Here is a 55,290-nt window from a genome sequence, read left to right on the forward strand (position 1 = left end):
ACACCGGGCGCTACCAGTCCCGGCCATCGAAAAAAGCAAGCAGGGGGGGGGTAAAATTTAAAAGTATTTTTTTGCTCCACATGCTCCACAACTCCACAAAAACGACTAAATTCCGCGCCGTTACTGGGATTGCGAGCTGTGGAGTATTCCAAAGTCATTCCACATTTTCGCCTTTTCTGGGCAAATCTCCACAAAAACGGGGTGTTTTTGTGGGGTGCTACATGAAAAACCCGCTTTTTCAGCGGGTTCGTGGTGGCTGTCAGAGTGGTTCGTCAAACGGGTTTGGTGGTATCTCCAGCTCGTCATCTGTAACACTGTCGTTCCATCGGTATCGAAGTTCGCGTTCCTCGCGCAGACGGATCCCGCGCAGTGAATCGACGTTCTCGCCTGGCTTACGCTTTTGTTCGACCGGATGGCCTAGCGTCCGTGTCATGTCCTTGACCGTTTCGATGAACCTGGGCCGCGGTAAATGCTGAGTACCCTCCGCGTCGCAGAACGCCAGGAAGCTCGGGTACAACTTCGATAACGCGTCCTCGTAGAAGGTCAAACCACCCTCTCGACGCACCTTCTGCTGTCCGATCACGGCGTGATGTGTCTCATCCGGAACACAACACTCGACCAGCCACCGCACGACCCGGTTGCTCGCCTTCAGCGCCTCGAAGTTACCCCGCACCATCGCCCGCGGCCCACTGTTGATTCGACGGGTGATCTCGTCCTGTGAGAGGCCCAGCAACCAACTCACGAGCCCGGGCGCCTCGGTGTGCAACACCACCTCATCGCCACCCACCGAACGCCATCGAGCCACGTCGGCTGGCTTTGGTTGGTGCACGAACGGAATGTTCCGCTGGCGGCGGACAACACCACTCGTCAGATCCGTCGATACGAGCGGCTCGTTCGACGCGATCAACACGATGCCCTCGAATACGAACGACGAGCCGCTGCTCTGCTGCTCGTGTTTCCGCTCGCTGCGGAGCTTGTCACCACCCGTCATCGCCTTCAGGGTGCTCACGTCACCGCCCCACTTACCAGCATCGGTGATGACCGCCAGGCGCTTCCCATACAGGGCCGACGTCTCGTACTGGTTGCCTTCGAGCGCCTTGAGGGTGGTCGCGTAGCAGTTCAGGTCACCAACCAGCACCTCCGCCAACCGCAGGAACGTCGATTTGCCAGACCCACCCGGGCCTTGCAGGTAGAAGAACACCTGCAGGTCGAACCGGCCGTGCAGGATGGCTGCGAGTACCGCGCGCAAGTACTCGACCATCTCCAGATCCCCGCCCATCGCGCTGGTCAGATACCTCTTGATCTCCGGGCAGGTGGCGTCTGGCGAATAGTCGTAGGGCAAACACCAGATGTTCCCGTTGGCTGGATCCGCCGGCCGGAGCTCGCCGGTCTTGGGCAGGAGCACGCCATTGCGGAACGGGATCGCGTTCCGATCCAGCGGTTTAGGCAGCGGGAGGTTCCCGGCCATCTCCATCAGGTCGCGCACGCCCTTGACATAGGGCTTGCCAAAACCAAGGGTGCCGCAGCCGATATTGATGATGTCGTGCAGCACCTGGTTCAGCGCCATGCCGTTCTTGTCGAAACCCCAGTGGCTGCCGTCCCAAGCGTGCCACGCCATCGCCTCGCGCGACTGTGCAAACCGGTTGCGTAGTGCGGGCAGAATGCGGTCGCGTGCCTGGCTGGGCACGAGCCGCACCCAACCGTTGTCGGTTGTCATGCGGAGCAGCGCACCCGACGGGATCTCGCGCCTGACCCAGGACGCGGGTTCATCTGGCTCAGATGACCCAACAGGCACGTCGGCACCACCAGACTCACTCGGCCCGTCGTCAGACCCGTCGGCACCTTCAACAGACCCAACAGGCGCGTCGTCATCCTCGGTCCAGATGGCCGGATCGACCGGCGCGTCGTTCTGCTTCTGGTCGAGGAAATAGACGACGTCAAGCCCGTGTGCCCGGGACAGGATCTTCGGCCGATTGTCCATCTGTCCTGACAGGGCGATGGTCGCTTTGCTCGTGCCGTAGTCCGGTTCGAATGGATCACGGATCGCCATCCTGTCGAACCGGGGCCGGTCCGCCTTGATCTCGGCGACCGTGACCGTCGTTCCGTCGTTCAGTGTCACCTCGAAACCGTCGTGCAGATCACGATATTTCTTGTCGCGGGCGGCGAGCAGCGTCTTCCTGACCGCAGCACGCTCGGCCTTCGGCACCTTCTTCAGCTGCTCCTTGATCCAGACCTTGGTGTTCCGCGCGATCTCCTCCTGGACCTCCTCGTCGGCCTTGGCTGCTTCGACGAGCTCATCGAACCGCGCCTCCTCGTCGTCGGTGAGCGGCGGGATGCTCGCGGCCTTGAGCATGCGGCACTCACCCAGGTGCCACTCGACATCGCGACGCTGTGTGATCCGCTTATCGAGGATGACGGCGCCGTACTCGAAAATCGGCTGGTTCGAGCTTTTGAGGGCGGTGTCGATGATGCTCCTGTCGAGTGGAACGCCGCTGCTTGATACCTGGATCCGACCATAACCTGCGAGCCAGGCCCGCACGTGCAGTCGCTTGAGCACCTCGGGAATCATGGTCCCGTGATCGATGACCGCGTAGCAGTGCAGGCCCTTCATCCCACTCGAACCCGTCGGCCACCGCAGGTTTGCGCTCGCGCTGCTGCTGCTCACGATGTCCGAGCTGACGCCGACGGACCGGTAGGCCGCGACCACATCGACAGCCCGGGGGAGATCCCAACAGTTCAACTGATCACCGTCGAGTGGCAGCAGCGCCGGACCCGCTGGGTGCGGGAATTTCTCCGGCGACCGGACACCTTGAGCGACGACCACAAGTGCCTTGTCCGCAACACCGGCGGTGATGAACGCGAAGCCATCGGGCGGATCCGCGCGCAGTGCGTTGAAGAGCCGGCCGAGCGTCGTCGCAGTCCGTTCAGCGGTGCCCTCACACAGATTGACCCGCGGCACATCGATCTTGCTGCCGTCCTCGTCAAGGCTGATGGTCTTGCGGACGTGGTAAGACACACCATTCGGCTTCCACCAACGCGTCATTGTGAATGCCGCGGTGTCGGCAGGCGGCAGGATGACCGGTGCCGGGTTGGGCGCCGGTGTCGATGGTGTGGTCACTTTCGCGCGGGCGATCGCCTCCTTGGCGGCTTCTTCAACCAACGTCGAGCAGATGCACGGCGCCGCTTCGCAGATCATGCAGTCCTCGACGGACTGTTGGTTCGGTTCTCGACGGTTCATCGCACACCTCCGATCGACCGAACCGGTCGCAAGAAAACATACCCATCACTGGAACGTTGGGGCATAATCGACCGCGCTGGGTTGAGCTCCAGCGATGTCGTGTTCCCTTGTGTGTCCGTACCGCCCGCGCCCGCCTGCGTGTCCCCGCCGGTGGGCGCTTTCACGTCCAGGCGTGGGAATCGACTCCGGTCCGGTGTTGTCTCGTAGCCGCAGTAGTTGCCGGCCTGGTCTGGGTAGCGGTGGATATTCACCTCCAGGCCCGCCAGGCGCGACGTGTCCGGTTTTATTTGACGCTTGCGGATGTTGTAGTACGGGTACGTGCCTTCGATCCTCGGGTGCAGGAACGCGGCCACAACCACATCGGTGCGGGACACATACCGATTCATCCACTGCTCGATGACCCCTTTTGCGGCCATCCCGGGGCCGGGACGCTTCGTGTTCTGCTGTGCGTCCAGCCAGGCGAAGGCTGCGCGGATGCAGTCCGGATGCTCGTGACACGCCTGAACCGGGCCATATAGGCCCAGCCGCTCGCACTCCTGTTTCGCGATCTCGATCTCGGCGTCGGTCGGCAGCGGCAGCGGGGCAAACCCGTTGCTGTAGAAAGTTTTCAGTCTCATGGCTGCGCCCTCCGATCGCGGGGCGGTGGCGCGGACGGCGGCGGTCCATTCAGAAACAACCAGCCCAGAGCCAGGCGGTATTCGCGCAGTTCGAGCCGGACGGCGGCGAGCCATCGGCGGATGGTTGATGTTTTCATCGCGCCACCTCGCTGCGGTCAGATTTGCGGCCGTCGTTCGGGTCGGTGCGCTCGGTGATGTGCTCGGTGGTCTGCGCCGTCAGTTCGCTGCGGCCAGCTTTGCGGCCTGCGTTCGGATCGGTGCGCTCGGCGATGCGCTCGGCGATCCAGGCCTTCACCTCGGACTCGATCCAGCCGACATTGAACGTGCCAATCTTGATCGGCTTGGGGAAGGTGCCGTCCTTGGCTCGATGGTAAATCGTGGCTCTGGCCAGTCCGGTGAGGTGCTCGACCTCGCGGCGGCGGATGATGCGTTCTGTTTCCATGACACTGCTCCTGAAGATCACATGACCGGTTTGGTCATGCTCTGGAATGCAGTGTCACGTCATGGCTTGTGCATAAACAAATGGACTAAATGCACACCCACTCAGGTGGATTCCAGTGGTTCAGAGTGGGTCATCTGGGTCTTTCAGGAAGGCCTCGAGCTCGGACGGTGTCAGCGACTCCACGTAATCCGTCATTTCGCGAGCGTGCGCCTCGTCGGCTCTCTGGGCGGCTCGCACCCTATTCCAGACCGTGCTTTCCGCCACCCGGTGCCGCGCGGCATAGGCCTTCACCCACTTGGTCAGCGAGGGGTGGTCCTCGTCGCCGAACCCGTAATCGAGAAACACGACATCGGCGTCCGGTAGCGCTCGCGGGCGACCAATAGCCGCGTCCCGTGCCAGGTAGAGGTTATAGACGAGGGTGTCGGCGACTTCCTTGTTCGTGGCCTGGCGTGCGGCAACAGCCAGAGCGCGCCCCAGGTATTCGGCCAGCTCCTCCGGGAGCGCCTCGCCGCGCAGCATGAACCCGCTCGCGTGCCCCAGCACCCGCGCAGCTGCGTCCGGGTCGCTTGGCGCGGCCTTGAGATCCGTTTTCCAGTTCATGCTGCACCTCGATTGATCGGAATGACGTCGGCGCCTTTGCACAGCTGATCGATGTAGTCAGCCCATGCCTCCATCATTTGCCTTCGCTCGGCCAGGTACTGGGCATGGTGCGAGTAGGCGGCGAATACCTGCTTGCGCTCGCGGTGGGCGAGCTGCCGGTCGATGACCTCGGGCCGGAACCCCAGCTCGAGCAGTGCCCCTGTCGCGGTGGCCCGGAACCCGGCGCCGCTGACCTCGGCCGACGAGTAGCCCATCGCACGCAGGGCCTTGTTGATCGTGCCGTCGCTGATCGGCCGACCCTGCCCGTTTCGGTTCGGGAACAGCAGGTCACTCCGACCGGCGGCGGCCTTCATCTCGGTGAGGATCTCGACGGCCTGTCTGGAGAGCGGAACGACGTGCTCCTCGGCCATCTTCATACCGGTCAGCCCTCGGGTGCGGTCGCGCTCGGCCGGGACGACCCAGGTGGCGCCGTCGAGGTCAAACTCGCCCCACTGAGCGCATCGCAGCTCACCTGGTCGAACGAAGGTCAGCACCAGCAGGCGGACGGCCTGCTTGACCGGCTGGGAGATCCGCACGACATCGAGCTTGATGAAGAAGTCGCGCAGCTCGCTGGTGCGCAGGGCAGGGCGGCGCTTCTCCGTGTGAGTCTGCAGCGCCTTGTGTAGCCCTTGTGCCGGGTTGTGTGTTGCCAGTCCGGACGCGATCGCATGGATGAAGATCTCGCTGATCCTCGCCCGGGTGCGCTTGAGCATGTCCGTGGCTCCACGCGCTTCGATCTTCCGGAGCAGGTCCAGGATCTCGGGTGCCTGGATGCTCGCGACCGGACGCTTGCCAATGAATGGGAACACGTTGGCCTCGAGCGCGCGGATGGCGGCATCAGCGGTCCCCTCGGTGCGATCCTTGCGCCACTTCTCCCACCAGCCCCGGGCGACGGACTCGAACGAGTTGGCGGCAGCGACATCGGCCATGCGCTTCGCCTCCTTGCGCGCCGCAGCAGGATCGATCCCGTCGGCCAGCAGCTTGCGCGCCTCGTCGCGTCTGTCGCGCGCCTGCTTGAGCCCGACATCGGGATAGACGCCCAGGCTGAGCCGGTGCTCCTTGCCCCCGTGGCGATACTTCAGCCGCCACCACTTTCCGCCGGTCGGGGCGATCTCCAGGTAGAGGCCGCGTTCGTCATAAATCTTGCGGGTCTTGTCGCCGGGCTTTGCGGCGCGAATTGCGGTGTCGGTAAGCGGCATTTGGGGGCAACTCCTTTGGGGTGTTTCTGCTGTTGCCCCCAATCTTGCCCCCAGTTGCCCCCAGAACGCAATAGACGAGTTGGACTATCTCGGACAATAAAAAAAACCCGCAAAGCCTGTAGCAGTGCGGGTTTCTGGTCCTTCGAGCGTTGAATTTACTGGGCTTTTTGGGGGCTTGTGGTCCCCCCGGCAGGAATCGAACCTGCATCTGCCGCTTAGGAGGCGGCCGTTCTATCCATTGAACTACGGAGAGAGGGCGCAATTCTAGCCGGTTCGGCCCTGGCTTACCAAGCTCGACCACATGATTCCGTGCGCAAAACCGATGCGCATCACCCCCGCGTGGGAGCGGCGTAAGCCGCGAATGGGCGTCGGGAAATTGGACACGCTGCTTTCGCGGTTTGCACCGCCCCGATCCGGGGGACGTGTCGTGTCCGGAGCAGGGTTCAGCGCTGCCGTCGCGCCTGAGGCGCGCCGTTGGCGGGTTCGGGCGCGGCCTCTTCGGGGCGGGGGTCGCGTTTCGGGGGCAGGAAGAAGTCGCGCGGGGCGCGCAGCAGGCGCTGGAAGATCAGGCCGATCAGCTCCTGGCCCTGCGCGAAGGTGATGCGCCGTGCCCGCATCGCGACCGACAGCGTCAGCGCGAAGCTCACGGTCAGGTTGGTGATGCCGATCAGCAGCACGCCCAGCAGCGACAGCGCCGCGAGTTGCAAGGGCAGGCCGAACTCCAGGCCGATCAGCGCGTGGCCGACATAGGCCGACGAGAACGCGATGTGGCGGATGTCCAGCGGCAGGCCGAACAATACCCCGAGCGCGGTCACGCCGCCGAGCAGGAAGCCGAAGAAGAAATTGCCCGCCAGCGCACCGAGGTTGCTTTCCACGTAGGCGGACACCCGCTGCATGCGCGCCTCGCCGAACACCCGGCGTGGCCAGCGCAGTTGCAGCAGGCGCTGCGGGATGCGTCCATAGGCCGACAGATTGTCGTAATAGCCCGCGATCAGGCCGGACAGGAACAGGCACACCCCCGCGATCGCGGCGAACACAATCGCGCCGCTCAACGGATGGACATCGTCGAGCATCTTGTAGGCCTCGTCCGGTGCGACGAAGGCGCTGCCGGTCACGGCATGGATCACCAGGCCGATCAGCACCGCCATCGGGATCGCGATGCCGACGTTGCCGAGGATCGCGCCGAGCTGGCTGCGCACGGTGCGCGCGATCAGTTCGACCAGATTGTGCAGGTCGTGATGCTTGCCGCGCGCCTCGCCGATCGAGGCCGCGATCGCGTTCGCGGTCATGGCCGGCTGCTTGGTCGCGACCGTCCCGCCCAGGATGTGGATCAGCACGAAGCCGAGGCCGTAGTTCAGGCAGAACGCCAGCCCGGCGTTCATCGGCGCGAACCCCTGTCGTTCCAGCACCACCTTCAAGGTCGCCATGAACGCGATGATCGCGCCGCCGAGTGCAGCCGAGCGGAGGATGCCGAAATACTCGCGCCGATTCGACGTGATGTAGCGCTCGCCGGTCTTGCTCGCGCTCTCGGTCATGCGCAGCGACAGCAGTTCGACGTTCTTGCCCCAGTAGTCGGACAACTTGTTCTTGCGGCACTCCGCCCTGATCAGCTCCTTCAGCAGGCGCGTGACATGGCTGGCGATCGAGTTGATGTTGCGCTCGCTGCGCAATTGCAGCAGCAGCGCCAGCAGCGCCGAGATCCGCTCCAGGTGCTGGTGCAGGCGCTCCAGCTTGAAGGTCAGCGACAGGCTGGTGCCGATCTTCGCGGCGCGCCGCCGGATGCGCAGCACCACGTCCTCGCATTGGTCGAGCATCACCGCTAGGTGCTTCTCGTCCTCGGTCTCGGCGCTCTCATCGGCCCACCATGCCTTGTAGTTCGCCAGATATGCGACCAGCTCGGCGTTCTGGGCCAGGAACGGCGATTCGTGCTCCTCCAGCGTCGGATCGATGCGCACCAGCTCCGGGTCGAGGCCGATCGACGAGACATGGTAGGACAGCATGCGCAGCGCCTCGATGATCTCCTCGACCGGATCGGGCACTTCGTTGCGGTTGCGCAAGTCGAGTTCGGCTTCGGTCGGGTCGAACAGCGTGTTGATGAAATCGATCCAGACCTCGTCCGGAATCGCATTCACCCAGACCTCGTCGCTGACCTTGTGAAACACCGTCGCGATTACGCCGTTCATGTAGTGCGTGTCGACCACGTCGGGCAGCAGTCGGCCAGAGATGCGCCGCGACGTCTCGGAAAAGAAGCCGGACGACGGCAGCAGGCCGGACGACACGTACAGCGACACCACCTTGCGCTGCATGAACAGGCGGATCACCGCATCGCGGAGCTGTTCCTTGAGATCCTCGCGCCGGCGCAGCAGGCGCTTGAGCACGCGCAGGTGCTCGGTCGCCAGTTCGACGTCGTTCGCGCGCACCGGTCGCAGGCGATCCACCAGGGCGACCCAGGTCTGCACCTCGTCCTCGCCCGGCTGGCCGAATTTTCTCAGGACTGCTTCCATTTGACTCCCGCGGATGCATCGATTCCGGGTCGATGGTGCACCGCATTAACATTGAAACGACCCGCTATGTTAGCAGGCCGGTACAATCATGAGCTTGGTTCATTGCCGGAGTACGAAACGCCATGCCTCTTCTGTCGGTGGACAACGCCTGCCTCGCCTTCGGGCACGTGGCCCTGCTGGATCATGCGTCGTTCCAGCTGGATGCGGGCGAACGCGTCGCGCTGATCGGGCGTAACGGTTCCGGAAAATCCAGTCTGATCAAGGCTTTGGTCGGTCAGGCGGTGCTCGACGACGGCAGCATCTGGCGCCAGGACGGCCTGAAGATCGCCTATGTGCCGCAGGAGCCGGACTTTCCGCTGGAGCGGGACGTGTTCGCCACGGTCGCCGACGGTCTCGGCGACGCGGCCCGGCTGCTGGTCGATTATCATGCCGCGATGCATGCGGTGGCCGACGGCCATGACGATACCGCGATGGCGCGGCTGGAGGCGCTGCAACATGAAGTCGAGCAGGCCGACGCCTGGCGGCTCGATCAGCGCGTGGACGAGGTGCTGCTGAAGTTGGGGCTCGCCGGAGACGTGCCGGTCGGCAGCCTGTCCGGCGGCGGCATGAAGCGCGTCGCGCTGGCCCGTGCGCTGGTGTGCGAGCCCGATCTGCTGCTGCTCGACGAGCCGACCAATCACCTGGACATCGACGGCATCCTGTGGCTCGAGGGTCTGATCCGCGACTTTCGCGGCGCCGTGGTGGTGATCACGCACGACCGGGTGTTTCTGGACCATGTCGCGACCCGCATCATCGAGCTCGATCGCGGCCGCCTCGGCAGCTACCCGGGGCGCTTCAGCGACTATCAGCGGCGCAAGGCCGAGGAACTCGAGTCCGAGGAGAAGGCCGCCGCGCGCTTCGACAAGGTGCTCGCGCAGGAGGAGGTCTGGATACGCAAGGGCGTCGAAGCCCGCCGCACCCGCAACGAGGGCCGCGTGCGGCGTCTGGAGGCCTTGCGGCGTGAGCGCGCGGCCCGTCGCGACCGGCTCGGCAACGTGAAGCTCGCTGTGGACAAGGGCGAGAAGAGCGGCCAGATGGTGGCAGAGCTCACCGACGTGACCAAGCGCTATGACGATCGCGTCATCGTGCGCGACTTTTCGACCCGGATCATGCGCGGCGACCGGGTCGGCCTGATCGGCCCGAACGGATCGGGCAAGACGACGCTGCTGAAGCTGATCCTGGGCGAGATCGAACCGGACAGCGGCACGGTGCGTCGCGGCACGCGCCAGAGCGTGGCCTATTTCGACCAGATGCGCGCGCAGCTCGACCCGGAGCTGCCGCTGACCGAGGTCATCAGCCCGGGCTCGGATTTCGTCGAGATCGGTGGCGAGAAGAAGCATGTGATCGGTTACCTGGGTGACTTCCTGTTCGCGCCGCAGCGCGCTCGCTCGCCGGTCAAGTCGCTGTCGGGAGGCGAGCGCAACCGCCTGCTGCTTGCGCGCCTGTTCGCGCGGCCGGCCAACGTGATGGTGCTGGACGAACCGACCAACGACCTGGATATCGAGACGCTGGACCTGCTCGAGGACCTGCTCGCCGGATACGACGGCACGCTGTTCCTGGTCAGCCACGATCGCGCGTTCCTGGACAACGTCGTCACACAGGTGATCGCGTCCGAGGGCGACGGACGCTGGGGCGAATATGCGGGCGGCTACGAGGACTGGCTGCGGGTGCAGAACGCGCGCGCCACCGAGGCGCGGGAGCAGGCCAGGGCGGAACGCACGCGTGCGCCGGCCCGCGACGCACCGGTCGCCCGCAGCGTCGCGCCAAGGACGGTGAAACTGTCGTTCAAGGAGCAGCGCGAACTCGACGCGTTGCCGGAGCGCATCGCCGCGCTCGAGGCCGAGCAGGCCGGCCTGCATCGCCGAATGGCCGATCCCGCGCTGTATCAGCAGGATCCGGGCGAAGTCGTGCGGGTGAAGGCTCGGCTGGACGCGCTGGAGCAGGAAATAGACGCTGCGATGCAGCGCTGGGAAGCCCTCGAAACCAAGGCCGGCGGGGAGGGTTAAACGCGCCCGCCCCTTGAGGGGAAGGGGCAAACAGGGCGAGCCGTGCCTTGCTTTTGGGTTGATGGAGTCGAATAGCAGGTTCCTTCCCCTTCAAGGGGAAGGAATAGCACGTCGTGCTCACGTGCCAATCGACGTCAGCGCGGGTTCTATAACGTCCCGATCTGGTTGAACCATGCGGCCGCGGCGCCCGAGGCGAGGAATACGCAGGCGTGGAACACACCCCACGCGCGGTAACGGCGCGCGATGACCGCGGGGTCGAGGTCGGAGATCAGGAACAACCGGCGCACCACCGGCTTGCGGATCACATGGGCCTCGGCGATGGAGAGCACCTCGGCGCGCTGCTTCAGCACCTCGCGCCGGGCCTGCGCGCGAGCGAGTTCCCACTCGTCGAGGTCGATCGCGCCGTCGCCGTTCAGGTCGAAGCGTTCCAGCAGCGTCCTTTGATCGGCCTTCCACTCCGCCAGCAGGTCGCGGATCTGGCCGCGCGTGTCGAACACCAGCGAGATGCTGCCCAGCGTCGCGAAGTCGCCGATCACGTAGAGCGGATCGTTCGCGATCAGCGACCACTGGGTGTGGCGCATGTCGCCTCGGTCGAACACGTCGCGACGCCTGACCAGCATGTCGGCGCCCTCCGGGTCCACCGCGACCACGCCGGTGCCGTCGTCGAGCAGAAAGGACGCGTCGCTCTGCTGCGTGCCGACATGGCGCCATTTTCCGTCGCGCTGCTTGCGCTGGGTCACGACCCGGTACCAAAGCAGCGGCAAAGCATTGACCGGCGACAGCAGCGGCGTGCCGTCCAGCGGCCGTCCGTGGCCGCGCAATTCGGTGTAGCCCTGCGCGGCGGATGCGATGCGCGAGGTCGGCGTGTCCGCGATCAGGCGCGCATGGCGGATCGCGCGCAGCCACCCGAACAGTCCGGTGGCCATCAACAGCGTCAACCCGGCGATCGAACCCCAGGCCTCGTCGATCGCCAGCGCGCCCGCGACGATACCGATCTGCAGCGCCGGCAACGTGAGATTCGCGACATCCCGTTTGAGCCTGACCAGCATGCTGCGATGGTATTGTCCGCAGCGCTCACGCGCTGAACAGCGCCTTCAGATCCACATCCGCCTTTTCCGCCTTCGAGAATCGCAACAGCGGCTCCTTCACGAAGTTGAACAGGCGCGCGACGATCAGGTCGGGCACCTCGTCGACCCGCACGTTGAGCAGGTTCACCGCCTCGTTGTACCACTCGCGCCGGTCGGCGATGCCGTTCTCGAGCGCGGTGATGCGCGACTGCAACTGCATGAAGTGTTCGTTGGCCTTCAGCTCCGGATAGGCCTCGGCGACCGCGTAGATCTGCCCCAGACCGATGCGCAGCAGCCCTTCGGCTTCGCCCAGCGCCGGCACGTCGTGCTTCTCGCGCGCGTTGGCGACCTGCGCCCGTGCTTCGGTCACGCGCTGCAGCGTGCTCTGCTCGAACTGCTTGTACTGGCGGCACACCTCGACCAGCTTGGGCAACTCGTCATGGCGCTGCTTCAGCAGCACGTCGATGTTGGCCCAGGCCTTGGCGACGTTGTGGCGCAGATTGACCAGGCCGTTGTAGATGATCACGCCGTACAGCGCGACGATGACGACCAGCCCGAGTAAGATTGCAGTCGAAATGCTCATGGTGCCCCCGCGGTTTTCGCGCATCATAAACGCATTCGAATATCGACGATGTGGCTTTTTCCGCCTCGCCCGGCAGATCCAAATCTTGAAGACCGAACCGACTCCCTTCCTCTTCCGTCCGGGCGTGGTGATCTGCTGCGGCGCGCTGATCCTGACTCTCGCGATGGGGGTGCGCCACACCGGCGGTCTGTTCCTGCAGCCGATGACGCTGGACCAGGGCTGGTCGCGCGAGATGTTCGCGTTCTCGATCGCGATCCAGAACCTGATGTGGGGCGTTTTCCAGCCCTTCGCCGGCGCCTTCGCCGACCGCCATGGCGCCGGCCGCACATTGGTCGGTGGCGCGCTGCTCTACGTGCTCGGCCTGGTCATCATGGCCAACGCGCAGACCGAGCTCGGACTCAACGTCGGCGCCGGGCTGCTGATCGGCATGGGGCTGGCGGGCACCACCTTCAGCGTCGTGCTCGGTGTGGTCGGGCGCATGGTATCTCCCGAGAAGCGCAGCCTCGCGCTCGGCATCGTCAGCGCCGGCGGCAGCTTCGGCCAGTTCGCGGTGCTGCCGGTCGGGCAGGGGCTGATCTCCAGCGTCGGCTGGCATGACGCGCTGCTGTGGCTCGCGGTCGGCATCCTGTTCATCGTGCCGCTGGCGCTGGCGGTGCGCGGCACCAATGGCGCGCCGGCGGGCGGCCAGTCGGTCGGCGAGTCGCTGCGCGAGGCCAACCGTACCGCGAGCTTTCATTTCCTGTTCTGGAGCTTCTTCGTGTGCGGCTTCCAGACCGCCTTCGTGATGCTGCACCTGCCGGCCTTCGTCGTCGATTCGGGCCTGAGCGCGAACGTCGGCATGACCGCGGTCGCGCTGATCGGCCTGTTCAACATCGCCGGCTCCTTTCTCGCCGGCTGGCTGGGCGGACTTTACAGCAAGAAGTGGCTGCTCGCCGGTATCTACGCGCTGCGCGTGGTGGCGATCCTCGCGATCCTGATGTTCCCGCTGAGCGTGACCACGCTGTACGTGTTCTCGGCCGCGATGGGCCTGCTGTGGCTGGGCACGGTGCCGCTGACCAACGGCCTGGTCGGTCACATCTTCGGCATGAAGTTCGTCGGCATGCTGTACGGCCTGGTCTTTCTCGGGCATCAGATCGGTGGCTTTCTCGGCGCGTGGCTGGGCGGCCTGATCTTCGACCTGTCCGGCTCCTACGACATCGCGTGGTGGATCGCGATCGGCCTGTCGGTGGCCGCCGCGCTGCTGTGCATCCCGGTGCGCGAGCGCCCGCTGGCACGTCCGGCGGAGGCGACATGAGGCTGCTGAAGCCGGTGCTGATCGTGCTGGCGGTGCTCGCCGCGGCAGCCCTGCTCGCCGCGCTGTTCGCCGGCTACCGCGATCCGGCCATGCTGATCGACTTCGTTAACATCCTGTACTGCGGTTGAAGAAGGCTTCTGGCTTCGTTCAGGGTACTGCTACACGCAGCGTGGCATTTGCGGCTGATAGCCTGCATGGCGCGAATCAGCAGGTTCCTTCCCCTTCAAGGGGAAGGACAGGATGGGGATGGGTTGGACGGTCGTTGTTGTGGACCCCATCCCCCACCCAACCTCCCCCTTGAAGGGGGAGGAGCAGAGATGTCGTGCCTTTCTTGAAGTGGGAGGGGCAGAGATGTCGTGCCTTTCTTGAAGTGGGAGGGGCAGAGGTGTTGTGCCTTTCTTGAAGTGGGAGGAGCAGAGATGTCGTGCCTTTCTTGAAGTGGGCGGAGCAGGACCGTTGTGTCATTCCCGTCGAGGGGGAGGGGAGTTGTGCCTTCCCTGCAAGCGGGTGGAGTCGATCGGCAGGGATTGGCGTGCCCGCGGTGAAAGGCTGGCAGCGTGAATCAGCAGGTTCCTTCCCCTTCAAGGGGAAGGACAGGATGGGGATGGGTTCAACTCCCGGGCGATGCACGCCAGCACGGCATCCGTCTGCGTTAGCACCTCGTCGTTCCAAAAGCGCATCACGCGAAATCCCGCACGCTCCAGCACCTCAGTGCGCACCGCATCATGAGTGGTGGCATCCAAATGCTGGGAGCCGTCCACTTCGATGACGAGTTGATGCTCCAGACATACGAAATCAAGGATGTACCCGTGGAACGGATGCTGTCGCCGGAATTTGACGCCGAGTTGGCGGGCACGCAAGCACTGCCAGAGCTTGCGTTCGGCGTCGGTCAAGTTTTTGCGCAGCCTTTTTGCGAAGGTTCGGTTCTGCGAGCTGCTTTGTCCGTGCATTCGAATCGAACTCCTTGGTGACCCATCCCCATCCTGTCCTTCCCCTTGAAGGGGAAGGGACCTGCTGATTGCGGTTCCGCGAACTTCTGAGGCGCCCGGCCATTTCTTCCTGCCCCAGGCATTCCGTCCTGCTCCAGGCATTGCTTCCTGCCCCAGGCAATGCTTCCTGCCCCAGGCAATGCTTCCTGCCCCAGGCATTGCTTCCCGCTTCATGGATTTCGTCCTGCCCCAGGCATTGCTTCCCGCTTCATGGATTCCGTCCTGCCCCGGGGATTGCTTCCTGCTTCACAGATTCCGTCTTGCCGTAGCCATTCCCTTCAGCCCCGACCATTTTTTCGTCGATAAAGGCCGAACGACCTTGCCTCGAGTCCTTGATTCGGGGGCGTTGGTCGGTCGCCGCAGGATCATGGAAGCGCCTCGTCCTCGGGCAGGAAGCGTGCGCGCTGGTCCTGCGGTACGCCGAGGCGCTGCAGCAGCGGCTCGCGGGCGATGCGGAGCAGTTTCTCGAGTTCGACGATGTCGTCGGGCAGCGCGGGGTCGTCCCAGCCGCGTGCGACGTGGCGGGTGAAGCGGTTCGCGAGCAGCACATTGCGCACGCGCGGATTGTCCCGGTCGGCCTCGTCGAGCAGGCGCAGCAGCAGCTCGGGGAGCTTCCAGGCGCGCGCGAGGCCGAGCTGGATCCCGTTGAAGGTTGCGCCGAGGATGGTGCGCTGCGCGATGTCGCTGCGCAGGCGCGGGTCGCGCTGCTGCATGCGCTGGATGCGCAGGCACGGTTCCGGCGCGAAGGTCCAGCACAGGATCTCGGCGGTCTCGTGCAGCAGCGCCGCCACCGTGATCTCGTTCGCATCCATGTCGTGGCGCAGGATCGCCCAGTCGCGTGCGTACTGCGCCGCGCGCCGCGCCCGGGTGATCACCTGAAGCGCGCCCAGCAGCGCCTTCGGGTGCGAGGCCAGGCGGTCCTCCAGCGTCTCCATGCCCGAGAAGGCATTCAGAAACGGCGCGATGCCCATCATCATGATCGCGCGGTCCATCGTCGTGATGTCGTGGTTCTGCGCATCGCGCCGGTTGGCCTGCAGGTGCGCGAGCACCTTGACCGTCATCAGCGGGTCGGCGAGCACCGCAGCGGCGATGCGGCGCGCGTTGACCGAGTCCTGCTCGTCACGCAGCGCGTCGAGCGCGCGCACGGTGCGCCGCAGCACCGGAATGTGCTGCGCGGACAGGAACGCGACATGGTCGTCTGCCGAGGCCAGCGGTGAATCGAGCATCGTCATGCGGGGCAGTCTCGTCATCGGATGCCGGGATTATCGGCGGCCCGCCGCCGAAACTGAAGTGCCGCACCCTGAGCATACGATTGCCGGCATGCGGCTCACCCGGTACGAGCGGCGCCAGCCCCGAATCGGCGCATCCACACTCCACGGCCGATTCGCGGCTGGCACCGCTTATACGTGTTCATGCACGGCCGTGCCCATACCGGGCAGGTGCGTCGGGAGCCGCAAAAAAAAGCGTTCACACGATTGCCTGGCCGCGCGGGCCAAGAATGTTGCGTGGATTTGGCTATAATCGTGCAGACGTCGCGCGCGAGCCGTGCCTGCGCCCGTCGGCCAACGAGCGGAGGAGACCCGACATGAACGATGCGCCTTTCAAGGCCTTTCTGATCAACCAGGACGACAACCGCAAGGTCGTCAGCGGCCTCGGGACGATGACGCCGGACCAGCTCGACAAGGGCGAGGTCACGATCCGGGTCCATTACTCGAGCATCAATTACAAGGACGCATTGGCCGCGACCGGCGCCGGCAAGATCATCCGGCGTTTTCCGTGCGTGGGTGGCATCGACATGTCGGGCGAGGTCGTCGACAGCGCCGATGCGCGCTTCAAGCCCGGCGACAAGGTCATCGCGACCAGCTTCGACATCGGCGTCGCGCATCATGGCGGCTATGCCGAATACGCGCGCGTGCCGGCCGACTGGGTGGTGCCGCTGCCGGCCGGGCTGGACCTGTTCGAGGCGATGGCGCTGGGCACTGCCGGCTTCACCGCGGCCCTGGGCGTGGTGCGCATGGAAGACAACGGCCTCGCGCCGGCCAACGGCCCGGTCGTCGTGACTGGTGCGACCGGCGGGGTCGGCGGGCTCGCGATCGACATGATGTCACGGCTCGGCTATCACGTGGTGGCGTTGACCGGCAAGGCGGCCGAAACCGCTTACCTGAAGGGACTGGGCGCGGCCGAGATCAAACTGCGCTCGGACATCGACTTCGACAAGGTGCGTCCCCTCGAGGCGGCGCAATGGGCCGGGGCGGTAGACAACGTCGGCGGCCAGATCCTGCACTGGGTGCTCGCGACGATGAAGCAGGCCGGTACGGTTGCGAGCATCGGCAATGCGGCGAGCTTCAAAATCAGCACCACGGTGTTCCCGTTCATCCTGCGCGGCGTAAGCCTGCTCGGCATCGACTCGGGCTACATGGGCTTTCCGACCCGCCAGCGCGTGTGGGACCGCCTCGCCACCGACCTGAAACCCGCGCATCTGGCCGAGGTCACGCGCACACTGGATTTCGACAGTCTCCCGGGGGCCTTCGACGCCTATATCAGGGGCGAGGTCAAGGGGCGCACCGTCGTGCGCATCGGCGGCCAGGGCTGACCGGTCATGAGCTTCGGCGGCGATCAGGACAGTGGAGCCATTGCCAAGCTGCTGATCGTCGACGACTCGCGCATGGTCCGCGCGACCATCATCAAGCACATCCGCGGACGCTTCGAGTTCCGTGAGGAGGCCGACGGCGAGGCCGCGTGGCAGACGCTGGTGGTCGATCCCGACATCGAGCTGCTGGTGACCGACATCGGCATGCCGCAGCTCGACGGTTTCGGCCTGCTCGAGCGGGTGCGCGCGTCCAGGCTGCCGCGCCTGCAGCACATGCCGATCCTGGTCATCTCGGGCGACGAGGACGACGATGCGCGCGAGAAGGCGCGCAAGCTCGGCGCCAACGATTTCATCAGCAAGGGCATCGGCAGCGCCGAACTGCTCGCCCGGCTGGACTCGCTGTCGCGGCTCGCACGCACCCGGCGCGAACTCGAGGCAAGCCGCGCGGCGCTGGCCAGTCAGCGTCCGGTCGACCCGGCGACCGGCCTGGCGACGCCGGCCTACCAGAACATGAAGGGTTCGCAGGAGCTCGCGCTGGCGCGCCGCCATCAGATCGGACTCAGCGTGATGGCGGTCGCGATCGATGCGTTCGACGAACTGGCGACGCGCCATGGCGCGAACCTGCAGCAACTGATCGGGCGCAAGCTGGCATCCATCCTGTCGTCCAAGGTGCGCCAGGAGGATACCGTCGCCGAGATTGCGCCCGGGCGCTATGTCGTGACATCGCCGCACAGCGACATGCTCGCCTGCAGCACTTTCGCGCTGCGGCTGCAGAAGGCGATCGAAAAGCTGGTGATGACTTACCGCGACGAGCGCATCGGCATCACCGTGTCGATCGGCGTCGCGAGCTCCACGGTGGACGGCGTGGAATCGGTCGATCGGCTGGTCGCGGTCGCGACCGCGCGCGTGCAGGATGCCACGCGGGCGGGCGGCAACCGCGTCGTCAGCGACGGCGGCGAGATCGGCGAGGCCCAGCTGGCGGCAACGTACAGGCCGGCAAGCATCGACCAGATGCTGGCTGCGCTGCGCGCGGGCGCCGGGGCCGATGTGCCGGCAAGGCTGCCGGCGGTGGTGGCGGCATTGTTGCCGCTGCTCGAACTGATCGAGACCCGCCTCAACGTCGGCCTGCCGCTGGATGCGCTGCGCCGGCACGCCGAAGGAGGCCCGATCCATGGCTGAACGGCAGCTTCGCGGCTCGCGCCGCTCCCACAGCCCCCGCACGCTCCCGCTCCACCCTTTAGGAGCGGCGCCAAGCCGCGAAACCATGGCGGCCCAGAACAAGATCCCTGCGAATCCATTTCGCGGGGGTCATAACCAGTCGGCAAGCCGGCCGCGGGCGACAGCCCGTTGCCGGCCACCGTGCCTCCGGACCCGTTCCGGATCAAGCGGCGCCGACACCTCGAGCAGCACTGTTGAAACGTAGGGAATTGATAGGGAGAGGTAGCGTTCATGAGTAAATACGAGGAATTTCATCGCCGTTCGATCGAGGATCGCGACGCATTCTGGGCGGAACAGGCCGAGCTGGTGCACTGGAACAAGCCGCCGGAACAGATCTGCGACTTCTCCAACCCGCCCTTCGTCAAGTGGTTCAAGGGCGGCGAGACCAACCTGTGCTACAACGCGGTCGATCGTCATGCGGCCGCCCGTCCCAACGATCGCGCGCTGGTCTACATCTCGACCGAGACCAACGAGGAAAAGGTTTATACCTTCGCCGAGCTGCAGCGCGAAGTCGAGCGCATGGCCGCGATCTACCAGGATCTGGGCGTCAAGAAGGGCGACCGCGTGCTGATCTACATGCCGATGATCGCCGAGGCGGCCTTCGCGATGCTGGCCTGCGTGCGCATCGGCGCGATCCATTCGGTGGTGTTCGGCGGCTTCGCGGCCGGCTCGCTCGCGACCCGCATCGACGATGCGAAGCCGGTGCTGATGGTGTCGGCCGATGCCGGCATGCGCAACGGCAAGCCGGTGCCTTACAAGCACCTGGTCGATGAGTCCTGCAAGCTGGCCGAGTTTCCGCCGGCCAAGGTGCTGATCGTCGATCGTGGGCTGGACAAAGGTTTTCCGCGGGTCGAGGGTCGCGATGTGGACTACGCCGAGCTGCGCGCCAAGCACATGGATGCGCAGGTGCCGGTGACCTGGGTCGAATCGTCCGAGCCGAGCTACATCCTGTACACGTCCGGCACAACCGGCAAGCCCAAGGGCGTGCAGCGTGACACCGGCGGCTACCTGGTCGCGCTGGCCTCGACCATGCCGCACATCTTTACCGGCGAGCCGGGCGAGACCATGTTCGCGACCTCCGACATCGGCTGGGTGGTCGGACACAGCTATATCATCTACGGCCCGCTGATCGGCGGTCTGGCGACCATCATGTACGAAGGTACGCCGCTGCGTCCGGACGCCGGCATCTGGTGGCAGATCGTCGAGAAGTACAAGGTCGCGGTGATGTTCTCGGCGCCGACCGCGGTGCGCGTGCTGAAGAAGCAGGATCCGGCCTTCCTCAAGAAGTACGACCTGTCCTCGCTGAAGCACCTGTTCCTGGCCGGCGAACCGCTGGACGAGACCTCGCACGAGTGGATCATGAGCGAGCTCGGCATCCCGGTCATCGACAACTACTGGCAGACCGAGACCGGCTGGCCGATGCTGGCGATCTGCCGCGGCGTCGAGGACAGCCCGATCAAGCTCGGCTCGCCGGCCTTCCCGGTGTATGGCTACGATCTGCACATCTTCCGCGAGGACGGCACCGAGTGCGGCGCCAACGAGAAAGGTATCGTTGCGATCGTGCCGCCGTTGCCGCCGGGTTGTCTGTCGACGGTGTGGGGTCAGGACGAGCGCTTCGTGTCCACGTACTTCACCACCTTCAAGGACCCGGTGGTGTATTCCTCGTCCGACTGGGGTATCAAGGACGACAAGGGCTATTACACCATCCTCGGGCGCATGGACGACGTGATCAACGTCGCCGGCCATCGCCTCGGCACGCGCGAGATCGAGGAGGCGGTGCAGACCCATCCGGCGATCGCCGAAGTCGCCGTGGTCGGTGTGGCCGACCAGTTGAAGGGTCAGATGCCGATGGCCTTTGCGGTGCTCAAGGACGCGAGTCTCGCCGATACCGCTGAAAAAGCCGCCGTGCTCGAGAAGGAAGTGATGAAGCGGGTCGACGCCAGCCTCGGCGCGATCGCCCGCCCGGGCCGCGTGCATTTCATCACCGGCCTGCCCAAGACCCGCTCCGGCAAGATGCTGCGCCGGACCATCCAGGCGCTGGCCGAAGGCCGCGATGCGGGCGATCTGACCACGATCGAGGATCCGTCAACTCTGGAGCAGATCCGGGGGGCGTTGAAGAGCTGATCTGCAGTGTCGTCGGGCGGGGGCAAGTGCCCCTGAACGAGGCGCAGATCTGCACCTGAACGGAACAACGGCCCGCGAATGCGGGCCGTTGTTTTTGGTCCAGACCTTGCTCGATCCCTTTCTGCATGCCGCGTTCGATGGCGAGGCGCTCGACGCTGGTGACGTACTTCAGGTTGCGTTCTACTTCGATGTTTTCGATAGGGTGCCACAATCTGGATTCGAGTTCGTCGGGCAGGCGCATCATCCAGTCGATCGCGGCGAACAGTTCGAGGACGTGTGTTCTTGTCCAGTCGCGTCGCGCACGATCTGGCGCAGTTCCTTGTCCAGAAAGGTGTGTCCGCGGTCCCAGTCGATCTCACAACCTATGAGCCGCGCGGTCGCAACGGCAACACACGCAAGCGTGCACGATTCGGATCGACGGTGACGAGTGCGCCTTGTTCGAGTTCCGGCCCCATCTGCTGCAACGCGGCTACGATCCGGGCGCCAATGACGTCCGGGCTGATATCCTCGGCACGAATCTGCACGACGCTGGGCTTGTCGCCCTGCGTAGCGGCGAGGATCGCACCGAAGTCCAGATCGTGGGTCAGCACCACAAAGTCCTCGGCTTCGGCATACGCCATGATTTCAGAGTCTGGCGCATCTTTTTCACCGATGTCCGACCAGTGCGCTGCAACGATGCCTTCGTCCGCCAGAAAACCAACCCAGCGCGGAGACAGGTTCATGTCGATGAGCAGCTTCATGCAGTGCCGAGAATGACCTCGCGTTCCTCGGAGCGCCACGCGGCATACCTAAGCGCCTGCATCACATCTTCCCGTTCAAGGTATGGATAGTCGGCAAGAAGCTGATCCACACTGTGGCCCGCACCGACCTGACCAACCACCATGCCGACCGTGACCCGGGTCCCCCGGATGCACGGCTTGCCGCCCATGACATCCGCGCGCAAAGTGATGCGATCAAACTGTCTCATAGTCGCCTCCCGGGCGAAAACCGCTCTTTAGTTTTCGTTGAAAACGTCGTCGAGGCTATCGCGGCTTGCGCCGCTCGCTACCCCGAAGCTTGCAACGGCCTGTGGGAGCGCCGCAAGGCGCGAAACGCGCGTAGTTACGGGTGTTGAAGTCCCCCACGACAGTTCATGCAATTGCCCTGCGCGCGAGCCCAGCCTTCAGTTCTCGGTAAAGACGTCGTCGAGGCTGTCGGCGCCGAGCAGGCGCTCAGCCCAGCGCTCGAGCTGTTCGGTGGTAGCGCTGGCGAGGCGTTCGGTGACCGGGCCGGGAAGTGGGCCGAAACGGCTGGCGAGCAAACGCGCCAGCAGCGCTCTGCTGCCTTCCTCGCGACCTTTTTCGCGCCCTTCCTCGTGGCCTTCTTTACGACCCTTCTCCATGCCGCGTTCGATGGCAAGGCGCTCCACGCTGGTGACGTACTTCACGTTGCGTTCTCCTTCGATGTTTTCGATATGGTGCCACAATCTGGATTCGAGTTCGTCGGGCAGGCGCATCATCCAGTCCTCGCGTCTATCGTGCCGATGGCCGCGCACGAGCTTGTCGACATGGCGGCGGCCGAGTTTGGCGTCGCGCACGATCTGGCTCAGTTCCTTGGCGAGGAAAGTGTGTCCGCGGCCGACGATCGTCGTTGAGCGTGTATCTGGTCTGTGGTGCTGCGCCGACTCAAGGCAGGAAGCAGGCGATGTTGGCGCCCACGCGCAGACCGTCCACCTTGTCGAAATGGGCATCGAGCGTCAGCAGGGCGAGGCCATGCTCCAGCGCGCTCGCAGCAATCCACATGTCGTTCGATGGGATGGGTTGCCCCTTGGTCCGTAGTGCCGAATAGACGAGTGCGTAGCTGTCGGCCGTATCGGCAGTCAGTGCAAGCACATCCACGCGCGGCGAATTCAGGAAGGCGGAAAGTTCGGATCGATTCCGGGCTTCGCGGTTTCCTGCGGCGAAGCCGCCAAGCAGTTCGCCCAGGACGACCGGGCTGATAAAGAGTCGATCTGCATGGGTGAAGACTTCGATAATCTCTGAGTTGCCCCGCAAGAATGCAGCGTATGCATTCGTGTCGATCAGTATCGGTCGCACCGGGCTACTTCCAGAGATCGGGATCGATCGTCTCGAATGGGGCGATCGCGGCATCGAATGCTGCGGCGTCCTCTTCGCTCCAACTGCCAGCCAAGGCGTCGAGATCATGATGGCGTCTCAGGCGGGGTTTGGAGGGACCTGTCCCGAGTCCTTGTTCCAGCAGTCGCACCACGGTTGCATTCACGCTCGCGCCCTCACGGGTGGCGAGCGACTTTAACGCGGCCAAGGTTTCCGGGTCCAGTCCCCTCACGCTCAAGTTGGACATGCTCTCACCTTCTGACGGCACACTGATGGCAATAAATGATACAGCCCGCGTGAATGCTGTCAACGCGGGAGCTGGCATGGGGAGGCGCATCATCGAGTCGATCGCGGCGCACAGGTCGAGGATGCGGGTCTTGGTCCAGTGGTGTTGGTACAGCAGGCGTACGAGCCTCCGATCGGCCTCGAAGCGTTCGGGCGGAGCATGGCGCGTGCCACGGGTGTCCGGCGCGAAGGGATTGGGGTGGGCCAGCAGCCGAAGCGGCTGATCTTATGATTTCCGCGGTGCCGGAACCGTGGTGCCTCGCTCTGGCCTATGTCCGCTGCCTGAGGGCCTCGACCACCGGCATCCGGGACACCTTGCGAGCCGGAAACAGCGCCGCGAGTGTGGTGGCGACGACGCCGATCGCGAAGGCGGTCGCCGTGGTGGTCGCGTCCAGGCGGATCAGCGCGACGTAGCCGGCGTTCGCGTTCGGGGGCGGGGGCATCGGCACACCGATGGCCGAGATCGCCAGCGCGAGCACCACGCCCGCCGCCGTGCCGAGCGTTGCGCCGATCAGACCCAGCAGCAGGTTCTCCGCGACGATGAGCCTGCGGATGTCGCGCCGCCGGTTGCCCAGCGCCTGCATCGTGCCGAACTCGTTCATGCGCTCGAACGCGCTCATGTTGACGGTGTTGGCCACCGACAGAAGCACCATCAGCAGAATGATCACCTGCAGCACTCCGAACTGGCGTTCGTACAGCAGCAGCGTCTTCTCGTAGAAGTCCGATAACTGCATCCAGCTGCGCACCTCGAGCGAATCAGGCAGCAGTGCGGCGATCGCGGCCACCGCCGCATCGGTATCCGGGGTCTGGTTCAGCGAAACCACCAGCAGATTCGCGTCGTCGGTGGCGAGCAGCTCCTGCGCGGCCATCAGCGGGATGCGCATCGCGCGGGCATCGTAGTCCTTGGAGAAGCTCTCGAAGATGCCGACCACCTCGAACTCGAGCGAGTTCAACGATCCGTCGAACGTGGATGCGACCAGCGTGACGTAGTCCCCCGCCGCCAGCCCCAGCGCCTGCGCGACGCCATGGCCGATCGACATGCCGAACAGATCGTCGTCGCGCAGGGGGCGACCCGACACGATGCGCATGTACGAGCCGATGCGCGACTCCTTGTCGGGTTCGATGCCTTCCCCGACGATGGCCAGATCCCGCCTCCCGTTGTTCAGCAGTCCGGCGAAGCTCAGGCGGCTCGACACCTCCCTGACCGCGGGTAGCGCGGCAATCCGCGCCGCCACGGTGCGGGGTTCGTCGATCAGGAACTGCTCGGGCTGGCGCGTGCCGCGTTCGATGAAGTCCTTGCGGAACACCTGCGCGTGCCCGGTCTGCGAATGGATGATGGCCTCGCCCAGCTGCACGAAGATGTCCTTCACGAAGCCACCCGACAGGATCAGGCTGGCCACGCCGAACATGATGGCGGCCAGCGTCACCGCGGTGCGGATCCGTTGGCGGAAGACGTTGCGCAGGGCGAGCTTGAACAGCATGGCGTCAGCTCTGATGTCGGAGGGCGTCGACGATGTTCATCCGCGACGCCTTCCACGCCGGCAGGATGCTCGCGATCAGCGTGGTCAGGAATGCGAGCAGGAAACCGTCCCATGCCAGCGATGCGGAGATGTCGATCTCGGCGATGTAGCCGCGCGCCATGCCGGGCGGCGGCGGCATCGGTATGCCGACCACCGAGATGATCCAGCCGAGCAGCAGCGCCACGCTTACGCCGATCACGCCGGCGACCAGCCCGAGTGCGACTCCTTCCCAGATGAACAGCGTCAGAATGCCGCGTCGCCGCACCCCGATCGCCATCGACGTGCCGATCTCGGTGGTGCGCTCGATGACCGCCATCGACAGCGTGTTGGAGATGCTCAGCACCACGATGAAGGCGATCATCAGCCGCACCACTGCGACCTGGCGGCCGAACAGCTCGACCGTGCTGTTGTAGAAATCCGCGAGCTCGGTCCACGGAATCACCTCGTAGTGTTCGGCCGACAGCGTGCCGCGCAGGCTGTCGAGCGCGATGCCGGTATGGTCGGTGTCGTCGAGCAGCACCACCCAGCTCGTCGCACCGTCCACCCGCATCAGGTTGCGCGCGACATCGATCGAGATCCGCAGTGCCGTGTCGTCGTAGGCCTTGACCGGCGTCGTGAAGGTGCCCGCGACGGTCAGCTCGACCGCATTCACGCCGCCGTCCGCGGTTGTGGCCAGCAGCACCACCTGGTCGCCGACGCGCGCATCGGCGTTCGCGGCCAGCCCTTCGCCGAGCACGACCGAATCGGGGCCGCCCCGCAGCAGGTCGACGCCTTCGACGACCTCGATCGCCTTGCTGATCGGCTGCTCGGCCGCCGCATCGACGCCGTCGCCGACAAAGGAGATCGTCGTGTCGCCCTTGCTCAGCAACCCGGTGAAGGCCAGCCGTGGCGCGACCGTGCGGATCGCGAAGCCCGCGCCCGGCACGACCACCGACAGGTCCTCGCCGAGCAGAAAGTTGTAGGGGTCGGCGATGCCCTCGTCCATGTATCCGGGGCGGGTGATCTGCACATGCCCTAGCTGCGACTGGATCGCCGCCTCGCGCATACCCCACAGCACCCAGTTGATGAAACCGCCCGCCAGCAGAAAACACACCACCCCGCCGCAGATGATCGCGAGCGCGAGCAGCGTCCGGCGCCGGTGTCGCGCCAGATTCAGCAGCGCGATCCGGGCCTGTTGGACGTTGTCTCGCAGAAATACACGCCACATGGAAGTGCGATCCTCGGGAATGAGTTGCTATCATAACTGCTCGCCGACCGCCCATGAAGGAGAGTTGCCGATGGGCAACCACATCGATTTCGACTATGACGCTGCGTTTTCGCGCAACCTCGGCTGGGTCACGGTCGAGGAGCAGGCCGCGCTGCGCGGCAAACGTGTCGCGATCGCGGGCATGGGCGGCGTGGGTGGCGTGCACCTGCTGACGCTGGCGCGGCTGGGCGTCGGGGCGTTCAACCTGTCCGATTTCGACACCTTCGATCTCGCTAATTTCAACCGCCAGGCCGGCGCCGCCATGTCGACGCTGCAGCGCCCCAAGCTGGACGTGATGATAGCCATGGCGCGGGACATCAACCCGCAGGCCGACATCCGCCCGTTTCCCGAGGGCGTGTCGGCCGACACGCTTGACGCGTTCCTGGACGGCGTCGATCTGTATGTGGATGGACTGGACTTCTTCGCTTTCGACGCGCGCCGTGCGACCTTCGCGGCCTGCGAACGGCTCGGCATTCCGGCGGTCACCGCGGCGCCGCTCGGCATGGGCGCGGCGGTGCTGAGCTTTCTGCCCGGTCACATGGGTTTCGAGGACTACTTCCGGCTCGAGGGCTGCGACGACGAGGAGATGGCGGTGCGCTTCCTGCTCGGGCTGTCGCCCGCGATGCTGCAACTCGGCTACCTGGTCGATCGCTCCCGCGTCGACCTGGCAGCGCGGCGGGGTCCGTCAACGGTGGCGGCCTGCCAGCTCTGTGCAGGCGTTACCGCGGTCGAATCCCTGAAGATCCTGCTCGGGCGCGGCGACGTGCTGGCCGCGCCGCGCGGCTTTCAGTTCGACGCCTACCGCAACCGCCTGCGGCGCACCTGGCGCCCCGGCGGAAACCGCAATCCGCTGCAGCGGCTGGGCCTGTGGATCGCGCGCCGCCAGCTGCAGCGCATGAAGGCCGACGGAGGTGCGCATGGCTGACCGGGACACCTTGCTGGGCATTCTGGACCGCGCGCGCTGGGCGCCGAGCGGAGACAACACGCAGCCGTGGCGCTTCGAGATCGTGTCGGACACCCACATCGCGGTGCACGGCTTCGATACGCGCTCGCAGGTGCTGTACGACTTCGATGGACGTCCCAGCCAGATGGCGCATGGCGCGCTGCTCGAGACGCTGCGCATCGCGGCCAGCGCACGCGGGCTCCGCACTGCATGGCGAGTTCGCGAAGGCCGGCCCGACACCGCGCCGATCTACGACGTCGAACTCGTGCCCGAGGGCGGCCTGCAGGCCGATGCGTTGCTGCCCTTCATCGAGACCCGCACGGTACAGCGCCGGCCGATGCGCACCACGCCGCTCGGCGACGACCAACGCGCCGCGCTGGCCGCATCGGTCGGGCCGGATTTCGATCTCCAGTTCTTCGACGGTTTTGCGCGACGCCGGGCGGTCGCGCGGCTGCTGTGGCGCAACGCGCATATCCGGCTGACCTGCCCCGAGGCCTTTCATGTGCATCGCGACATCATCGAGTGGGGCGCGCGCTTCAGCGCCGACCGCATCCCGGAACAGGCGGTCGGCGTGGATCCGGCCACCGCGAAGCTGATGAAGTGGGTCATGCACAGCTGGGAGCGGGTCGCGTTCTTCAATCGCTACCTGATGGGCACCATCGCACCACGGGTTCAGCTCGATCTGCTGCCGGCGCTCGCGTGTGCGGCGCACCTGCTGCTCAAACCCCGGCACGCGCCGCAAGGCCTGGAAGACCATGTGCGGGCCGGTGTCGCGATGCAGCGCCTGTGGCTCACCGCCGCGGCCCAAGGCCTGCACCTGCAGCCGCAACAGACGCCGGTGATCTTCCGTTGGTACGTGCGGGCGGGAAGGAAGATATCCGCCGCGCCGGCGATCGACCCCGCCGCGGCAGCACTGAGCGACGATTTCGAGCGCCTCGCGTCGGCCGGGCGTGACGATCCGTTCGCGTTCTTCTGCCGCGTGGGGCGCAGCGCCGTGCCCACGGCGCGCTCGGTGCGCAAGGAACTGGAGGAGTTGATGCTCTGACGCGGCCAACCGTCTGGTCGCGATCGCGGCCGGTCCGCCGGTTCGGGTCGATGCGCCGGTCGCTGCTTCGGCCGGAGCGCGCAGTTCAGGTCGGCCCGGATGTGTCGGGATTGGCCCCCGCGGCGTAGCCGGCGTCGATCTCGCCGCGAATCACCTCCCACATCGGCCGGATAAGCGGCCGGATGCCCGCGACGCTGCCCTGCACGTCGATGACCGACGGCACGCGCGTGCCGTGATGCTCGATCGGCGGTCCGATCCCGGTCAGCGCAAAGCCGAGCCGGTTTATATGGGCCGCGAGCCGCGGTTCGGTCAGCACGAAACACTGCGTGATACCTTCCCTTAGCGCGATCGCCATCGTGCCCAGATACAGCGCGACCGGGATGAACGGAAAGCGGGGTGCGGCCGGCGTGCCGAAGTCGGAGTCGCTCAGCGCCACCGCATGGTTCGCCTCGCCGCGCCGGCGACGGAAGGTTCCACACACCGCCAACCGCGACACTTCGGCGATGCGGTTTCGTGGCAAGGCCCGCGCGTCCACGGTGTGCCGGTCGAGATTGACTTCACAGGCGCGTTCGAACGGCAGCAGCGTGTCCGGCGCTTCGGGCCGCGCCAGCACCAGCCGGGTGCAGCCGACCAGCGTGTGCGAGGGGTCCGACGTGCGCAGCAGGCAATGCACGCTGTGCCGGTCGAATTCGTCGGTCTCGCGGCGGTCCTCACGGACCGGCTCGAAGCCGAGGTCCTCGCAATAGACCTGGTGACGGACTTCGAAGACCTGGCTGCGCGTGGCATCGTCCAGCGCGGGCAGGATCTCGAAGTAGCTCGAAAAACCCTCGCCCAGATCACGGGTGGCAAAGCTCGGTTCGGTCATGATCTCCTCTCGTGCGCGCCATTTGGCTCGGCCCAGATCATTGTAGTGCAGCCCGGGGCCGAGTGGCAGCGCAATTGCATGACGCATGGTGCGTCGAGCTCGTGCGCGAGTCGCGCTTGTCGGTAGAATCTTGCCAGTCCTGCACGCACGTATCGCGGCACAACGACCGAACGGACGGTGAACCGCGCGGCCGGTCGACGGGCATTACGGTCGCGCCGGTGCGGGTTCGAGTCGATGAACGGGAGGGTTCGCAATGCGAAAGATCACACCGGTACAGATCGGTTGCTTCATGCTGCTGTTGGCTCTGGCGCTGGCGCTCGGCGTCGGCACCACCGCGCTGGTGTTCGGCGGGCTTCCGCTGGGCGACTTTCGCGGGGTGTTCCTGGTGTTCGCCGCGCTGGTGCTGATCCAGGTCTGGGCGCTGGTGGTGTATCGGGCCTTCCTGCGCGTGTGGCCGCTCGTACCGGGCGACATCGAGGCCGGGTCGCGACAGGAGTTCATCTACCATGTGTATGTGTTGTTCTACCTGCTGGTGTTCTATCCGGTGATGCGCAGCGGTTTCATGCCGGCACCGCTGATGCGCGCGTACTACCTGGCGCTCGGTGCGCGGCTCGGGGACAACACCTACAGCCAGGGCATTATCCACGACCCGCCGTTCGTACGCATAGGCGCGAATTCGGTGGTCGGCCAGTCGGCATTGCTGATTCCGCACGTGATCGAGGGCCAGCGGCTCGGGCATTACCCGATCCGGATCGGGGACCGGGTCACCATCGGCGCGAACGCGGTGGTGCTGTCCGACGTCGTCATCGGCGACGGCGCGATCGTCGCGACCAGCGCGCTGGTCGTGAAGGGTACGCGTATCGGGTCGGGCGAGGTGTGGGCCGGTGTGCCGGCGAGGCGGATCCGCGGAGGCGAGGGCTGATCCGCGCTTCGAACGTCCGTTCGCACTGCCGGTGCCATCGTGCATTCGTCCGTCGGCGAGGTCATAAAAAAGGGCCGCTTCCGCGGCCCTTTCGGATCTTGCAAGTAATTGCTCAAGCGGCAAGCGACTTGCGCCGACGCACGGCGAAACCGACACCGAGCAGGCCGAGACCGAGCAGGCTCAGCGTGGCGGGTTCGGGCACTGGCGTCGTGATGCTGCCGAGGCGCAGGTCGATGTCGAATGCTCCGCCGAGTGGCGCTCCGTCAATGCCCACATTCAAACGCAGTACCAAGGCGCCAAGGTTCGTGAAATCGACAGTCTGATTTTCGTCCTCGCCACCGCAAGTAATGTTGTTCACGCCAGTTGCAGGGTTGTCAGTTCCGCAGAGCGTCGCGTCGGTGAAGCCTGAGAACGGAATGAAGGTCGTCACGGGACCCGTACCCGTAGGTACTGACGTAGCCGCGAAATTGATCTTCGTCCAGTTGTCATCATCAGTGAATGCGATCACCTCGAAGTTCCAGTTGGCATCCGACGAAATGGTCTCGACGATGAATCCGTCGAGCAGACCGCCTCCGGTCAGATCGATACTACCCAGACCAGTGGTGTCATAGTTGCCGCCCCCAATGTAGGCAGTGGCCCCGTCCCACACGACTTCGCCAAAACCCTTCACCCCGGAGTCATTATTGAAGCTCAGAAGGCCATCGACCTCCATTGAGGTTCCGGCGCTCGAAGTAGCGCCGCTCTTTTCGACTACCTGTACGTGAAGATCGCGATATCCCCCGAGGATACTGTCATCCCCGGCGGCTCCGACTTGGCTGACGACAGAGGTGCCTTCGGTTGTCGACTTTATCTCGGTTTGTCCAGTGGTGAACAGATCAACCAAGAGTTCTGCACTTGCATTCGCGCTGACAGCCAGCAACCCCGCGGCGGCCAGTGACGTGATCAGTAGTTTCTTTTTCATGTCTTCATTCTCCTGTGATCGATGAAACATTTCAGGACCGATTCAGGAATCCAGCCGTGCTGCTCGCCGAACTCCGATCTTCTGCATTACCAAACCTTCAGAATCGCCCTCCATTCTACGGATAGCAACGACTGTGCCAGCTCTGTAAATATCTATAAAAGTCAGTTTGTTGAAGAACCTGAGGCGGGGTTCGTTCGATGAAAATCGGGAGAACTGTAAAAAAAACCGACAGTTGATTGCTCGAGATTGATCGGGCGGACGCGCGCTGCGTGATTGGCGATGTGGGGCGGCGCCACGCGCGGTGAAACGGTTGATCCTGTGGCTCCCGTCGTTCCTGGTGGCCAGGGCAGCGCGATGTTGCAGCGTGCGCGTCATGCGTTGCGCCCCTCGGGGAGTAGGAGCGTGCGCAGCCGAGTGGCCAGCAGCGTGGCCAGTGCATCGGCTGCGGGCCCGGCGCCGGTGGGGGCGGGGTCGGCCTGCAGCGCCTGAGCGTTGGCACGGTAAGGCGCGGTTGGGGGCAGTAGCGCCTCGATGGCCGAGCGCAGCCGCTCGGGGCTTGCGCGGTCGGCGCGGACCGTGAGGCCGCAGCCGGCGGTCTGGATCGCGCGCATGTTCAGGAACTGGTCCATGTTGGTCGGGATGCCGAGCACCGGCACGCCGGCGGCGAGCGCCTGGTTGGTGGTCGGGCTGCCGCCGTTGCACACGACCAGGCGCGCACGCGCGATCGCATCGCGGCCCGGCAGGAAGTCGTACAGACGGATGCGCGACCCGGCGGGCGGGGGCGGGACCGGGCGGCCGGCGGTGGTGACGACCACCGGACGGTCCTGGCGCGACAGCGCGTCGAACAGAGCGGACAGCACTTTGATGTTGCCGGAACTGCCCATCGACACGTAGATCAGGTCGCCTTCGTCCGGGAAATCGTCCGGCAGCCGGCCGGGCGGTGACCACGCGATCGGGCCGATGAAGGCCGCCCCGGCGTGCGGCCTGACCGCGGGGAACAGCGCGGCCGGGTTCGCGAACAGGCGCAGGTCGGCGTCCGTATAGCAGCGGCGCAGGTCGTGGTCGAAGCCGGGCAGGCCGTGTGCGCGGCGCAGCGCCTCCATCGGGCGGGCGTGCAGCCGGAATGCGAGTGGCGACACGGCCCGGAACAGCGCCTCGGCCAGCGGGATCGGCATGAAGCGGGTGAAGGGCAGCACCGGCAGCGGCGGTGCCTCGGCCGGCGCCTCCGGGCTCCAGTACGCGTCGCAGATCGTCGCATAGGGCACCCGCGCGAGCCGGGCGCTGACCGACAGCGACAGGCGGAAGTCGCCGATGACGATATCTGGGCGAAGCTCGCGGATCAGCGCGAGGTCGGCCGCTACATAGGCCTCGAGTGTGGCGAGATCGTACAGCGGCTCGCCCCGCGCGAGGCGTCGCGCGAAGGTTTCGGCCGGCTGGCACGCGAGATCGAGGACGGAGAACGCCGCGCCGCGGGTCAGCCAATCAAACGCGGGCGGCCGCGCGAAACGCAGGTCGAAGCCGGCGGTCGACAGCGCGTCGGCCAGCACGAACGGCCGCGCGACATGCGCGAGCGTCGCGCCTTCGGCGAAGAACAGGACGCGGATCGGTGTTTGGGACATCGACGCCTTCCGGACAGGGGGATGAAACGCGGCGCCGCGCGGACGCGGCATGCCCCACGCATTGTGCATGCGGTGGCGGCGGAACTCAAAGTCGCGCCTTCATCACGCCCGCGCGGGGGCCGTGGTGCCGCCGTCTGCCGTTGTCGAGGGCTGCACACGCGGCGAGTCGACGCGGCATCGATGCGTGGGGTGCCATTGCAGCGGGAAAACCGTAGCGGCCGCAACGGACCCCATCGGCCGGCGCCGGCAAGAAAAACGGGGAGCCGCAGCTCCCCGTTCGTGTCCAGCAGCCTGGATGATCGTTCGGATCAGGCCTTGCGGCGACGCACGGCACCGAGGCCGAGCAGGCCCAGGCCGAGCAATGCCAGCGTGGCCGGCTCCGGAATATCGATGGGCCGGGTGGTGATGAACAGTTGCTCGAACCCGTTGTTAATACTGCGGCCGATGCAGTTGACCGTAGGATCGTCCGTGTCCGGATCGCAACCCATTCGCCAGTCGATGCTCAGCACGTCGTAACCGCCGAAGTCTTGTGAGAGCAGGATCTTGTCGAGCGCAGGGAAGACCACCGCATAGACCGCCTGGTTCGCGCCCAGGTTGTGGTTGATCGGCCCGCCCACTTTATCAGGGCTGTCGCAGGAGACGATCGTAAGTCCTATCGTGTAGCACAAGGCCCCACCGGAAAGCACGTAGTCGGTTTTCTCGTTGGTTCCGGCAAGCGGACCTGTCGGGTCTCCGAGCGTACCCGTACCGGCCGTCCCGTTCAGCACGCCACCGCCGCCTTCCGAGACGAGCGCGTATGCCCCTTCATCGTTCGTAAAATAGAAGGTCAGGGGATCCAAGAAACCATCATCATCGTACAGCGTGAGTGCGGCCCAGATCGCCAGGTTCTGATTGGTCGCGGCGCCGGAGTTCTCCTGGTTGTTGTTGAACAGGAACACTGGCGCTTCGCCGTCCAGGAAGGTGTTGAAGGCGGTCAGACGGACATCCCATGTGGCGGCCGCGTCGCCTTCGAATTCGCCGGCGCCACCGGGGTCATTTGTTGTTCCGGTGCTGAAGTAGTCGATACCGCTCGAGTTGGGCGTAGCATAGGCGCCATCCATGCCATCGATATTGGTCGTGACCCCCGTACCGGAAGAACCCGTGCCGATGACCGTCAGGTCCTTGATGGCGCCCGGCGTCGAGGTAATGAAATAGGGGTTGCTGGGCTGGATGCTGTTCGTAAAACCTCCGCCTTGGCCGATGTCGTACAGAATGCCCAGCACCGGCAGCGAGTAGGAGTTTCCGTCGCCGTAGGTCACATAGGGCGCTGGGAGATTTGTCCCTTCAATCGTGTCGAGATTCAGTGCTGCGTTTGCCGATGCCGCCAAGCCGAGTGAGGCTACGGCCATGGCTAGGTGCTTGAGTCTGGTTTTCATGTCGTTCTCCTGAATGCTTGCTTTCGATAGCCTGCTGTGACCGAGGGGTGGAAGGCCCGGCGGCTCGTCAATCATCAAGCAAAAAAAAGGCCAGAATGTGAAAAATTCAACGAATCATAGGTTTGTGAATTCCGCCGGGGCGTTCGGCTGACTCGACTGTAAAATATTCCGACACGCAGAAGGAGGAGTAATGGTAGGAGTACAGGAAAGCGAAGAAGCCGCGCGGCGCAGGCTGCGGCGTGGCGTCCGGATAGGGGTCAACCTTGCTTTCGAAAAAACGGAACAATACGGACGCCAGCCTGACAATTCACAGCTTTCGGATGGGACCCTGGTAGGCCGCGACGAGTGGATCGACCGTCAGCAGGCTGATCCCTTCAATCTGTGCCTGCGCCACGAGGATTCGGTCGAATGGATCACGGTGCAACATGGGGAGCGCCGCGACCGCAACCGCATGTTCGCCGGCGACCGGCAATTCCAAGTATCCGTTCTCGATCAAGCCGCGCCGCAGCAGCGCCGCGTCGGCCTTGAAATCATCGCGGCCAAGCGAAGCCTTGATGGCCACCTCCCACAGGCTGGCCACACTGAATACAGGCTGATTCTTCTCGTCCTCGAGCAACTCCCGGGCGCGTGCCGGCAAGCGCTGCGGCTCACTCGCTGCCCACAATAGCAGACGGGTGTCCAGCAGCAGTTTCATGAGTGACCGCCAAACATGGTTTCGATCTCGTGGCGCCCCATCGCGTCGAAATCGTCCGGCACCTGAAACTCCCCCTGCAGAAAACCCAGGCGACGCACATTCGACGCTTCCGGAGCCTCCAGGCGAACCAGCTTGACCAGCGGCTTGCCGGCCTTGGCGATCACCTGCGGCTCGCCGGCTAGCGCAAGCTCGATCAGGCGCGACAGATGGGTCTTGGCTTCGTGGATATTGACAATGGTCATTGTTCGCACCAGAAGTTAAACCAAGTCCGCTTAGTCTAGTCAACCCCGACGGGTAACTCAACTGCGTCCAATGGGGTCAGACACGATTGATTCTCTGCGATTGATTTTATGGATGCGATACTATATGCATTTTTCATGATTCGCATCATCCGTACGCCGCCATGGCCCGTCTTCCCCGCTACGTCATCCCCGGCCAGCCGCAGCACATCATCCAGCGCGGCAACAACCGCCAGGCGATCTTTGCCGCCGAGGCGGACTATCAGTTCTTTAGGGATGCGCTGGTGAAGGCGTCGCTCGAGCACGGTCTCGCAATCCACGCCTATGTGTGGATGACGAACCATATTCACCTGCTGGCCACGCCTGAACTCGACAACAGCATCAGCAAGGTCTTCCAGTCAGTGGGGCGGAAATACGTGCAGTACTTCAACTACGCTTACCGGCGCAGCGGCACGCTTTGGGAAGGGCGCTACCGAGCGACGGTGGTGGACAGCGAGCGCTATCTGCTGACCGTGATGCGCTATATAGAGCTTAATCCGGTGCGCGCCGACTTGGTGGCGCATCCGCGCGGCTACCCTTGGTCGAGCCACGATTTCAACGCGCATGGCGAATCCGGCGCGAACTCGGACTGGCTGACACCGCATCGGGAATACCTGCGCCTGGGCCCGAATGCAGCGGAGCGGCAGGCGGCCTACCGACTGCTGTTCGGCGCGGTGGTGTCGAACGATGATCTGCGCGAAATCCGCGAATGCACGCACAAGGGCTGGGCGCTGGGGAACGATCGGTTCAAGGAGAGGATCGAGCAACTGACGCAGCGGCGGACGGTCTCGAAGGGGGTGGGGCGGCCACGGAAGAAGGCAATGGAAGGTGAGGCGATGGGATCCACCTCAGACACGATTTCCCGTTAGGAAGCATTTCTTGACGGGAAATCGTGTCTGACCCCATTACTCCCTCCTTACTCCCGTGCTATTGCAACCGTCGCAGATACTCCCGCGTGAACATGCGCTCCGGCAGATCGCGTAGGGCCATCGCGTCATAAGTCATGATGGACACCTCGCCCTGCTTCAGCGCGTCCTCCATGACGAGCCGGGTGGGCCGGATCTGGCCGGCGAGTTCGCGGTAATCCTCGTAGCGCGTGGTCTTCAGCAGCCGGCCCGACAGGGCATAGAACTCGGCTTTGAGCGGCTGATCGTTGTCGTCCGCCACCCAGTACTTGACCTTGGCATAGGTCACGCCGCGCCCGTCGGCGGTGAGTTCGAGCACACGCGCGTTGCGGCCGTCGATGGTGTCGGTGTCGATCAGCCTGGGGATGTAGTCACCGGCGAAATTCGCGCGCGCGAGGTCCCCATTGGCGACCTGGCCGGTCAGGCGTTGCGCGACCGACAGGCGCACCGGCTGCGACACGTTGGGCATGAACACCCACAGGTCGCGCCCGCGCATCAGCAGCGCCTGGCCGCGCTCGGACGCGGGTTCCATCGTCAGCACGATGGTGTTGTCGTTGCCGCGCGACAATACGCGGTACTTGCGCTGGTCGCCGGCGGCGCCGTCGCTGAAGTTGGTGACGGTGATGTCGGTCTGGAAGCTGTCACGCGGAAAGCGGACCGCGTCGGCGCGTTCGACCAGCTCGCGGGCGAGGTCGTCGCTGGCGGTCGCGTGGGCCGGACGGATCAGCAGGCGGGGTATCGTCAGGCCGGCCGCCAGCGTCGCGAGCACGATTCGTCGCGTGCGTGAATGTCGATTCATCAGGGTTTCGCCTTTGTATGACCAGCGCCCGGTCTTTCGGGGCGGGGCATCAACTTTAAGCGCAGAGCGAGTCGGATTTCAATGCTGGGTCAGCAAAGTCTGACAAAGCGCTCGCTGGGCCTGAGGGGACAGGCTGCGGCGATAGAGGTCACGGGCGCTTGCGGATTCGCCCTGGTGATGCCGGTCGATGCGCCGCTCGACCTGCTCCAGCGACAGGCGCAGCAGCACCGCCGGTGCGCCGACGCGCGGGCAGATCGCGGCTGCGCCGATGCGCTCGCACGCCAGCATGCGCTGGTAATAGTTGGCGTGGCGCGGGTGGCACTCCATGATCAGGTCGGTACAGCGGTGCGCGCCGCGTGCGATCGCGAAGGCCGCGTTGAACAGCATCGTCAGCAGGTCGTGCGAGTCTGTGTGCACTTGCGGCTGCGGCTTGAGCGCGAGGCGCGTGGCCTCGCACAGGACCGCACCAGCCTCGCGCAGGGTCTGGATCTCGCGCCGGTACAGCTCGTCCGCGAGCAAGCCGTGTTCGCCGTCGATGCGAAGGGTCAGCGTGCCGAGCACCTCGTGATCCGCGCGGGCGGCCAGCGTAATGCAGTGGCCGGGCGGGTGCTTGGAATCCGGGTGGATCTGCAGTCCACGCGACGCGTACATCCGCCGAACCAGTGCCGCCGCCGAAGCCTGCAGCCAGGGCTTGCCGTGGGCGACCTCGAGCCGCAGTCGCGGAGGCAGGGTGTTTGCGGGGGAGCGGGCGGTAGGGTCGAGGCGGGTCGATTCGAGCGAGGCATTGTGCCTCTGGATCGCGCCACGATGGGGCGTTGCGTATGTTTCGAGCACCGGGGGCTCCATTCCAAAGCCGTGCGAAAAATCACGATCAGGGTCAGATGCTGCTTGACCAGAAGTATAACCAAAGGGGCGGGCGGGTTTGTTGTGGGGGAATGTAAAAAAAGATAAGTGCAGGCTGGCCGGGCATCATGGGATCACCGTGACCGAGGCCGCCTTCGGGATTTCCGCCTTACGGGATGACGTTGATGTCCGGTAGGATATGCAGGGCAATCGCTCGAATCCTTTGAGGATGAATGCACCATGACCAAGCCTGCGGAAGTCGATAGCGAAACGATCAATGCCGCGCGCGCCTTCAGCGAGAAGGTGGCGAGCCGGTATCCGTTGTCCCGTGTAATCCTGTTCGGCAGCCGCGCAAGGAAAACACATGGGCCTCACAGTGACGCCGACATCGCAGTCCTTCTCCGCGGTCAGCCTTGCAAGTTCGTCGCCACGAAGCTGGCGCTCGCGGATATCGCCTACGAGACGGAGTAATGGGGTCAGACACGATTGCCTGCGATTGCCTGAAGCAATCGTGTCTGACCCCATTACTCCCATTACTCCTTACGGTCGAATGCCGGGTGCCGTGGATGTTATGCTTATGGCGAAATGATCCTGGGTGACCCGACAGCATGCCGATTGTAAAGGTTGAGAACGTCAGCAAGCGTTATGCGCTGGGGGAGCAGACCGTCACGGCGCTGCACGGCGTCAGCGTTTCGGTGGAGCCGGGCGTGTTTCTGGCGATCGCGGGGCCGTCGGGCAGCGGCAAGTCGACGCTGCTGAACATCATCGGCTGCATCGACACGCCGAGTTCCGGGCGGGTGCTCATCGACGGGCGGGACGTGTCGGGGCAGACGCCGGATCAGCTGGCGGATCTGCGGGCGCGCACGATCGGGTTCATCTTCCAGACCTTCAACCTGCTTCCGGTGCTGTCGGCCGAGGAAAACGTCGAATATCCGCTGCTGCAACTGCGCGAATTGTCCAAGGCCGAGCGGCGCGAGCGGGTGAAGTATTACCTCGCGATGGTCGGCCTGACCCGCTACGCGACGCACCGGCCCAACCAGCTCTCGGGCGGGCAGCGCCAGCGGGTCGCGATCGCGCGCGCGCTGGCGACGCACTCCAAGGTGGTGCTGGCCGACGAGCCGACCGCCAACCTGGACAAGGAGACCGGCAAGAGCATCCTGCGGCTGATGAAGGACATCAACCGCAAGTCGGGCACGACCTTCATCTTCTCGACCCACGACAAGCGCGTGATGAACATGGCCGACCGGCTGGTGCGCATCGAGGACGGGCGCATCCTCGCGCTGGGCATGAAGGCCGACGCCCGCTGGGTGTTCGTAGATGACCGCCGCGGCGCGGACAGCGAGGAACCCGAGCTATGATGCGGGGGAATGAAACCGGCGATGTGGAGCGGCGCGGCGCAGGGCACGTTGCTTGCAAGTGTTGCTGGGCAGACGTTAGCAGGTTCCTCCCCCTTGAAGGGGGGGAAAGCCGGGGTTTCGCGAAGCACTGCTTCGCGCCGGCTGAGCGGGCAGGCTGTGCAAAGCCTGCTCTGGACGGTCAGGTGGGGGATGGGTTGATCTGCGGCGGTGCAACCCATCCCCACCCCAGCCCTCCCCTTGAAGGGGAGGGGGCAACACCGTCGCACGCTGGTCTGGTCATGCGCTTGATTGCCTCATCAGGAATAATGTATCGCTGCGCTCATGGACGTGCCTGGAGAATCGCCTCGATGAACACCAATCGGATACTGGTCGCTGCGACGATGGCGGTGCTGCTCAGTGGCGCTGCGGCCGCGTCGGACGACCTCGACGACCTGTTCGACCTCGATGCACCGCTGGACGCGGCGGGCGAGGGTGGCGCGCCCGTCGCAGCCAGCGGCACCGGCCTGCGCCTGAGCGGTTATGGCGATTTTTCGGCCGCCTATACGACCGCGAACCCGTCGCACTGGTCCAAGTTGCGCGCGCGCTTCGAACTGGCGGGGACCGGGCGGCTCGCCAATGGCATGGGCTACAAGGTGTCGGCCCGAGCCGACGGGGATGCTGCCTACCATCCGGGGCGCGATTTCTATCCCGAGCCGGTGAAGGACGACCAGCGCACCAGCTTCATGCTGCGCGAGAACTATCTGGACATCGAGTCGGGCGACTGGGCCTTCCGGCTGGGGCGGCAGCACATCGTGTGGGGCGAGGTGGTCGGGCTGTTTTTCGCGGACGTGGTGTCGGCGCGGGACACCCGCGAGTTCTTCCTGCCCGAGTTCGAGACGCTGCGCATTCCGCAATGGGCCGCGCGGGCCGAGTACTTTGCCGGCGAAACGCATGTCGAGGTGGTGTGGATTCCGTATCCGAGCTACGACGAGATCGGCAAGCCGGGCGCGGATTTCTATCCGTTTCCGGTGCCGGGCGACGTGCGCGTGCGCACCAACGAGCCGACTCGCAATCTTTCCAATACCAACTGGGGCGTGCGCGTGTCGCACCTGGTCTCGGGCTGGGACCTGACCGGCTTCTATTACCAGAGCCGCGACGTGGCCCCGACGCTGTACCGGCTGCCGACCGGCCTGGAGTTGCGCCACGAGCGTATCGAGCAGCTCGGCGGCACCTTTTCCAAGGACATGGGCAGCTTCGTGCTGAAGGGCGAGGCGGTGTATACCGACGGGCGCAAGTTTCTGTCCACCGACCCGGCGGCCCGCTTCGGGTTGAAGGCCTCGGACATCGTCGATTACGTGGTCGGTGCGGATATCCCGACCGGCGACTGGCGCCTTAATCTGCAGCTGTTCGGCCGGCACACCTTCGATCACGACCGCAGCCTGGGTTTCGACCGCGACGAGCTGGGCTATACGGTGCTGGTCAACCACCGCTTCAGCGACCGCTTCGAGGCGGAGGTGCTGTATGCGAGCAGCTTCAATCGCAGTGACTACATGGTGCAACCCAAGCTGGTGTGGAACATCACGCAGGAATGGCGGGCGCGCTTCGGCGCCGATCTGTTCGGCGGGCGCAGCGAGGGGTTGTTCGGCCGCTTCGACGACAGCGACCGGGTCTATGCCGAACTGCGGCGATGGTTCTGAGCATCGACATGAACCCGACCGCCGGATGTTCGCCGCTTGCGCAGCGCTCACTCCACTCACGGGCGCCGGCAGGCATGCGGGCGCACAAGTGGGAGCGGCGCCGGCCGCGAAGATGAGCGCATTCACCCCCGGCCCGTTCCAGGGACGCACGGTAACGGTTTTGGCAACAGGTCTGACGAAAAGGGTAAGGTACTTTGCATGAGTGATTCGAAGCGCGATTTTTCAGAGTGTTACGGCTATGACTTCGAGGACCTGACGGTCGGCATGACCGCGTCCATCGGGCGGACCGTGTCTGAGGCCGACATCCTCGCGTTCGCCGGGGTGTCAGGCGATACGAATCCGGTCCATCTGGATGCCGAATTCGCGGCCTCGACGATGTTCGCCGGCCGTATTGCGCACGGCATGCTGTCTGCGAGCTATGTGTCGACCGTGTTCGGTACCCGCCTGCCGGGGCCGGGCTGCATCTACGTGTCGCAGTCGCTGCGCTTCAAGGCGCCGGTCAGGGTGGGGGATACAGTGGTCGCGCGCGTGACGGTGACCGCACTCGATCCGGACAAGCGTCGCGCCAGCTTCGACACCGTGTGCACCGTCGCCGGCAAGACCGTGCTGGACGGTCAGGCGGTGCTGATGATCCCGGCGCGGGGGTGATTCAGTCTGGCCATGCTGCGCGGGTCGGGTCGAGCAGCACTCATTCGAGATTCGATATCCTGCGCAGGAAGGATGGCAGCACGTCCATCACCGTGTTCCACACGATCTCGAGGTTGACGTTCATGTAGGCATGGATCAGGCGGTTGCGCATGCCGGCGATCTCGTTCCAGCGCACGTCGTCATGTCGTTGCTTGAGTTCCGGGCTCAGTTTCGTGACTGCCTCTCCGATGACCTCGAGATTGCGGATCACGGCGTCCTGGATGAGGTCATCGGTGCGGAAATCCGCCTCCGTCTTGCCGTCGGTGAATCTCTGGATCTTCGAGATCGCGTCCCGAATGTGTTCCAGGTAGTCCGCATCTCTGAGTTTCTTCACAGCGGCAACGCTTCCTCGAGCACCTCATCGCGAAACTTCGGGTGAAGATCGCCAACGGTCAGCACGTCGACCGGCACGCCAATCTCTCCTTCGATCGCGTCGTGCAGTCGGACCATATCGAGCAGGGTCGTGCCCCGGGGGACATCGACCAGAAGATCGATGTCGCTGTTCTCGTTGTCTTCTCCACGTATCACCGACCCGAAGACCCGGACATTGCTCGCGCCCAGGTCTGACGCGATACGCAATACGGCATCCCGATGCTGTCGCAGGGCTATGGAGGGTTTCATCACGAAGTCTATCCAACGTGGCGTGACGGCATGATCATAGGATGGTGCTCCGGGTTTCGGCAAGGGGATCATCCGATACGGTATCCGGCTGTCCCATTCGCCGCGACCTGCAGCAGCCGTGATCAACCTGGCGCCAGTTCATGAAGTGCCCACTCCTTGCGCAGGCGCTTACAGCCCGAGCACGCGCATCAGTCCGGTCGGTGACTGGATGATGTGGTCCGCATTCCATTCGGTGACCGGCGCGCCGTCGCCCAGATAGCCGTAGGCGGCCGCGACGGTGGTCATGCCGGCCGAGCGGCCTGCCTGGATGTCGCGCAGGTCGTCGCCCACATAGACGCAACGCGCGGCGGTGAGTCCGGCCTGCGCGCACGCGAGCAGCAACGGGTCGGGGGCGGGCTTGGGCCGGGCCGCCGAGTCGCCGCTGATCACGCAGCAGGCGCGATGCTGCAGCGCCAGCGCGGCGATCAGCGCGTCGGTAAAGCGCTTGCGCTTGTTGGTGACGATGCCCCACTTGATCGCGGCCGCGTCGAGCGCGTCCAGCAGCGCGTGCATGTCGTCGAAGAGGCGGGTGGCGACGCAGATGTGGGCCGCGTAGTGGTCGAGAAAGCGCTCGGACAGCGCGGCGTAGTCGGGATGGTCGGGTTTGATGCCGAAGGCGCACCACAGCATGCCGCGTACGCCGCTGGAGGTGTGCGGCCGCAGCGTCGCGAGCGGCAGCGGCGCCAGCCCGGCTTCGACGCGCAGTCGGTTGGCCGCGGCGCCGAGGTCGGGCGCGGTGTCGGCCAGCGTGCCGTCGAGATCGAACAGGACCGCTTCAGCGTTCACGCGTGGTGTGCAGCAGGTAGTTGACGTCGGTGTCGCCGCCCAGCGAATACACCTTGGTGATCGGGTTGTAGTTCATGCCGAGCAATTCCTCGCTTTCGAGGCCGGCGTCGCGGCAATAACGTGCGAGTTCCGACGGTTTGATGAACTTCGCGTATTCGTGCGTGCCCTTGGGCAGCAGCTTCAGCACGTATTCCGCACCGATCACCGCAAACAGGTAGGACTTGAGGTTGCGGTTGAGCGTCGAGAAGAACACGTGGCCGCCGGGTTTGACCAGCTTCGCGCAGGCACGCACCGTGCTCGACGGGTCGGGCACGTGCTCGAGCAGCTCCATGCAGGTGACGACGTCGAAGCGCGCGGCGTGTTCGTCGGCGAAGGCCTCGGCGCTGACGTGGTGGTAATCGACCTTCAGCCCGCTCTCGAACAGGTGCAGCCGCGCAACGCCGAGCGCCTTTTCCGACAGGTCGATGCCCGTGACCTCGGCATCGAGCGCCGCCATGCTCTCGGACAGGATGCCGCCGCCGCAGCCCACGTCCAGCACCTGCTTGCCCGCCAGCGCCGCCTTGGCGTCGATCCAGCGCAGGCGCAACGGGTTGATCTCGTGCAGCGGCTTGAATTCCGAAGTCGGGTCCCACCAGCGGTGGGCGAGGTCGCTGAATTTTCTAAGTTCTGCAGGATCGGCATTTGCGTTCATCGGGTGTCCTCGTGCGTTGTAGCCGGCGATCGAATGGGCGAGATCAGTTCAAGCACTGCCCCCCCTTGAAGCGGGGGATCAGTTCAAGCGCTGCCCCCCTTGAAACGGGAGGATCAGTTCAAGCACTGTCACGCCCCCTTGAAGGTGGAGGATCAGTTCAAGTACTGTCCCGCCCCTTGAAGGGTGAATCAGTTCAAGTACTGTCCCGCCCCTTGAAGGGTGAATCAGTTCAAGCACCGTTCCTCCCCCTTCAAGGGGGAGGTCAGGAGGGGGATGGGTTAAGACGGCGGCTATTCAACCCATCCCCACCCCAACCCTCCCCCAAAGGGGAGGCAGCAGCGGTGCCTTGTTCCGATCTAGATCGCCCGACTGTTTGCCGTGATGATAAGCGTCTGGTTGGACTGCGCGGACACGGCCGACGTTCCGGAGGGCTGGATCCGGGCATCGCAGCGCGACGTCCAAAGAAAAAGCCCTGCCAGGGCAGGGCTTTTCGGATCAGTCGGAGACTGGATCAGCGGGTGCCGATCACTTCCACTTCGACGCGGCGATCCGGCTGCAGGCAGCTGATCAGCGCATCGCGACCACGGACGCCGTTACACTGGGTGCCGGTGATCGGCTGGGTCTCGCCCTTGCCTTCGGTGTAGATGCGGTTGGCTTCGATGCCCTTGGACACCAGATAGGCCTTGACGGCTTCGGCGCGACGCTCGGACAGGCCCTGGTTGTAGCTCTCGGAACCGATGCGGTCGGTGTGACCAACGGCCAGGATGACTTCCAGGTTCAAAGCGCGGGCCTGGGAGGCCAGCTGGTCCAGACGCTCCATGCCGGCCGGGCGGAGGACCGCCTTGTCGAAGTCGAACAGCGCGTCGGCGGACAGGCGCACCTTGTCGGCGGTCGGGGTCGGTGCCGGTGCCGGTGCAGCCGCGACTTCCACACACTTCTCGGCCGGAACGAGGTCACTGTCGCATGCGCAACCGACCGGGAACTGGCCGGCCATCGCGGTTTCGGCAGCCGCCGGGCTCCAGAAGCCGGTACGCCAGCACAGGCCGGTACCGCTGCGGGCGACGACGCTGCGGGCGTCGATCACATAGGGGACGACGCCCGAAGTGTCGACAACGACATCACCGTGCTTGTCGGCAACAGCGGGAGCCGCGAAGCCCAGCATGGCTACGGCAAGCACGAAGAGGTGTTTCTTGGTCTGATTGATCATCTTCTATTCCTCGTTGAAGTGTAATTTGGAGCTTGATGAGCGACTGCCTTGCACCATTTTAGCGGCGGGTCTTCTTCCAGCAGGACGTTCGCTATTCCCCTGTCAAGACTGGAATCTAGTCTGCCACAAGCCCGCTATTCCGATCAATTGTTTGTTGGAGTTTTGCAACAGTATTTGCCCTTCATTTACGCGCCTTTCGCCATTTACCCACACGTCCGTGACGTTTTCACGCCCTGCGACGTACACGAGGTGCGAAACCGGGTCGAAGCAGGGCAGGGTTTCGACCCGGTCGAGTGCGACCGCGCACAGGTCGGCGCGCTTGCCGACCGCGATCGAGCCGATCTGCCCGGCGAGCCCGAGCGCGTCGGCCGCGTTCAGCGTCGCCATGCGCAGTGCGGTGTGGGCGGGCACCGCGGTCGCGTCGAGTGTGGATACCTTGGCCAGCAGCGCGGCCTGGCGCATCTCCTGGAACAGGTCGAGGCGATTGTTGCTCGCCGCACCGTCGGTCCCCAGCCCGACCCGGATACCCTGCGCGAGCAGTTGCGACACCGGCGCGATGCCGCTGGCGAGCTTCATGTTGGAGCTGGGGCAGTGCGCGATGCTGCAGTTGTAGCGGGCGAGCAGCTCCAGGTCCGACGCATCGACATGCACCGCATGCACGCCGATCAGGTTGCTGCCGAGCACGCCCAGCGAAGCCAGTCGTTCGAGCGGACGCATGCCGTGCTGCGCCAGCGAATCGGCGATCTCCTGTGCGGTCTCATGCACATGGATGTGGATCGCGCAGTCGAGTTCGGCGGCGAGGCTCGCGACGCGTTCGAGCGATGCATCCGACACAGTGTAGGGTGCGTGCGGCGCGATCGCGAAATGCAGTAGCGGATGCGACGACCATCGGTCCCGCGCGGCCAGGCCTTTGCGGAAGTACTCGTCGGCGTCGCTCGCGTACGGGGTGGGAAAGTCCAGCACCGCGACGCCGATCGTCGCGCGCATGCCGGCCGCGGTGAAGGCTTGGGCGGCGGCGTCGGGGTGGAAGTACATCTCGTTGCAGGTGGTGATGCCGCCGCGCAGCATCTCGGCCGCCGCGAGGGCGGTGCCGTCGCGCACGAACTCGTGATTCACATGTTTGCCCTCGGCCGGCCAGATCACCTCGTGCAGCCAGCGCATCAGCGGCAGGTCGTCCGCGATGCCGCGCATCAGCGTCATCGCGGCATGGACATGCAGATTCACGAGACCCGGTATCAGCACATGCCCGGGCAGGTTTACCGTGTCGTCGGCGTCGAAGCGGTCGCGCGCCGCGTCGGTCGGCAGCATCGCGACGATGGCGCCGTCGCGCACGACGACCGCATGCCGCTCCAGGACCGTGCCGTCCGGTTCGACCGGAACGATCCAGCGCGCGTTGATGATCAGGTCGGCGGTTTCGGTCATGTGTTCAGGTCTTCCTTCACCGTTTGGGACAGGGGCCGGGCGCGGCGCCATGCGTTGCGTACCGCAAGTGAAGCATAGCGCACCGGCCCGTCGCATGAACATCGTGCGACGCAGCGGGCCGGAGGCGACGGCTGCTCCCGCGGCTCCGACGGCCACTCGCGCTGCCGCTGTAAGGTTCGCTTCGCTGCGATCCCTGAACTCGCGCTTCGCGCTCAGACAGCAGGGATCGCGGCCGCTACGCTCGCCAACAGCGGCATGCGCTCGGGCCGAGTCGCCGCGGAAGCAGCCGTCGCCTCCGGCCCGCGGTTTCTCGCTGCATCAGGTGGCCCGGCCACGATGCGCTTCGGTGGGAAGCCCCTGCGCGTGATAAAATTTCGTGTTTTGTTCAACGCGGCAATGGCCGCCAATGCGAGATGACCCCGTTCGCCAAGGAAACACTCCCGATCAGTCTCGAAGAGGAGATGCGTCACTCCTACCTGGATTACGCCATGAGCGTGATCGTCGGGCGCGCGCTGCCCGATGCGCGCGACGGGTTGAAGCCGGTGCATCGACGCGTGCTGTTCGCGATGCACGAATTGTCGAACGACTGGAACAAGCCTTACAAGAAGTCCGCGCGTATCGTCGGTGACGTGATCGGCAAGTACCACCCGCACGGCGATTCCGCCGTCTACGACACCATCGTGCGCATGGCGCAGGACTTCTCGCTGCGCTACATGCTGGTCGATGGCCAGGGCAACTTCGGCTCGGTCGACGGCGACAATGCGGCTGCGATGCGTTACACCGAGATCCGCATGGCGCGCATCGGCCATGAACTGCTCGCCGACATCGACAAGGAAACCGTCGATTTCGGGCCGAACTACGACGGTTCCGAGAAGGAACCGCTGATCCTGCCGGCGAAGATCCCGAATCTGCTGATCAACGGCTCGAGCGGTATCGCGGTCGGCATGGCGACCAACATCCCGCCGCACAACCTCGGAGAGGTGATCGACGCGTGCCTGTGCCTGCTGCAGGACCCGGACACCGACATCGAAAGGCTGATCGAGATCATCCAGGCGCCGGACTTCCCGACCGCGGCGCTGATCTACGGCCTGTCCGGCGTGCACGACGGCTACCGCACCGGCCGCGGCCGCGTGATCATGCGCGCGCGCACCCACTTCGAGGACATGGAGCGGGGCAACCGTCAGGCCATCATCGTCGACGAGCTGCCGTACCAGGTGAACAAGCGCACGCTGCTCGAGCGCATGGCCGAGCTGGTCAACGAGAAGAAGATCGAGGGCATCAGCGAGATCCGCGACGAGTCGGACAAGTCCGGCATGCGCGTGGTCATCGAACTCAAGCGCAACGAAGTGCCCGAAGTGGTGCTGAACAATCTGTTCAAGCACACGCAACTGCAGGACACCTTCGGCATGAACGTGGTGGCGCTGGTCGACGGCCGCCCGCGCACGCTCAACCTCAAGCAGATGCTGGAATGCTTCCTGTCGCACCGGCGCGAGGTGATCACGCGGCGTACCGCGTTCGAACTGCGCAAGGCGCGCGACCGTGGGCACATCCTGGAAGGCCTGGCGGTGGCGCTGTCCAATGTGGACGAAGTGATCGCGCTGATCAAGGCGGCGCCGACGCCGGCCGATGCGAAGCGCGAGCTGCTGGCACGCACCTGGCGCTCGCCGCTGGTCGAGGAGATGCTGGCGCGCGCCGAATCCGACAGCTACCGCCCGGAAGGCCTGTTGCCCGAGTTCGGGTTGTCGGCGCAGGGCTATCGATTGTCCGACGTGCAGGCCCAGGCGATCCTGGAACTGCGCCTGCAGCGGCTGACCGGGCTCGAGCAGGACAAGATCCTGTCCGAGTATCGCGACGTGATGGCGATCATCGCCGACCTGCTCGACATCCTCGCCCGTCCGGAGCGGATCACGACGATCATCTCGGAGGAACTCACCGCGATCCGGAACCAGTTCGGCGATCCGCGTCGGTCCGAGGTGGTCATGAACACCGCCGAGATCAACATCGAGGATCTGATCGCGCCCGAGGACATGGTCGTGACGCTGTCGCACGGCGGTTACTTCAAGCGCCAGCCGCTGGCCGACTACCGTGCGCAGCGGCGCGGCGGACGCGGCAAGCAGGCGACCGGCATGAAGGACGACGACTTCATCGACCGGCTGTTCGTGGCCAACACCCATGACTACATCCTGTGTTTCTCGAGCCGTGGGCGGGTGTATTGGCTCAAGGTCTACGAGGTGCCCGAAGGCGCGCGCAACGCGCGCGGCAAGCCGATCGTCAACCTGTTCCCGCTGACCGAAGGCGAGAAGATCAACGCGGTGCTGCCGGTGCAGAGCTTCGACGACGATCACTTCGTGTTCATGGCGACCGCCGAAGGCACGGTCAAGAAGACCGCGCTGACCGCGTTCTCCAATCCGCGCAAGGCGGGCATCATCGCGGCGCATCTGGACGACGGCGACCACCTGGTCGGCGTCGCGATCACCGACGGCGAGTGCGACGTGATGCTGTTCTCGGATGCGGGCAAGGCGGTGCGCTTCCCGGAGCAGGACGTGCGGCCGATGGGGCGCGAGGCGCGCGGCGTGCGGGGCATGAATCTCGAGGACGGCCAGCGCGTCATCGCGATGCTGGTCACCCGCGACGACAGCGAGTCGGTGCTGACGGCGACCGAGAACGGCTACGGCAAGCGCACGCCGGTGGGCGAATACACGCGCCACAGCCGCGGCACCAAGGGCATGATCTCGATCCAGACCTCGGACCGCAACGGCAAGCTGATCGGCGCGTGCCTGGTGGAGCCGCTCGACGAGGTGATGCTGATCTCGACCGCGGGCGTGCTGATCCGCACCCGCGTGCAGGACATCCGCGAACTCGGCCGGGCGACCCAGGGGGTGACGCTGATCAACCTTGACGAGGGCACCTGGCTGGCCGGGATCGAGAAGGTGGCCGAATCCGAGGTGGATATCGACATCGACCTCGACGCCGATGTCGATGTAGCGGAAACGCCGGGAGAACCCGACAGCGATGGCGCAGCCGAGTGATCGGTTGGAGGACTGCCGATGAGCCGAATCCACAATTTCAGTTCCGGGCCGGCGGCCTTGCCCGAGCCGGTGTTGCGCCAGGCGGCCGCGGAGATGCTCGAATGGCGTGACGCCGGTTGCGGCGTGATGGAGATGAGCCACCGCGGGGCGGCGTTCACATCCATCATCGAGGCGGCCGAAGCCGACCTGCGCACCCTGCTCGGCGTGCCCGACGAGTACCGGGTGCTGTTCCTGCAGGGCGGGGCGACGCAGCAGTTCGCACAGATTCCGATGAACCTGCTCGGCGGCGGTTCGGCCGACCATATCGTGACCGGCGCCTGGTCGCGCAAGGCCTTCGGCGAGGCACGGCATGTGGCCGCCGCGATCGGAGGCCAGGCGCAGCTGGCGGGCTCGACCGAAACCGTCGGGTTCAGGCGCTTCGTGCGCCCGGACGAACTGCGTCTGGATCCGTCGGCGGCCTATCTGCATGTGTGCACCAACGAGACCATTCACGGCGTGGAGTGCTTCGATGTGGCCGCGCTGACCGCGACCGGCGTGCCGCTGGTGGCCGACATGTCGTCGCACATCCTGTCGCGACCGATCGACGTGTCGGCCTTCGGCATGATCTACGCCGGGGCGCAGAAGAACGTCGGACCGTCGGGGCTGGTCATCGCGATCGTCCGCGACGACCTGCTCGACCGCGCATGGGCCGGCACGCCCTCGGTGATGAATTATCGGACCATGGCCGAGCACGGCTCGATGCTGAACACGCCGCCGACCTTCGCGATCTACATCGCCGGGCTGGTGTTTCGCTGGTTGCTGGAGCAGGGCGGGCTGAGCGCGATCGACGCGGTGAATGCGGCCAAGGCCGAACTGCTGTACGGCTTCATCGACGACAGCGGCTTCTACGTGAATGACGTGGAACCGGGCTCGCGCTCGCGCATGAACGTCCCGTTCCGGCTGCGCGACGCGTCGCTGAACGAGGTCTTTCTGGCCGGGGCGGGCGCGGCCGGCCTTGCGCAGCTGAAGGGACACAAGTCGGTCGGGGGCATGCGAGCGTCGATCTACAATGCGATGCCGCTGGCGGGCGTGCAGGCGCTGGTCGACTACATGGGCGATTTCGCCCGGCAGCATGCGTGATCGGGAGCGAACATGAGTGACGAACTGCTGAATCTGCGCAAGAACATCGACCGGCTGGACGAGGAGATCCTGGCGCGCCTGGCCGAACGTGCGCGCAATGCGCAGCGCATCGGCGAGATCAAGCAGGGCAACCTGTACCGCCCGGAACGCGAGGCACAGGTGCTGCGCCGCCTGGCCGACGCCAATCCCGGCCCGCTGCCCGACGTGGCGGTTCAGCGGATCTTCCGCGAGATCATGTCGGCCTGCCTGGCGCTGGAGAAACCGCTGAAGGTGGCCTATCTCGGACCGGCCGGCACCTTTTCCGAGAGTGCGTCACGCAAGCATTTCGGTTCGGCGCCCAACTTCGTGCCGATGCCGGCGATCGACGACGTGTTTCGCGCGGTCGAGGCCGGCAACGCCGATTACGGCGTGGTGCCGGTCGAGAACTCCACCGAGGGTGCGGTCGGCGGCACGCTGGACCTGCTGCTGGCCAACCCGGTGCGGATCTGTGGCGAGGTGAAGCTGCGCATCCACCAGCACCTGCTGTCGCGCGCGGACGGCATCGGCGCCGCGAAGCGGCTCTACTCGCACGCTCAGTCGCTGGCCCAGTGCCACGAATGGCTGAACCGCAATCTGGCAAACCTGCCACGGGTGCCGGTGGCGAGCAATGCCGAGGCGGCGCGGCTGGCGGCCGAGGATCCGGAGTCGTGCGCGATCGCCGGCGAGGCCGCGGCCGAGCTGTACGAACTGAAGGTGCTGGCGGCCAACATCGAGGACGACCCGAACAACACGACGCGCTTCCTGGTGATCGGACGCCATGATTCCGATCCTTCGGGCCGGGACAAGACCTCGCTGGTGTTCTCCGCGCCGAACCGCCCGGGCGCGATGCATACGCTGCTCGAACCCCTGGCGCGACACGGCGTCGATATGACCAAGCTGCAGTCGCGGCCGGCGCGCGGCGGGCTGTGGGAGTATGTGTTCTATGTCGACTTCCTGGGTCATCAGCACGATCCGGAGATCGCCGCGGCGCTCGCCGAACTGAACGAGAAGGCCGCCTTCGTGAAGGTGCTCGGTTCCTATCCGATCGCCGTGATCTGAACCGGACCGACGCGGCCGACGCGCTGAGTTTCGGCCGCACTACAAGACGATAATGGAGGAGACAGGCATGAGGCTAGTCGAACGGGCGCCAGACCATATCCGGTCGATTTCGCCCTATCAGCCGGGCAAGCCGATCGGCGAACTGGCGCGCGAGATGGGTTTGTCCGAGTCGGGCATCGTGAAGCTTGCGTCCAACGAGAATCCGCTCGGCATGAGCGTCGGCGCACGCGCGGCGGCGGCGGCCGCGATGGCCGACATCGAGCGCTATCCGGACGGCAACGGTTTCGAGTTGAAGGCCGCGCTGTCGCACCGTTTCGGGGTCGACACCGACCGGATCGTGCTCGGCAACGGTTCGAACGACGTGCTCGAGCTGGCGGCCCGGGCGTTCATCGCCCCGGGTGCGTCGGCGGTGTTCTCGCAATATGCATTCGCCGTGTATCCCCTGGCGACCCGTGCCGCGGGCGGGCGCTGCATCGCGGTCACGGCCCGGGACTTCGGCCACGACCTGGATGCGATGGCGGCCGCGATCGAGCCCGACACCCGGGTGGTGTTCATCGCCAATCCGAACAATCCGACCGGCACCTTCGTCGAGGGCCCGCGCATCGAGGCCTTTCTGCGCGCGGTGCCGCAGGATGTGCTGGTGGTGCTGGATGAAGCCTACACCGAGTATCTGAATCCCGAGCAACGCTACGACAGCCTCGCCTGGCTCGAGACCTTCCCGAACCTGCTGGTCTCGCGAACCTTCTCCAAGGCCTACGGCCTGGCCGGCTTGAGGGTGGGTTACGGGCTCGGCCATGCGGATGTCGTGGACCTGATGAACCGGGTGCGCCAGCCCTTCAATGTCAGCAGCGTCGCGCTCGCGGCGGCGGCCGCGGCCCTCGACGACGAGGAATTCCTGGCCCGCAGCGCGGAAGTCAACCGGCGCGGCATGGCGCAGCTGGAGCGGGCGTTCCGCGCGCTGTCGCTGGAGTGGATCCCGTCGGCCGGTAATTTCGTGACCTTTCGGGTGGGCGATGCCGCGGCGGTCAATGCCGCCTTGCTGCGCCACGGCGTGATCGTGCGCCCGATCGGCGGTTACGGCATGCCCGAGTGGTTGCGGGTGTCGATCGGCCTGCCCGAGGAGAACGCGCGCTTCGTCGCCGCACTCGAAGCGGCCCTGAAACCGTCGGCCTGAGAGAAAAACGACATGCCTTCAATCAAGAAGCTGGTGGTGTGCGGCGTCGGCCTGATCGGCGGCTCGTTTGCGCTGGCGCTGCGCAAGGCCGGTGTGGCCCGGCGCATCGTCGGGATAGGGCGCAGGCCGGCGTCGCTCGAGCGCGCGCTCGCGCTCGGTGTCATAGACGAGGCGGCTTCATGCTGGGCCGACGCGCTCGACGGTGCGGACTTCGTGCTGCTGGCGCCGCCGGTGGGGCAGATGGATGCGATCATGGCCGCGATGGTCCCGCATCTCGGGCCGGACACCGTGGTGACCGACGCGGGCAGCACCAAGCGCGACGTGATCGAGGCCATCTATCGGCATCTCGGCGATCGTGTGCCGAACTTCGTGCCGGCTCATCCGATCGCCGGGGCGGAGAACAGCGGCGTCGAGGCGGCGTTCCCGGCGCTGTTCGACGGCCGCAAGGTGGTGGTCACGCCCCTGCCCGAGAACGAACCGTCGGCCGTGCTGAAGGTGCGCAAGGCCTGGGAGGCCTGTGGCGCGACGATTCACGAGATGCCGCCGCACGATCACGACCGGGTTTTCGCCGCGGTCAGCCATCTGCCTCACCTGCTCGCCTTCGGGCTGGTACATGATCTGGCCGGCCGTGCGAATGCGGAGCAGTTGTTCGGCTTCGCCGCGAGCGGCTTTCGCGATTTCACCCGCATCGCCGGCAGTCACCCCGAAATGTGGCGCGACATCTGCATCGCCAACCGGCAGGCCCTGCTCGCCGAGCTGGACGAGTATCTGGCCGAGCTGGCCTACCTGCGGGCCTTGTTGCTGTCGGGCGACGGGAATCGCCTGCAGCAGCATTTTGCCGAAGCGCGCGCGGCCCGCAATGCGTGGGCGGAACAGTACAAGCACACCAGGACCTTCGACTGAAGATGGAATTTCTCGATCTGCCCCCCATGCTCGGCGCCGGCGGCAGCGTGCGTCTGCCCGGTTCCAAGAGCATCTCGAATCGCACCCTGCTGCTGGCGGCACTGGCGCGCGGCGAGACCCGCATTCGCGATCTGCTGGCGTCGGACGACGTCGATCGCATGCTCGACGCGCTCGCGCACCTCGGGGTCGCGTGGGCGCGTGATGGCGACGATGGCGAGTATGTGGTGCAGGGCGTCGGCGGCCCGTTTCCGGTCAAGTCGGCCGATCTGTTTCTCGGCAATGCCGGCACCGCGTTTCGTCCGCTGACTGCCGCGCTGGCGATGTCCGGCGGCGAGTACCGACTGTCGGGGGTGGCGCGCATGCACGAGCGGCCGATCGGGGACCTGATCGACGGCCTGCGCCAGATCGGCGCGGACGTGGTTTACGAAGGGGTCGAGGGTTTCCCGCCGCTACGCGTGCTGCCCGGCACGATCCGTGGCGGCGGTGTGCTGCGGGTGCGCGGCGACGTGTCCAGCCAGTTTTTGACCGCATTGCTGATGGCGCTGCCCCTGACCGGCACCGAGACCACGGTCGAGGTGGTCGGGGAGCTGATCTCCAAGCCGTATATCGCGATCACGCTCGAACTGATGGCGCGTTTCGGCGTCGAGGTGAAACGCACCGGGTGGGAGCGTTTCGTCGTGCCGGCCGGGCACGGCTACACCAGCCCGGGCACGATCTTCGTCGAGGGCGACGCGTCCTCGGCCTCGTATTTTCTGGCTGCCGGCGCGATCGGCGGCGGGCCGGTCCGGGTCGAGGGGGTCGGACGGTCGAGCATCCAGGGCGATGTGCACTTCGCGGCCGCACTGGCGCAACTCGGCGCACGCATCGACATGGGCGAGAACTGGGTCGAGGCGCGCTCGCCGGCGCAGGGTCGTCTGAAGGCCTTCGATCTGGATCTGAATCATATTCCCGACGCCGCGATGACGCTCGCGGTCGCGGCACTGTTTGCCGATGGACCCTGCCGACTGCGTAATATCGCGAGCTGGCGGGTCAAGGAGACCGACCGGCTCGCCGCGATGGCGACCGAGCTGCGCAAGGTCGGCGCCGTGGTCGAGGAAGGGGCGGACTTTCTGCGCATCGTGCCGCCTGCACGGCTGCTGCCCGCGACGATCGACACCTATGACGACCATCGCATCGCGATGTGCTTCTCGCTGGTGAGCCTGGGTGGTTGCCGCGTCAGGATCAATGATCCGCGCTGCGTGAACAAGACCTTCCCGACCTACTTCGACTGCTTCGCCTCGGTCACCCGTCCGGTGCCGGTCGTCGCGATCGACGGACCCTCCGCATCGGGCAAGGGGACGGTCGCCGCGCGCGTGGCCGAGGCGCTCGGCTTCGGCTACCTGGACAGCGGCTCGCTGTACCGTCTGGTGGCGCTGGCCGCGATGCGTGCGGGCGTGCCGCTCGATGACGAGACGCGAGTGGCGCGCAAGGCGGCCCGGCTTCCGGTCGTCTTCGACGGGCAGCGTATCCTGCTCGAGGGGGACGACGTGACCGACATGATCCGCGAGGAAATCTGCTCTGTCGGCGCGTCGAAGGTGGCCGAATTGCCGGCGGTACGGGCGGCGCTGCTCGACCGCCAGCGTGACTTTCGCATCGCCCCCGGGCTGGTTGCCGAGGGGCGCGACATGGGGTCGGTGGTGTTCCCGGATTCGGCCTTCAAGTTCTTCCTCACCGCCAGCGTGGAGGTGCGCGCGCAGCGCCGATATAAGCAGTTGATCGATAAGGGAATGGCTGCTAACATGGAAAGTCTTTCAAAGGACCTTGAGGAACGGGATGCGCGTGATGCGGCCCGGACCGTGGCGCCCTTGAAGAAACTCGCGGATGCGACACTCGTCGAGACGACCACCATGACGGTCGAGGAGGCGGTTGCTTTCGTGCTCGAGAATGTGCGTGGCTGACAGGCGTTTGCTCGGGACCTGTCGTTGATGCGCCTTCGCTGCTGGGGGGTCTGGCCGGTGAAACGGTTCGGACCCGATTTCAACTCACTCAATGGTTGCCGCGTGATTGCGGCTTTCTGGATCAATCAACTTTTATGACAACTGCCACCCCTGTTTCCGCCTCCATGGAAAGTTTTGCCGACCTTTTCGAAGAAAGCCTTGCTCGCCAGGAGATGCGCGCCGGTGAAGTGATCACCGCCGAAGTGGTCAGCATCGATCACAATTTCGTGGTCGTGAATGCCGGCCTCAAGTCCGAGAGCTATGTGCCGATCGAGGAGTTCCGCAACGACCGCGGCGAACTCGAAGTCGAGATCGGCGATTTCGTCCATGTCGCGATCGATGCGCTGGAAGACGGCTACGGCGAGACCCGCCTGTCGCGCGACAAGGCCAAGCGGATCTCCGCCTGGAACGACCTGGAGAAGGCGCTGAACGAGGGGTCGCTGGTCAAGGGTGTCGTGTCCGGTCGGGTCAAGGGCGGTCTGACCGTGATGACCAACAGCATCCGTGCCTTTCTGCCTGGTTCGCTGGTCGATATGCGTCCGG

General features: G+C 65.2%; 52 protein-coding genes and 1 tRNA gene (1 of these 53 only partly in view). 21 read left to right on the top strand and 32 right to left on the bottom strand.

Translation table 11 applies throughout. The annotated features are described in order from the left end of the window. Positions 1–259: 259 nt before the first annotated feature. The 7 genes from ACKVEX_RS06465 to ACKVEX_RS06495 form a co-directional block, all read right to left on the bottom strand. Positions 260–3,238: a DNA primase family protein gene (locus tag ACKVEX_RS06465; RefSeq protein ID WP_473214889.1), complete on the bottom strand. Its 2,979-nt coding sequence runs from the start codon at positions 3,236–3,238 to the stop codon at positions 260–262. Further along, the gene (locus ACKVEX_RS06470) at positions 3,235–3,855 is read right to left on the bottom strand and encodes a hypothetical protein (RefSeq protein WP_473214890.1); all 621 of its coding nucleotides are present in this window, start codon (positions 3,853–3,855) and stop codon (positions 3,235–3,237) included. The genes ACKVEX_RS06465 and ACKVEX_RS06470 overlap by 4 nt, the downstream gene beginning before the upstream one ends. Before the next feature lie 133 nt (positions 3,856–3,988). After that, positions 3,989–4,297 carry a helix-turn-helix transcriptional regulator gene (locus ACKVEX_RS06475; RefSeq protein WP_473214891.1) on the bottom strand — a complete coding sequence of 103 codons (309 nt, stop codon included), beginning with the start codon at positions 4,295–4,297 and terminating at the stop codon, positions 3,989–3,991. Between the two features lie 120 nt (positions 4,298–4,417). Further along, complete coding sequence (locus tag ACKVEX_RS06480; RefSeq protein ID WP_473214892.1) at positions 4,418–4,897, bottom strand: hypothetical protein; 480 nt, start codon at positions 4,895–4,897, stop codon at positions 4,418–4,420. After that, positions 4,894–6,135 (bottom strand): tyrosine-type recombinase/integrase, encoded by a 1,242-nt coding sequence (locus ACKVEX_RS06485; RefSeq protein ID WP_473214893.1) that lies wholly within the window; start codon positions 6,133–6,135, stop codon positions 4,894–4,896. The genes ACKVEX_RS06480 and ACKVEX_RS06485 overlap by 4 nt, the downstream gene beginning before the upstream one ends. A gap of 178 nt (positions 6,136–6,313) precedes the next feature. Beyond that, positions 6,314–6,388 (bottom strand) — tRNA-Arg (locus ACKVEX_RS06490). 190 nt (positions 6,389–6,578) lie between these two features. Next, positions 6,579–8,639, bottom strand: a complete 2,061-nt coding sequence (locus ACKVEX_RS06495; protein WP_473214894.1) for a site-specific recombinase — start codon at positions 8,637–8,639, stop codon at positions 6,579–6,581. A 122-nt stretch (positions 8,640–8,761) separates the two neighbouring features. Between ACKVEX_RS06495 and ACKVEX_RS06500 the strand changes: the two genes are divergently transcribed. Further along, positions 8,762–10,684, top strand: coding sequence for an ATP-binding cassette domain-containing protein (locus ACKVEX_RS06500; protein WP_473214895.1), 1,923 nt, complete (start codon positions 8,762–8,764; stop codon positions 10,682–10,684). Positions 10,685–10,830: 146 nt separating this feature from the next. Here ACKVEX_RS06500 and ACKVEX_RS06505 read toward each other — a convergent pair whose 3' ends face one another. Together ACKVEX_RS06505 and ACKVEX_RS06510 are read right to left on the bottom strand one after the other, a co-directional pair. Then, complete coding sequence (locus ACKVEX_RS06505; protein ID WP_473214896.1) at positions 10,831–11,733, bottom strand: hypothetical protein; 903 nt, start codon at positions 11,731–11,733, stop codon at positions 10,831–10,833. Positions 11,734–11,758: 25 nt separating this feature from the next. Beyond that, positions 11,759–12,334 (bottom strand): LemA family protein, encoded by a 576-nt coding sequence (locus ACKVEX_RS06510; RefSeq protein ID WP_473214897.1) that lies wholly within the window; start codon positions 12,332–12,334, stop codon positions 11,759–11,761. A gap of 85 nt (positions 12,335–12,419) precedes the next feature. On the opposite strand from ACKVEX_RS06510, the gene ACKVEX_RS06515 reads away from it, so the two are divergent. Together ACKVEX_RS06515 and ACKVEX_RS06520 are read left to right on the top strand one after the other, a co-directional pair. Continuing rightward, complete coding sequence (locus ACKVEX_RS06515; RefSeq protein WP_473214898.1) at positions 12,420–13,628, top strand: MFS transporter; 1,209 nt, start codon at positions 12,420–12,422, stop codon at positions 13,626–13,628. Next, entirely contained in the window at positions 13,625–13,756 is a 132-nt protein-coding gene (locus tag ACKVEX_RS06520) for a hypothetical protein (protein ID WP_473214899.1), read from the top strand. The genes ACKVEX_RS06515 and ACKVEX_RS06520 overlap by 4 nt, the downstream gene beginning before the upstream one ends. Before the next feature lie 453 nt (positions 13,757–14,209). Here ACKVEX_RS06520 and ACKVEX_RS06525 read toward each other — a convergent pair whose 3' ends face one another. Further along, entirely contained in the window at positions 14,210–14,578 is a 369-nt protein-coding gene (locus ACKVEX_RS06525; RefSeq protein ID WP_473214900.1) for an endonuclease domain-containing protein, read from the bottom strand. Between the two features lie 404 nt (positions 14,579–14,982). Next, entirely contained in the window at positions 14,983–15,849 is an 867-nt protein-coding gene (locus tag ACKVEX_RS06530) for an HDOD domain-containing protein (protein ID WP_473214901.1), read from the bottom strand. Positions 15,850–16,202: 353 nt separating this feature from the next. Between ACKVEX_RS06530 and ACKVEX_RS06535 the strand changes: the two genes are divergently transcribed. The 3 genes from ACKVEX_RS06535 (at position 16,203) to ACKVEX_RS06545 (ending at position 20,549) form a co-directional block, all read left to right on the top strand. Then, entirely contained in the window at positions 16,203–17,210 is a 1,008-nt protein-coding gene (locus tag ACKVEX_RS06535) for an oxidoreductase (RefSeq protein ID WP_473214902.1), read from the top strand. A 6-nt stretch (positions 17,211–17,216) separates the two neighbouring features. Then, positions 17,217–18,386: a response regulator gene (locus tag ACKVEX_RS06540; RefSeq protein ID WP_473214903.1), complete on the top strand. Its 1,170-nt coding sequence runs from the start codon at positions 17,217–17,219 to the stop codon at positions 18,384–18,386. 270 nt (positions 18,387–18,656) lie between these two features. Beyond that, positions 18,657–20,549, top strand: coding sequence for a propionate--CoA ligase (locus ACKVEX_RS06545; RefSeq protein WP_473214904.1), 1,893 nt, complete (start codon positions 18,657–18,659; stop codon positions 20,547–20,549). Between the two features lie 362 nt (positions 20,550–20,911). Here the strand turns inward: ACKVEX_RS06545 and ACKVEX_RS06550 are convergent, their stop codons facing one another. From ACKVEX_RS06550 to ACKVEX_RS06580, 7 genes are all read right to left on the bottom strand, one after another. Beyond that, positions 20,912–21,289 (bottom strand): DUF5615 family PIN-like protein, encoded by a 378-nt coding sequence (locus ACKVEX_RS06550; RefSeq protein ID WP_473214905.1) that lies wholly within the window; start codon positions 21,287–21,289, stop codon positions 20,912–20,914. Then, positions 21,286–21,516 (bottom strand): DUF433 domain-containing protein, encoded by a 231-nt coding sequence (locus ACKVEX_RS06555; RefSeq protein ID WP_473214906.1) that lies wholly within the window; start codon positions 21,514–21,516, stop codon positions 21,286–21,288. The genes ACKVEX_RS06550 and ACKVEX_RS06555 overlap by 4 nt, the downstream gene beginning before the upstream one ends. Positions 21,517–21,711: 195 nt before the next feature. Next, complete coding sequence (locus ACKVEX_RS06560; protein ID WP_473214907.1) at positions 21,712–22,125, bottom strand: DUF4351 domain-containing protein; 414 nt, start codon at positions 22,123–22,125, stop codon at positions 21,712–21,714. Positions 22,126–22,213: 88 nt separating this feature from the next. Further along, a complete protein-coding gene (locus ACKVEX_RS06565) occupies positions 22,214–22,732 on the bottom strand; it encodes a PIN domain-containing protein (protein WP_473214908.1) in 519 nt (172 codons plus the stop codon). Continuing rightward, complete coding sequence (locus ACKVEX_RS06570) at positions 22,629–22,982, bottom strand: FitA-like ribbon-helix-helix domain-containing protein (protein ID WP_473214909.1); 354 nt, start codon at positions 22,980–22,982, stop codon at positions 22,629–22,631. Before ACKVEX_RS06570 ends, ACKVEX_RS06565 begins: the two co-directional genes overlap by 104 nt. A gap of 214 nt (positions 22,983–23,196) precedes the next feature. Further along, positions 23,197–24,408 (bottom strand): ABC transporter permease, encoded by a 1,212-nt coding sequence (locus ACKVEX_RS06575; protein ID WP_473214910.1) that lies wholly within the window; start codon positions 24,406–24,408, stop codon positions 23,197–23,199. A gap of 4 nt (positions 24,409–24,412) precedes the next feature. Further along, entirely contained in the window at positions 24,413–25,654 is a 1,242-nt protein-coding gene (locus tag ACKVEX_RS06580; protein ID WP_473214911.1) for an ABC transporter permease, read from the bottom strand. A gap of 70 nt (positions 25,655–25,724) precedes the next feature. Between ACKVEX_RS06580 and ACKVEX_RS06585 the strand changes: the two genes are divergently transcribed. Both ACKVEX_RS06585 and ACKVEX_RS06590 read left to right on the top strand, forming a co-directional pair. After that, positions 25,725–26,618 carry a ThiF family adenylyltransferase gene (locus ACKVEX_RS06585; RefSeq protein WP_473214912.1) on the top strand — a complete coding sequence of 298 codons (894 nt, stop codon included), beginning with the start codon at positions 25,725–25,727 and terminating at the stop codon, positions 26,616–26,618. Beyond that, positions 26,611–27,681 (top strand): nitroreductase family protein, encoded by a 1,071-nt coding sequence (locus ACKVEX_RS06590; RefSeq protein ID WP_473214913.1) that lies wholly within the window; start codon positions 26,611–26,613, stop codon positions 27,679–27,681. The genes ACKVEX_RS06585 and ACKVEX_RS06590 overlap by 8 nt, the downstream gene beginning before the upstream one ends. 85 nt (positions 27,682–27,766) lie before the next feature. Here ACKVEX_RS06590 and ACKVEX_RS06595 read toward each other — a convergent pair whose 3' ends face one another. Further along, positions 27,767–28,633, bottom strand: a complete 867-nt coding sequence (locus tag ACKVEX_RS06595) for a PEP-CTERM/exosortase system-associated acyltransferase (RefSeq protein ID WP_473214914.1) — start codon at positions 28,631–28,633, stop codon at positions 27,767–27,769. A 166-nt stretch (positions 28,634–28,799) separates the two neighbouring features. Between ACKVEX_RS06595 and ACKVEX_RS06600 the strand changes: the two genes are divergently transcribed. Next, on the top strand, positions 28,800–29,468 hold the full coding sequence (locus tag ACKVEX_RS06600; RefSeq protein WP_473214915.1) for an acyltransferase: 669 nt from the start codon (positions 28,800–28,802) through the stop codon (positions 29,466–29,468). Positions 29,469–29,580: 112 nt separating this feature from the next. On the opposite strand, the gene ACKVEX_RS06605 is transcribed toward ACKVEX_RS06600, so the two are convergent. From ACKVEX_RS06605 to ACKVEX_RS06625, 5 genes are all read right to left on the bottom strand, one after another. After that, entirely contained in the window at positions 29,581–30,429 is an 849-nt protein-coding gene (locus tag ACKVEX_RS06605; protein ID WP_473214916.1) for a PEP-CTERM sorting domain-containing protein, read from the bottom strand. 371 nt (positions 30,430–30,800) lie between these two features. Beyond that, positions 30,801–32,048 (bottom strand): nucleotide disphospho-sugar-binding domain-containing protein, encoded by a 1,248-nt coding sequence (locus ACKVEX_RS06610; RefSeq protein WP_473214917.1) that lies wholly within the window; start codon positions 32,046–32,048, stop codon positions 30,801–30,803. Between the two features lie 308 nt (positions 32,049–32,356). Further along, positions 32,357–33,463 carry a PEP-CTERM sorting domain-containing protein gene (locus ACKVEX_RS06615; RefSeq protein ID WP_473214918.1) on the bottom strand — a complete coding sequence of 369 codons (1,107 nt, stop codon included), beginning with the start codon at positions 33,461–33,463 and terminating at the stop codon, positions 32,357–32,359. Positions 33,464–33,770: 307 nt separating this feature from the next. Then, on the bottom strand, positions 33,771–34,157 hold the full coding sequence (locus tag ACKVEX_RS06620; protein ID WP_473214919.1) for a type II toxin-antitoxin system VapC family toxin: 387 nt from the start codon (positions 34,155–34,157) through the stop codon (positions 33,771–33,773). Further along, on the bottom strand, positions 34,154–34,399 hold the full coding sequence (locus tag ACKVEX_RS06625) for a type II toxin-antitoxin system Phd/YefM family antitoxin (RefSeq protein WP_473214920.1): 246 nt from the start codon (positions 34,397–34,399) through the stop codon (positions 34,154–34,156). Before ACKVEX_RS06625 ends, ACKVEX_RS06620 begins: the two co-directional genes overlap by 4 nt. Positions 34,400–34,560: 161 nt before the next feature. On the opposite strand from ACKVEX_RS06625, the gene ACKVEX_RS06630 reads away from it, so the two are divergent. Further along, entirely contained in the window at positions 34,561–35,304 is a 744-nt protein-coding gene (locus ACKVEX_RS06630) for a transposase (protein ID WP_473214921.1), read from the top strand. A 58-nt stretch (positions 35,305–35,362) separates the two neighbouring features. Here the strand turns inward: ACKVEX_RS06630 and ACKVEX_RS06635 are convergent, their stop codons facing one another. Beyond that, positions 35,363–36,139 (bottom strand): outer membrane lipoprotein-sorting protein, encoded by a 777-nt coding sequence (locus tag ACKVEX_RS06635; protein ID WP_473214922.1) that lies wholly within the window; start codon positions 36,137–36,139, stop codon positions 35,363–35,365. Positions 36,140–36,217: 78 nt separating this feature from the next. Next, positions 36,218–36,973 (bottom strand): N-acyl amino acid synthase FeeM domain-containing protein, encoded by a 756-nt coding sequence (locus ACKVEX_RS06640; RefSeq protein WP_473214923.1) that lies wholly within the window; start codon positions 36,971–36,973, stop codon positions 36,218–36,220. Positions 36,974–37,222: 249 nt separating this feature from the next. Here ACKVEX_RS06640 and ACKVEX_RS06645 point away from each other — a divergent pair, with 249 nt between their 5' ends. The 4 genes from ACKVEX_RS06645 (at position 37,223) to ACKVEX_RS06660 (ending at position 40,664) form a co-directional block, all read left to right on the top strand. After that, positions 37,223–37,453 (top strand): nucleotidyltransferase family protein, encoded by a 231-nt coding sequence (locus tag ACKVEX_RS06645; protein WP_473214924.1) that lies wholly within the window; start codon positions 37,223–37,225, stop codon positions 37,451–37,453. Positions 37,454–37,590: 137 nt separating this feature from the next. Further along, positions 37,591–38,340 (top strand): ABC transporter ATP-binding protein, encoded by a 750-nt coding sequence (locus tag ACKVEX_RS06650; RefSeq protein ID WP_473214925.1) that lies wholly within the window; start codon positions 37,591–37,593, stop codon positions 38,338–38,340. Between the two features lie 347 nt (positions 38,341–38,687). Next, positions 38,688–40,016 carry a porin gene (locus ACKVEX_RS06655; protein ID WP_473214926.1) on the top strand — a complete coding sequence of 443 codons (1,329 nt, stop codon included), beginning with the start codon at positions 38,688–38,690 and terminating at the stop codon, positions 40,014–40,016. A gap of 198 nt (positions 40,017–40,214) precedes the next feature. Further along, positions 40,215–40,664 (top strand): MaoC family dehydratase, encoded by a 450-nt coding sequence (locus ACKVEX_RS06660; protein ID WP_473214927.1) that lies wholly within the window; start codon positions 40,215–40,217, stop codon positions 40,662–40,664. Positions 40,665–40,704: 40 nt separating this feature from the next. On the opposite strand, the gene ACKVEX_RS06665 is transcribed toward ACKVEX_RS06660, so the two are convergent. From ACKVEX_RS06665 to ACKVEX_RS06690, 6 genes are all read right to left on the bottom strand, one after another. Next, positions 40,705–41,037, bottom strand: a complete 333-nt coding sequence (locus tag ACKVEX_RS06665; protein ID WP_473214928.1) for a HepT-like ribonuclease domain-containing protein — start codon at positions 41,035–41,037, stop codon at positions 40,705–40,707. After that, positions 41,034–41,324, bottom strand: coding sequence for a nucleotidyltransferase family protein (locus ACKVEX_RS06670; protein ID WP_473214929.1), 291 nt, complete (start codon positions 41,322–41,324; stop codon positions 41,034–41,036). Before ACKVEX_RS06670 ends, ACKVEX_RS06665 begins: the two co-directional genes overlap by 4 nt. A gap of 168 nt (positions 41,325–41,492) precedes the next feature. Beyond that, positions 41,493–42,149: an HAD family hydrolase gene (locus ACKVEX_RS06675; RefSeq protein WP_473214930.1), complete on the bottom strand. Its 657-nt coding sequence runs from the start codon at positions 42,147–42,149 to the stop codon at positions 41,493–41,495. Further along, positions 42,139–42,840, bottom strand: coding sequence for a bifunctional 2-polyprenyl-6-hydroxyphenol methylase/3-demethylubiquinol 3-O-methyltransferase UbiG (gene ubiG, locus ACKVEX_RS06680; RefSeq protein ID WP_473214931.1), 702 nt, complete (start codon positions 42,838–42,840; stop codon positions 42,139–42,141). Before ubiG ends, ACKVEX_RS06675 begins: the two co-directional genes overlap by 11 nt. A 511-nt stretch (positions 42,841–43,351) precedes the next feature. Beyond that, positions 43,352–44,047 carry an OmpA family protein gene (locus ACKVEX_RS06685; protein WP_473214932.1) on the bottom strand — a complete coding sequence of 232 codons (696 nt, stop codon included), beginning with the start codon at positions 44,045–44,047 and terminating at the stop codon, positions 43,352–43,354. Between the two features lie 102 nt (positions 44,048–44,149). Beyond that, the gene (locus tag ACKVEX_RS06690) at positions 44,150–45,469 is read right to left on the bottom strand and encodes a TRZ/ATZ family hydrolase (protein WP_473214933.1); all 1,320 of its coding nucleotides are present in this window, start codon (positions 45,467–45,469) and stop codon (positions 44,150–44,152) included. A 413-nt stretch (positions 45,470–45,882) separates the two neighbouring features. On the opposite strand from ACKVEX_RS06690, the gene gyrA reads away from it, so the two are divergent. From gyrA to rpsA, 7 genes are all read left to right on the top strand, one after another. Beyond that, complete coding sequence (gene gyrA / locus ACKVEX_RS06695; RefSeq protein WP_473214934.1) at positions 45,883–48,498, top strand: DNA gyrase subunit A; 2,616 nt, start codon at positions 45,883–45,885, stop codon at positions 48,496–48,498. A gap of 18 nt (positions 48,499–48,516) precedes the next feature. Continuing rightward, positions 48,517–49,617 (top strand): 3-phosphoserine/phosphohydroxythreonine transaminase, encoded by a 1,101-nt coding sequence (gene serC, locus ACKVEX_RS06700; protein WP_473214935.1) that lies wholly within the window; start codon positions 48,517–48,519, stop codon positions 49,615–49,617. A 12-nt stretch (positions 49,618–49,629) separates the two neighbouring features. Then, on the top strand, positions 49,630–50,694 hold the full coding sequence (pheA, locus tag ACKVEX_RS06705) for a prephenate dehydratase (RefSeq protein WP_473214936.1): 1,065 nt from the start codon (positions 49,630–49,632) through the stop codon (positions 50,692–50,694). 67 nt (positions 50,695–50,761) lie between these two features. Beyond that, on the top strand, positions 50,762–51,868 hold the full coding sequence (gene hisC / locus ACKVEX_RS06710) for a histidinol-phosphate transaminase (RefSeq protein WP_473214937.1): 1,107 nt from the start codon (positions 50,762–50,764) through the stop codon (positions 51,866–51,868). A gap of 12 nt (positions 51,869–51,880) precedes the next feature. Then, the gene (locus ACKVEX_RS06715; protein ID WP_473214938.1) at positions 51,881–52,771 is read left to right on the top strand and encodes a prephenate dehydrogenase; all 891 of its coding nucleotides are present in this window, start codon (positions 51,881–51,883) and stop codon (positions 52,769–52,771) included. Between the two features lie 2 nt (positions 52,772–52,773). Beyond that, the gene (locus tag ACKVEX_RS06720) at positions 52,774–54,708 is read left to right on the top strand and encodes a bifunctional 3-phosphoshikimate 1-carboxyvinyltransferase/cytidylate kinase (protein ID WP_473214939.1); all 1,935 of its coding nucleotides are present in this window, start codon (positions 52,774–52,776) and stop codon (positions 54,706–54,708) included. A 134-nt stretch (positions 54,709–54,842) separates the two neighbouring features. Next, positions 54,843–55,290, top strand: the beginning of a protein-coding gene (gene rpsA / locus ACKVEX_RS06725; protein WP_473214940.1) for a 30S ribosomal protein S1. It continues 1,262 nt past the right edge of the window; only the first 448 of its 1,710 coding nucleotides appear in the window; the start codon lies at positions 54,843–54,845; the stop codon falls past the right edge of the window.

The organism is Denitraticella aggregata (assembly GCF_048158365.1).
Taxonomy (GTDB): domain Bacteria; phylum Pseudomonadota; class Gammaproteobacteria; order Burkholderiales; family Rhodocyclaceae; genus Azoarcus_F.

Excerpts from the sequence above, each read along its gene's own strand:
- ACKVEX_RS06510 (WP_473214897.1), bottom strand. The coding sequence starts at position 12,334 with ATGAGCATTTCGACTGCAATCTTACTCGGGCTGGTCGTCATCGTCGCG.
- ACKVEX_RS06625 (WP_473214920.1), bottom strand. The coding sequence starts at position 34,399 with ATGACCATTGTCAATATCCACGAAGCCAAGACCCATCTGTCGCGCCTG.
- ACKVEX_RS06580 (WP_473214911.1), bottom strand. The coding sequence starts at position 25,654 with ATGTGGCGTGTATTTCTGCGAGACAACGTCCAACAGGCCCGGATCGCG.
- ACKVEX_RS06475 (WP_473214891.1), bottom strand. The coding sequence starts at position 4,297 with ATGGAAACAGAACGCATCATCCGCCGCCGCGAGGTCGAGCACCTCACC.
- ACKVEX_RS06545 (WP_473214904.1), top strand. The coding sequence starts at position 18,657 with ATGAGTAAATACGAGGAATTTCATCGCCGTTCGATCGAGGATCGCGAC.
- ACKVEX_RS06465 (WP_473214889.1), bottom strand. The coding sequence starts at position 3,238 with ATGAACCGTCGAGAACCGAACCAACAGTCCGTCGAGGACTGCATGATC.
- ACKVEX_RS06660 (WP_473214927.1), top strand. The coding sequence starts at position 40,215 with ATGAGTGATTCGAAGCGCGATTTTTCAGAGTGTTACGGCTATGACTTC.
- ACKVEX_RS06570 (WP_473214909.1), bottom strand. The coding sequence starts at position 22,982 with ATGATGCGCCTCCCCATGCCAGCTCCCGCGTTGACAGCATTCACGCGG.
- ACKVEX_RS06595 (WP_473214914.1), bottom strand. The coding sequence starts at position 28,633 with ATGCGTCATGCAATTGCGCTGCCACTCGGCCCCGGGCTGCACTACAAT.
- ACKVEX_RS06565 (WP_473214908.1), bottom strand. The coding sequence starts at position 22,732 with ATGATCTCGACGCCTTGGCTGGCAGTTGGAGCGAAGAGGACGCCGCAG.
- ACKVEX_RS06620 (WP_473214919.1), bottom strand. The coding sequence starts at position 34,157 with ATGAAACTGCTGCTGGACACCCGTCTGCTATTGTGGGCAGCGAGTGAG.
- ACKVEX_RS06610 (WP_473214917.1), bottom strand. The coding sequence starts at position 32,048 with ATGTCCCAAACACCGATCCGCGTCCTGTTCTTCGCCGAAGGCGCGACG.
- ACKVEX_RS06525 (WP_473214900.1), bottom strand. The coding sequence starts at position 14,578 with ATGCACGGACAAAGCAGCTCGCAGAACCGAACCTTCGCAAAAAGGCTG.
- ACKVEX_RS06495 (WP_473214894.1), bottom strand. The coding sequence starts at position 8,639 with ATGGAAGCAGTCCTGAGAAAATTCGGCCAGCCGGGCGAGGACGAGGTG.
- hisC (WP_473214937.1), top strand. The coding sequence starts at position 50,762 with ATGAGGCTAGTCGAACGGGCGCCAGACCATATCCGGTCGATTTCGCCC.
- ACKVEX_RS06485 (WP_473214893.1), bottom strand. The coding sequence starts at position 6,135 with ATGCCGCTTACCGACACCGCAATTCGCGCCGCAAAGCCCGGCGACAAG.
- ACKVEX_RS06615 (WP_473214918.1), bottom strand. The coding sequence starts at position 33,463 with ATGAAAACCAGACTCAAGCACCTAGCCATGGCCGTAGCCTCACTCGGC.
- ACKVEX_RS06655 (WP_473214926.1), top strand. The coding sequence starts at position 38,688 with ATGAACACCAATCGGATACTGGTCGCTGCGACGATGGCGGTGCTGCTC.
- ACKVEX_RS06635 (WP_473214922.1), bottom strand. The coding sequence starts at position 36,139 with ATGAATCGACATTCACGCACGCGACGAATCGTGCTCGCGACGCTGGCG.
- ACKVEX_RS06585 (WP_473214912.1), top strand. The coding sequence starts at position 25,725 with ATGGGCAACCACATCGATTTCGACTATGACGCTGCGTTTTCGCGCAAC.
- ACKVEX_RS06555 (WP_473214906.1), bottom strand. The coding sequence starts at position 21,516 with ATGAGACAGTTTGATCGCATCACTTTGCGCGCGGATGTCATGGGCGGC.
- ACKVEX_RS06480 (WP_473214892.1), bottom strand. The coding sequence starts at position 4,897 with ATGAACTGGAAAACGGATCTCAAGGCCGCGCCAAGCGACCCGGACGCA.
- ACKVEX_RS06505 (WP_473214896.1), bottom strand. The coding sequence starts at position 11,733 with ATGCTGGTCAGGCTCAAACGGGATGTCGCGAATCTCACGTTGCCGGCG.
- gyrA (WP_473214934.1), top strand. The coding sequence starts at position 45,883 with ATGACCCCGTTCGCCAAGGAAACACTCCCGATCAGTCTCGAAGAGGAG.
- ACKVEX_RS06670 (WP_473214929.1), bottom strand. The coding sequence starts at position 41,324 with ATGAAACCCTCCATAGCCCTGCGACAGCATCGGGATGCCGTATTGCGT.
- ubiG (WP_473214931.1), bottom strand. The coding sequence starts at position 42,840 with ATGAACGCAAATGCCGATCCTGCAGAACTTAGAAAATTCAGCGACCTC.
- ACKVEX_RS06685 (WP_473214932.1), bottom strand. The coding sequence starts at position 44,047 with ATGATCAATCAGACCAAGAAACACCTCTTCGTGCTTGCCGTAGCCATG.
- ACKVEX_RS06470 (WP_473214890.1), bottom strand. The coding sequence starts at position 3,855 with ATGAGACTGAAAACTTTCTACAGCAACGGGTTTGCCCCGCTGCCGCTG.
- ACKVEX_RS06540 (WP_473214903.1), top strand. The coding sequence starts at position 17,217 with ATGAGCTTCGGCGGCGATCAGGACAGTGGAGCCATTGCCAAGCTGCTG.
- ACKVEX_RS06600 (WP_473214915.1), top strand. The coding sequence starts at position 28,800 with ATGCGAAAGATCACACCGGTACAGATCGGTTGCTTCATGCTGCTGTTG.
- ACKVEX_RS06535 (WP_473214902.1), top strand. The coding sequence starts at position 16,203 with ATGAACGATGCGCCTTTCAAGGCCTTTCTGATCAACCAGGACGACAAC.
- ACKVEX_RS06720 (WP_473214939.1), top strand. The coding sequence starts at position 52,774 with ATGGAATTTCTCGATCTGCCCCCCATGCTCGGCGCCGGCGGCAGCGTG.
- ACKVEX_RS06605 (WP_473214916.1), bottom strand. The coding sequence starts at position 30,429 with ATGAAAAAGAAACTACTGATCACGTCACTGGCCGCCGCGGGGTTGCTG.
- ACKVEX_RS06500 (WP_473214895.1), top strand. The coding sequence starts at position 8,762 with ATGCCTCTTCTGTCGGTGGACAACGCCTGCCTCGCCTTCGGGCACGTG.
- ACKVEX_RS06550 (WP_473214905.1), bottom strand. The coding sequence starts at position 21,289 with ATGAAGCTGCTCATCGACATGAACCTGTCTCCGCGCTGGGTTGGTTTT.
- ACKVEX_RS06590 (WP_473214913.1), top strand. The coding sequence starts at position 26,611 with ATGGCTGACCGGGACACCTTGCTGGGCATTCTGGACCGCGCGCGCTGG.
- serC (WP_473214935.1), top strand. The coding sequence starts at position 48,517 with ATGAGCCGAATCCACAATTTCAGTTCCGGGCCGGCGGCCTTGCCCGAG.
- ACKVEX_RS06520 (WP_473214899.1), top strand. The coding sequence starts at position 13,625 with ATGAGGCTGCTGAAGCCGGTGCTGATCGTGCTGGCGGTGCTCGCCGCG.
- ACKVEX_RS06530 (WP_473214901.1), bottom strand. The coding sequence starts at position 15,849 with ATGACGATGCTCGATTCACCGCTGGCCTCGGCAGACGACCATGTCGCG.
- pheA (WP_473214936.1), top strand. The coding sequence starts at position 49,630 with ATGAGTGACGAACTGCTGAATCTGCGCAAGAACATCGACCGGCTGGAC.
- ACKVEX_RS06630 (WP_473214921.1), top strand. The coding sequence starts at position 34,561 with ATGGCCCGTCTTCCCCGCTACGTCATCCCCGGCCAGCCGCAGCACATC.
- ACKVEX_RS06690 (WP_473214933.1), bottom strand. The coding sequence starts at position 45,469 with ATGACCGAAACCGCCGACCTGATCATCAACGCGCGCTGGATCGTTCCG.
- ACKVEX_RS06645 (WP_473214924.1), top strand. The coding sequence starts at position 37,223 with ATGACCAAGCCTGCGGAAGTCGATAGCGAAACGATCAATGCCGCGCGC.
- ACKVEX_RS06575 (WP_473214910.1), bottom strand. The coding sequence starts at position 24,408 with ATGCTGTTCAAGCTCGCCCTGCGCAACGTCTTCCGCCAACGGATCCGC.
- ACKVEX_RS06650 (WP_473214925.1), top strand. The coding sequence starts at position 37,591 with ATGCCGATTGTAAAGGTTGAGAACGTCAGCAAGCGTTATGCGCTGGGG.
- ACKVEX_RS06715 (WP_473214938.1), top strand. The coding sequence starts at position 51,881 with ATGCCTTCAATCAAGAAGCTGGTGGTGTGCGGCGTCGGCCTGATCGGC.